Source organism: Candidatus Eisenbacteria bacterium, from assembly GCA_016867715.1.
GTDB lineage: Bacteria > Orphanbacterota > Orphanbacteria > Orphanbacterales > Orphanbacteraceae > VGIW01.
The window spans coordinates 1-49,741 of the sequence record VGIW01000018.1 but is presented as its reverse complement, the minus strand read 5'-3'; the positions used below and the strand labels follow the sequence as shown (position 1 = coordinate 49,741).

Annotated in this window: 38 protein-coding genes; 19 read left to right on the top strand and 19 right to left on the bottom strand. The window is 65.0% G+C overall.

Annotated elements, in window-relative coordinates; all coding sequences use genetic code 11:
* Window positions 1–603: 603 nt before the first annotated feature.
* Together FJY73_05440 and FJY73_05435 are read right to left on the bottom strand one after the other, a co-directional pair.
* Entirely contained in the window at window positions 604–1,128 is a 525-nt protein-coding gene (locus FJY73_05440) for a phospholipase D family protein (GenBank protein MBM3320103.1), read from the bottom strand.
* The gene (locus FJY73_05435; protein MBM3320102.1) at window positions 1,125–2,339 is read right to left on the bottom strand and encodes a PP2C family protein-serine/threonine phosphatase; all 1,215 of its coding nucleotides are present in this window, start codon (window positions 2,337–2,339) and stop codon (window positions 1,125–1,127) included. Before FJY73_05435 ends, FJY73_05440 begins: the two co-directional genes overlap by 4 nt.
* A 219-nt stretch (window positions 2,340–2,558) precedes the next feature.
* On the opposite strand from FJY73_05435, the gene FJY73_05430 reads away from it, so the two are divergent.
* The 13 genes from FJY73_05430 to FJY73_05370 all read left to right on the top strand — a co-directional run bounded on the left by FJY73_05430 (window position 2,559) and on the right by FJY73_05370 (window position 12,718).
* Window positions 2,559–2,831, top strand: a complete 273-nt coding sequence (locus FJY73_05430) for an AtpZ/AtpI family protein (protein MBM3320101.1) — start codon at window positions 2,559–2,561, stop codon at window positions 2,829–2,831.
* A gap of 7 nt (window positions 2,832–2,838) precedes the next feature.
* A complete protein-coding gene (locus FJY73_05425) occupies window positions 2,839–3,243 on the top strand; it encodes a hypothetical protein (protein ID MBM3320100.1) in 405 nt (134 codons plus the stop codon).
* Window positions 3,244–3,247: 4 nt separating this feature from the next.
* Window positions 3,248–4,090: a F0F1 ATP synthase subunit A gene (atpB, locus tag FJY73_05420; GenBank protein ID MBM3320099.1), complete on the top strand. Its 843-nt coding sequence runs from the start codon at window positions 3,248–3,250 to the stop codon at window positions 4,088–4,090.
* A gap of 67 nt (window positions 4,091–4,157) precedes the next feature.
* The gene (atpE, locus tag FJY73_05415) at window positions 4,158–4,376 is read left to right on the top strand and encodes an ATP synthase F0 subunit C (protein MBM3320098.1); all 219 of its coding nucleotides are present in this window, start codon (window positions 4,158–4,160) and stop codon (window positions 4,374–4,376) included.
* A 25-nt stretch (window positions 4,377–4,401) separates the two neighbouring features.
* Entirely contained in the window at window positions 4,402–4,914 is a 513-nt protein-coding gene (gene atpF, locus FJY73_05410; protein MBM3320097.1) for a F0F1 ATP synthase subunit B, read from the top strand.
* Window positions 4,911–5,465, top strand: coding sequence for an ATP synthase F1 subunit delta (gene atpH, locus FJY73_05405; protein ID MBM3320096.1), 555 nt, complete (start codon window positions 4,911–4,913; stop codon window positions 5,463–5,465). The genes atpF and atpH overlap by 4 nt, the downstream gene beginning before the upstream one ends.
* Before the next feature lie 15 nt (window positions 5,466–5,480).
* On the top strand, window positions 5,481–6,995 hold the full coding sequence (locus FJY73_05400; protein MBM3320095.1) for a F0F1 ATP synthase subunit alpha: 1,515 nt from the start codon (window positions 5,481–5,483) through the stop codon (window positions 6,993–6,995).
* A gap of 11 nt (window positions 6,996–7,006) precedes the next feature.
* Window positions 7,007–7,870, top strand: a complete 864-nt coding sequence (gene atpG / locus FJY73_05395) for an ATP synthase F1 subunit gamma (GenBank protein MBM3320094.1) — start codon at window positions 7,007–7,009, stop codon at window positions 7,868–7,870.
* Window positions 7,871–7,889: 19 nt separating this feature from the next.
* Window positions 7,890–9,299, top strand: coding sequence for a F0F1 ATP synthase subunit beta (gene atpD, locus FJY73_05390; GenBank protein MBM3320093.1), 1,410 nt, complete (start codon window positions 7,890–7,892; stop codon window positions 9,297–9,299).
* On the top strand, window positions 9,296–9,568 hold the full coding sequence (gene atpC / locus FJY73_05385; protein MBM3320092.1) for an ATP synthase F1 subunit epsilon: 273 nt from the start codon (window positions 9,296–9,298) through the stop codon (window positions 9,566–9,568). Before atpD ends, atpC begins: the two co-directional genes overlap by 4 nt.
* A 144-nt stretch (window positions 9,569–9,712) precedes the next feature.
* Window positions 9,713–11,683: a TlpA family protein disulfide reductase gene (locus tag FJY73_05380; protein MBM3320091.1), complete on the top strand. Its 1,971-nt coding sequence runs from the start codon at window positions 9,713–9,715 to the stop codon at window positions 11,681–11,683.
* 30 nt (window positions 11,684–11,713) lie between these two features.
* On the top strand, window positions 11,714–12,193 hold the full coding sequence (gene tsaA, locus FJY73_05375) for a tRNA (N6-threonylcarbamoyladenosine(37)-N6)-methyltransferase TrmO (GenBank protein MBM3320090.1): 480 nt from the start codon (window positions 11,714–11,716) through the stop codon (window positions 12,191–12,193).
* A 111-nt stretch (window positions 12,194–12,304) separates the two neighbouring features.
* Entirely contained in the window at window positions 12,305–12,718 is a 414-nt protein-coding gene (locus FJY73_05370) for a plastocyanin (protein ID MBM3320089.1), read from the top strand.
* A gap of 49 nt (window positions 12,719–12,767) precedes the next feature.
* On the opposite strand, the gene mscL is transcribed toward FJY73_05370, so the two are convergent.
* The 6 genes from mscL to FJY73_05340 form a co-directional block, all read right to left on the bottom strand.
* Window positions 12,768–13,211, bottom strand: a complete 444-nt coding sequence (gene mscL / locus FJY73_05365; protein ID MBM3320088.1) for a large conductance mechanosensitive channel protein MscL — start codon at window positions 13,209–13,211, stop codon at window positions 12,768–12,770.
* Window positions 13,212–13,335: 124 nt separating this feature from the next.
* The gene (locus FJY73_05360) at window positions 13,336–14,256 is read right to left on the bottom strand and encodes a DUF362 domain-containing protein (GenBank protein ID MBM3320087.1); all 921 of its coding nucleotides are present in this window, start codon (window positions 14,254–14,256) and stop codon (window positions 13,336–13,338) included.
* Between the two features lie 34 nt (window positions 14,257–14,290).
* Window positions 14,291–15,862, bottom strand: a complete 1,572-nt coding sequence (locus tag FJY73_05355) for a tetratricopeptide repeat protein (GenBank protein MBM3320086.1) — start codon at window positions 15,860–15,862, stop codon at window positions 14,291–14,293.
* An 89-nt stretch (window positions 15,863–15,951) separates the two neighbouring features.
* The gene (locus tag FJY73_05350) at window positions 15,952–19,029 is read right to left on the bottom strand and encodes an efflux RND transporter permease subunit (protein ID MBM3320085.1); all 3,078 of its coding nucleotides are present in this window, start codon (window positions 19,027–19,029) and stop codon (window positions 15,952–15,954) included.
* Window positions 19,026–22,124, bottom strand: coding sequence for an efflux RND transporter permease subunit (locus FJY73_05345; GenBank protein MBM3320084.1), 3,099 nt, complete (start codon window positions 22,122–22,124; stop codon window positions 19,026–19,028). Before FJY73_05345 ends, FJY73_05350 begins: the two co-directional genes overlap by 4 nt.
* Window positions 22,124–23,263, bottom strand: a complete 1,140-nt coding sequence (locus tag FJY73_05340; GenBank protein MBM3320083.1) for an efflux RND transporter periplasmic adaptor subunit — start codon at window positions 23,261–23,263, stop codon at window positions 22,124–22,126. Before FJY73_05340 ends, FJY73_05345 begins: the two co-directional genes overlap by 1 nt.
* Before the next feature lie 328 nt (window positions 23,264–23,591).
* On the opposite strand from FJY73_05340, the gene FJY73_05335 reads away from it, so the two are divergent.
* Together FJY73_05335 and FJY73_05330 are read left to right on the top strand one after the other, a co-directional pair.
* The gene (locus FJY73_05335; GenBank protein ID MBM3320082.1) at window positions 23,592–23,966 is read left to right on the top strand and encodes a DUF192 domain-containing protein; all 375 of its coding nucleotides are present in this window, start codon (window positions 23,592–23,594) and stop codon (window positions 23,964–23,966) included.
* A gap of 371 nt (window positions 23,967–24,337) precedes the next feature.
* Entirely contained in the window at window positions 24,338–26,398 is a 2,061-nt protein-coding gene (locus FJY73_05330; protein MBM3320081.1) for a TonB-dependent receptor, read from the top strand.
* Window positions 26,399–26,594: 196 nt separating this feature from the next.
* Here the strand turns inward: FJY73_05330 and pepF are convergent, their stop codons facing one another.
* From pepF to FJY73_05310, 4 genes are all read right to left on the bottom strand, one after another.
* Complete coding sequence (gene pepF / locus FJY73_05325) at window positions 26,595–28,481, bottom strand: oligoendopeptidase F (GenBank protein ID MBM3320080.1); 1,887 nt, start codon at window positions 28,479–28,481, stop codon at window positions 26,595–26,597.
* A gap of 145 nt (window positions 28,482–28,626) precedes the next feature.
* Window positions 28,627–29,538 (bottom strand): phosphate ABC transporter substrate-binding protein, encoded by a 912-nt coding sequence (locus FJY73_05320; GenBank protein MBM3320079.1) that lies wholly within the window; start codon window positions 29,536–29,538, stop codon window positions 28,627–28,629.
* On the bottom strand, window positions 29,538–30,653 hold the full coding sequence (locus tag FJY73_05315; GenBank protein ID MBM3320078.1) for a M28 family peptidase: 1,116 nt from the start codon (window positions 30,651–30,653) through the stop codon (window positions 29,538–29,540). Before FJY73_05315 ends, FJY73_05320 begins: the two co-directional genes overlap by 1 nt.
* Window positions 30,654–30,774: 121 nt before the next feature.
* The gene (locus tag FJY73_05310) at window positions 30,775–31,239 is read right to left on the bottom strand and encodes a hypothetical protein (GenBank protein MBM3320077.1); all 465 of its coding nucleotides are present in this window, start codon (window positions 31,237–31,239) and stop codon (window positions 30,775–30,777) included.
* 368 nt (window positions 31,240–31,607) lie between these two features.
* Here FJY73_05310 and FJY73_05305 point away from each other — a divergent pair, with 368 nt between their 5' ends.
* Complete coding sequence (locus FJY73_05305) at window positions 31,608–37,982, top strand: VCBS repeat-containing protein (GenBank protein ID MBM3320076.1); 6,375 nt, start codon at window positions 31,608–31,610, stop codon at window positions 37,980–37,982.
* A gap of 158 nt (window positions 37,983–38,140) precedes the next feature.
* Here FJY73_05305 and FJY73_05300 read toward each other — a convergent pair whose 3' ends face one another.
* Window positions 38,141–39,862 (bottom strand): VCBS repeat-containing protein, encoded by a 1,722-nt coding sequence (locus tag FJY73_05300; GenBank protein MBM3320075.1) that lies wholly within the window; start codon window positions 39,860–39,862, stop codon window positions 38,141–38,143.
* Window positions 39,863–39,865: 3 nt separating this feature from the next.
* The gene (locus tag FJY73_05295; protein ID MBM3320074.1) at window positions 39,866–40,669 is read right to left on the bottom strand and encodes a hypothetical protein; all 804 of its coding nucleotides are present in this window, start codon (window positions 40,667–40,669) and stop codon (window positions 39,866–39,868) included.
* A 176-nt stretch (window positions 40,670–40,845) separates the two neighbouring features.
* Here FJY73_05295 and FJY73_05290 point away from each other — a divergent pair, with 176 nt between their 5' ends.
* Entirely contained in the window at window positions 40,846–41,493 is a 648-nt protein-coding gene (locus FJY73_05290) for a hypothetical protein (protein MBM3320073.1), read from the top strand.
* Between the two features lie 46 nt (window positions 41,494–41,539).
* Here the strand turns inward: FJY73_05290 and FJY73_05285 are convergent, their stop codons facing one another.
* Window positions 41,540–42,793: a hypothetical protein gene (locus FJY73_05285; GenBank protein MBM3320072.1), complete on the bottom strand. Its 1,254-nt coding sequence runs from the start codon at window positions 42,791–42,793 to the stop codon at window positions 41,540–41,542.
* 357 nt (window positions 42,794–43,150) lie between these two features.
* Here FJY73_05285 and FJY73_05280 point away from each other — a divergent pair, with 357 nt between their 5' ends.
* Both FJY73_05280 and FJY73_05275 read left to right on the top strand, forming a co-directional pair.
* On the top strand, window positions 43,151–45,556 hold the full coding sequence (locus tag FJY73_05280) for a hypothetical protein (GenBank protein ID MBM3320071.1): 2,406 nt from the start codon (window positions 43,151–43,153) through the stop codon (window positions 45,554–45,556).
* Between the two features lie 48 nt (window positions 45,557–45,604).
* Window positions 45,605–46,264 carry an HAD family hydrolase gene (locus tag FJY73_05275; GenBank protein MBM3320070.1) on the top strand — a complete coding sequence of 220 codons (660 nt, stop codon included), beginning with the start codon at window positions 45,605–45,607 and terminating at the stop codon, window positions 46,262–46,264.
* 24 nt (window positions 46,265–46,288) lie between these two features.
* On the opposite strand, the gene FJY73_05270 is transcribed toward FJY73_05275, so the two are convergent.
* The 4 genes from FJY73_05270 to FJY73_05255 all read right to left on the bottom strand — a co-directional run bounded on the left by FJY73_05270 (window position 46,289) and on the right by FJY73_05255 (window position 49,179).
* Window positions 46,289–46,861, bottom strand: coding sequence for a DUF2179 domain-containing protein (locus FJY73_05270; GenBank protein ID MBM3320069.1), 573 nt, complete (start codon window positions 46,859–46,861; stop codon window positions 46,289–46,291).
* A 92-nt stretch (window positions 46,862–46,953) separates the two neighbouring features.
* Window positions 46,954–47,163, bottom strand: a complete 210-nt coding sequence (locus FJY73_05265) for a hypothetical protein (GenBank protein MBM3320068.1) — start codon at window positions 47,161–47,163, stop codon at window positions 46,954–46,956.
* Between the two features lie 119 nt (window positions 47,164–47,282).
* A complete protein-coding gene (locus FJY73_05260; protein ID MBM3320067.1) occupies window positions 47,283–48,713 on the bottom strand; it encodes a proline--tRNA ligase in 1,431 nt (476 codons plus the stop codon).
* A 91-nt stretch (window positions 48,714–48,804) separates the two neighbouring features.
* Entirely contained in the window at window positions 48,805–49,179 is a 375-nt protein-coding gene (locus tag FJY73_05255) for a transposase (GenBank protein MBM3320066.1), read from the bottom strand.
* Between the last annotated feature and the right edge of the window lie 562 nt (window positions 49,180–49,741).

The following is a 49,741-nucleotide window of genomic DNA, read 5'->3' as shown; positions in this document are numbered from 1 at the left end:
CGGCCGCGGGAACTCCCGCGACTCTCCAAGAACACGCCGCCCACCCATGCTTTCTAACGGGCGCCTCAGCGGCGGGGCGGGAAGGGGAGGGGGAATCGGATTGGATTCACCTCCGGCCCCCGCCCCGCCCGCTGCAGGCGCGAGTTAGAAAGAGGACGCAGCGATCGCGACCACCGTCCGCCTAGCGCCTTGCTCGGAGCACTCCGAGCACGAGGTTCTCTTCGGGGACCTGCGTCCCACCGCCGGCGCTAGGCGGCGGAGCGACCACAGGGTTCGTCGCAAACCGCTGACGACTTCTGTGTTCCCTCTCTCACAGCGTCGATCGCGGGAGTTCTCGGCCGCGGGAACTCCCGCGACTCTCCAAGAACACGCCGCCCACCCATGCTTTCTAACTACCATTCGACTGTTCCACCATAACAGATATCCATGCAAGGGGAAACGGGACATCCCGGGCGTTGAGCCGAGGATCGAGAACCTGCAACGCGATGCAAGAAAGAACTGTGCGAGACGGGAAACGCGGCGGGCTCGTCAAGATCGACCGCAAGCCACGCACGCGTGGCTGCACCACCATGGGCGGGGCCCGCGGTCCGCGCTTTCACCCCCCTACCTGCAATACTCCCTCCTCCCGCAGGAATCGCAGAAGGCGCCGGACCAGATCTCGTCGAAGATCGATGCGTGAAGGCGGACGATCGCGGGGTCCTTCGTCGCGAACCCGATCTCGAAGTTCCGCCTCTCCGGCTTCTTGACGCCGAGACCGGCCCCGGTGAAGTTCGCGCTCCCCGCATAGAGAAACGCGCCGTCCACGAGAACCATCTTGAGATGAGCGCGCGGGCAGAAGAGCATCTCGAAGCGCTCGCTCGACGAGAGAACGCCGCTCGCGTCGATTTCCTCGCGGAATCTCCGCGACGGGGGCGCGCCGTGCAGGATCCGGATCAACACGCCGCGCTCCGCCATCTCCTCAAAGGCGCGAACGATCGAGACGTAACGTTTTCCCTTCCGAATCCGGATCTCCTTGACGTTGGCGGTCGCGATCCGGACGGACTCCTGCGCCGCGAGCATCCCCTCTTCGACCACGATCGAGTAGTGCTCTTCGTCTCGGAGGAAGCGGATCGGCGGGCCTTCGGTCATCGCGAAGAGAGGCGGCGGACGACGACGACCGTGGCGTCATCCTCCCATCGGGAGCGAGTATGGTCGAGCGCCGCGCGGAAGACGGCATCGAGGATCTCTTTCGCGGAGAGACCGCGGTTCGCGAGAATCGTGTCCTGAAGACGCGCCTCCCCGAACTGCTCTCCCTTTCGGTTCGCCCTCTCGATGATGCCGTCGGAGAACGCCACGAGAAGCCCGCCCCGATCGATATGCGCGAAGCCGCGCTTGAAGCGGATCTCGGGGAGCGGTCCGAGAACCGAGCCGCCGACGTCGAGCCGGAACACGCCGCGGTCGAGGACGAGAAACGGCGGGTTGTGCCCCGCGTTCACGTACATGAAGTTTCCGTTTCGTTCGAGCTCGCCGTAGAAGAGAGAGACGAACTTCGTCGAGAGCGTGCTTCGATGAATCACCGCGTTCAGCTTCCGGAGCGCCGGCGTGATCTTCATGTCCTTCTCGACGCCCATGCGAAGCCCCGTGACGACGTCGCGCACGAGAAGCGCCGCGGGGAGACCGTGGCCGCTCGCGTCGCCCACCGCGATCCCCATCACCTCCTCGTCGAGCGGAATGAAGTCGTAGAAATCCCCGCCGACGACCTCGGTGGTCTCGGCGCGCGCGGCGATTTCGTATCCGGAAAACAACGGGATGCGGTCGGGGAAGAGGCTTCGTTGGATCGTGCGCGTCTCCTCGAGATCCGCCCGGAGCCACTCATGCTCGAGGCGATAACCGAGGGCGTTCCGGATCGCGTTCAGCGAGAACTCGATCGTCTCCCGCTCCCATCCCTCGGCGAGACCGAACGCGAGCACCCACTCCCTCTCGCCTCCGACGACGATCGCGGCCGAAGTCGTGCCGCCCACGACCTCTTGCTCGAAGGCCGGATCGATGCCGGGCGTCGCCGCGTCGAAGATGTAGCACCGGTGTTGGAGGAGGAGGCGGACGGGCGGGTAGTCCATCGAAAGGCGGAAGCCCTGCGGGCTGGCGATCGGGCTCTTCCGATCGGAGATGAGCACGAGCTCGCCGCCGATGATCTCGTAGGCGCGCCCGTTCCGGATCGAGAGCTCCTGGCCGAACTCCTCCACGAGGTCGCGGAGCACGGTGGAGATCAGCTCCTGATGCTTGACTCCCGAAGCGATCTGGATCTTCGAGAGAAGGGCGTCGAGCTTGCGATAGAACGTTTTCGGATCGCTGATGGCCATTCGATGCCTCCCGCTTCGCGGTGATGGTAGGGGAGCGGATACCCGGGCGCAAGGGACATTCCGCGGCCGATCGCCGCCGAAGCCGCGGTGCGGGGCCTCGGCGGATCGGCGCTCCTCCGGTTTCGTGAAAACCGGCGCGGTACGCCCGCCGCGTGCTTGTTTTTCCCTTGCCGCGCGGCGGATCGTTAACTAAACTCACAGGTCTTCGGGTGAAAGGCGATGGAAGGGGAAAAGGGGAAGGCGAGCCGTCTGAAGAAAGGTCTTGCCGCCCTCAAAGAGGCTCAGAAAACCGAAGCCGCGCTGGGACGCCACCTTCATCTGGGTCTCACGCTGGCCGCCTCGACCCTCCTGTTCTTCTACGCGGGCTACCGGCTGGATCGCTGGGCAGGAACCCTCCCGATCTTCACCCTTGTAGGGACTTTTCTCGGCGCTGTCGGAGGTTTCGTGTACCTCTACCGCGAGCTGACCGCCGGGGAGAAGAAGAAGAGGTAGTGCGGCCGTGAGACATCCTGAGCGGGTGTTCGTGATCGGATCCGTCGCGACCAGCGCGATCCTGTTCCTTTCGCTTCGCCCGATCTTCCGCGCTTCGTTCGGCGCCGAGGCGTCCGCGACGCTTGCTTACGGGATCGCGGTTTCTCTCGTCGCCGTCGCGGCGAGCTTCTTTCTCCTGATGCGCGCGCTTCCCGCGTCGCACCGCTCCTTTCAGATCGTCTTTCTCGGAGGAATCCTGGGGCGGCTCGTTCTGTTCGGCGGCGCGGTGGGGGTGGGGTTCGCGCTTTCCGGACTGAACGGAAGGGGGGCGGCGCTCGCGATCGTCTCGGCCTTCGTTCCTCTCACCGCGCTCGAGCTCTTGTGCATCGTGCGGGGCCGCGCCGCCCGCTGCGCGGCACGCCCGAAGGAATGAAGCGATGAGCGGAACCGAAGCGATCGCAAGAGGAGCGCACGAGGCGGCGGCTCACGCGGACCACTCGGCCGATCACTTCGATTTCGTCCATCTGTTCCATCACCTGCAGGACGAGGTCCTCGTCCCGCTCCCCTCTTTCCGCGTCGGGGGGGCGACGTTCGATCTTTCGATCACGAAGGCCGTCCTGATGATGTGGATCGCCGGGGTGCTTTCGCTCTTCATCTTTGGCGGGATCGCGAGACGATTGCGTCGCGCGGATGTCCCGCTCGGAACGGTGACCAACCTCTTCGAGGCGATCATTCTCTTCGTGCGGGACGACATGGTGTACGAGATCATGGGGAAGGGATCGGGACGCCGCTTCACGCCCTACTTCCTCACGCTCTTCTTCTTCATTCTCTTCTGCAATGTTCTCGGCCTCGTGCCGTTCATGGCGACCGCGACGGGGAACCTCGCGGTCACCGGCGGGCTCGCGTTCCTCACATTTCTTCTCACGCAGGGGGCCGGCGTCCGCGAGCAGGGGCTCGGGACCTATCTCCGGAGCCTCGTGCCGCCCGGCATGCCGATCTTTCTTCTTCCGATCATGATCCCGATCGAGATCGTCGGCCATTTCATCCGGCCGTTCGCCCTCACGATCCGCTTGTTCGCGAACATGACCGCGGGCCACGTGGTGATTCTCTCGCTGCTCGGGCTGATCTTCCTCTTCCAGGCGGTCGCCGTCGCGATCCCCGCCATCGCTTTCGCGCTTTTCATCAACATGCTCGAGCTGTTTGTCGCGTTTCTTCAGGCATATATTTTCGTGTTCTTGTCGATCTTGTTCGTCAACGCCGCGATACACCCGGAGCATTGACGGCCTGCGGGTCGCGAGGCCGGCCGGGTGCGCCGCGGAAGGGAGTAAACGAGGAGGGACAGACGAAATGGAAATCGGAAACATCGCCGCCGGGTTCGGAGCGGGCCTCACGGTCTTGGCCGCGGGGATGGGGATTTCGAAGCTCGCGGCCGCGGCTCTCGAGAGCATGGGGCGGCAACCGGAGGCAGCGGGGGATCTTCGCACGTCGATGATCATCGCCGCGGCTCTGATCGAGGGGGTCGCGTTCTTTTCTCTCGTGATCTGCATGCTCCTGGCGACCAAGTAGGCGCGCGAGCGATCGGGGAGCGGGAATGGACAAACTTCTCAGCATCAGCCCAGGACTCGCGATCTGGACGGTCGTGAGCTTTCTCGCGTTCTTCTTTCTTCTGCGCAAGATCGCGTGGGGGCCGGTTCTTCAGGCGCTCGAGCGCCGCGAGAAGAGAATCTTCGACGCGATCGAGGCCGCGGAGCGCGCGAAGGAGGAAACCGCGCGAGTTCTGGAGCAACAAGCCGAGGCCCTGACGCGCGCCCGGGAGGAGGCCCGCAGGATCGTCGCGGAAGCGGCGGCCGAGGCCGGCGCTCGCGGCGAGGAGATCCTCGCCGGTTCACAGCGTGAGGCAGAGAGGCTCTTGGAGCGAGCGCGCGTCGAGATCCGGAGCGAGGAAGCGCAGGCGGTCGACCGCGTGCGGCGGGAAGCGGTCGACTTGGCGCTCGAGGCGGCGGCGAAACTGATCGGCCGCGCGATGAGCGAGGCGGACCACCGGCGTCACGTGGAGGAGTTCGTGGCGGAGGCGACGCGGTCCGCGGACGGGAAGCGGTCGTGAACGCGGGAGCGGGACCTCTCCTTCGCGTTTACGCCGGCGCGCTCTTCGAGCTGGCTCGCGAGAAGGGAGAGCTCGAGGAGCGAAAGGCCGAAGCGGAGCTTCTTCTCGATGTTCTCGATCGAGAGAAGCGCATCGGGAGAGTTCTTGTTTCTCCGCGCGTGACGGCCTCGCGCAAGACCTCTTTTGTCCGCGAGGTTTTCGGCGACCATTTTTCTCGAGACCTTCGAAGCTTCGTTCTTCTCCTCGTCGAGAAGAACCGTCAGGTCTTCTTGCGCGAGATGCTCGGGACGTTCGTCGAGCTTTGCGAAGAAGAGAAGGGAGATCTGCGCGGACGCGTGACGACGGCCGCCCCTCTCGCGGAAGAGGACGCAGCCGCCCTCGTCGAGGAGCTTTCAAGGCGCGCCGGTAGGCGCGTGATTCTCGAGAAGACCGTGGATCCGCAACTTCTCGGCGGAGGAGTTCTCCGGATCGGAGACATCCTTGCGGACGGAAGCCTCAGGAGGCGCATTCGGGAGCTGAGATTGAGACTTCTCGCCCCGCCCGGAACATAGAGGAGCAGCTGGTTCATGAAGATAAGACCCGAAGAGATTACTTCGGTAATCAAGCAAAAGATCCGCGCGTTCGACCGGGATCTCGAGATCGAGGAGGTCGGAACGGTCCTCGAGGTCGGGGACGGGGTGGCGCGGGTGCACGGCCTTCGCTCAGCGATGGCGAGCGAAATGCTCGAGTTCGGCGAGGGCGTGTACGGAATCGCGCTGAACCTGGAAGAGGACTCGATCGGTGCCGTGATCCTCGGAGAGTACCTTCGTATCGTGGAGGGCCAGGAGGTGCGGCGGACCGGCCGGATTCTCGATGTGCCGGTCGGCGAGGCACTGATCGGACGCGTTGTGAACCCGCTCGGTCAACCGCTCGATGACAAAGGTCCCGTGGAGGCAAGTTCCCGTCGCCCGGTGGAGTTCCACGCGCCGGGCGTCGTGCATCGTCAGCCGGTGAAACAGCCCCTTCAAACCGGTCTCAAGGCGATCGACTCGATGATCCCGATCGGAAGAGGGCAGCGGGAGCTCATCATCGGCGACCGGGGGACGGGGAAGACGGCCATCGCGATCGACACGATCATCAATCAGAAGGGCCAAGGGGTGAAGTGCTTCTACGTCGCGATTGGCCAGAAGGCCTCGACGGTGGCCGGCGTCGTCGAGCGGCTCGCCGCGTCCGGCGCGATGGACTATACGACCGTCGTCTTCGCGGGCGCGAGCGATCCCGCGCCCCTTCAGTATATCGCGCCGTACGCGGGCTGCGCGATGGCCGAATATTTTGTGTATGAGAAGAACGAAGACACGCTCTGCGTCTACGACGATCTGTCCAAGCAGGCGAACGCGTACCGGCAGCTCTCCCTCGTTCTCCGAAGACCGCCGGGCCGCGAGGCGTATCCGGGCGACATCTTCTATCTTCATTCTCGGCTTCTCGAGCGCTCCGCGAAGCTCTCCGAAGCCAAGGGTGGAGGATCCCTCACGGCGCTCCCGATCATCGAGACCCAGGCGGGCGACGTCTCCGCCTACATTCCGACGAATGTCATCTCGATCACGGACGGACAGATATTTCTGGTGAACGACCTCTTCTTCGCGGGTGTTCGTCCGGCGATCAGCGTGGGTATTTCGGTTTCCCGAGTCGGGGGAAACGCGCAGGTCCGCGCCATGCGCCAGGTCGCCGGTTCGCTTCGGCTCGACCTCGCCCAATACCGGGAGTTGGAGGCGTTCGCGCAGCTCGGGACGGAGCTCGACAAGACGACGCAGGCGCAGCTCGACCGAGGAGTCCGCCTGGTGGAGCTCTTGAAGCAACCGCAGTACAAACCGATGCCGGTCGAGGAGCAAGTCGTGTCGATTTACGCGGGAACCAAGGGCTTTCTCGACGACGTCCCGGTCGCGAAGGTCCGCGATTTCGAGGCGAAGTTCCTCGCGTTCATGCGGGAAGCGTGCGGCGGAATTCTCCGAGACATCGCCGAGAAGAAAGAGATCACGAAAGAGAACGACGCGGCTCTCGCGGCGGCGCTCCTTGAGTTCAAGGCCGATTACGCGAAAGAGTAGGCGGGCGCTCGATGGCGAAGATGCGCGAGATCGGAAGGCGGATTCGGAGCCTTCAGAAAACGAAGCAGATCACGAAGACGATGGAGCTCGTCGCGACGTCCCGAATGAGAAAGACGCAGCGGCGCGCGCTCGCGGCGCGCCCGTACGGAAAGAAGCTGGAGGAGATCCTCAGAGCGGCGGGGCCAGGGGCGCGCGAGGAGGAGTTTCTCCTTCTTCGGGTTCCGGAGACGAGGCGCAGGGTCGGCCTTCTCGTCGTCACGTCGAACCGCGGGCTCTGCGGCGCGTTCAACGCGAACGTGCTCCGGCTCGCGCGCCGATCGATCGAAGGGCTGCGCCTGGAAGGGATCGATGTCGAGATCCACACGGTCGGAAGAAAAGGCGCGAACGCTCTCCGCTACCGGGGGTACGCGATCGCCTCCTCGCGTTCGGATATCGGGGATCGTCCGACCATGGCGCAGGCATCCGAGATCGCCGGTCTCTTCATCGACGAGTTTCTCCGAGGAACGATCGACGAGCTCCGGGTCGTTTACGCATCGTTCGCTTCGCTCTCGTCGCAACCGCCGGTCACGGAGGTTGTTCTGCCGTTCCCGGCTCTCGAAGAGGAAAGGGCGCGTCGCCCGGACTTTCTTCTCGAACCGACGGCGCGGACGATCCTGGGCAATCTGCTTCCCCGCATCGTCGAGCACAAGATCTTTCGGGCGCTTCTTGAGAACGCCGCGGGAGAGCAGGCGGCCAGACGAATCGCCATGAAGAACGCGACGGACAACGCCGAAGAGCTGATCCGTCTCCTGACGAGGAGCTACAATCGCGCCCGCCAGGCCCAGATCACGCAGGAAATCGCGGAGATCGTGGGCGGAGCCTCGGCGCTCGTTTAGGCGCGAAGGAGTCTTGTTCATGAGCATCGGGAAAGTGGTCCAGGTGATCGGCCCCGTTCTGGATGTGGAATTCGAAGAGGAGCACGTGCCGGAGATCTACACTGCCCTCGTCGTCGACGAAGACGTCGACGGCCGCAGGATCCGATTGACCGCGGAGGTGCAGCACCATCTGGGAAGGAATCAGGTGCGGGCGGTCGCAATGTCTTCGACGGACGGTGTGGTCCGCGGGATGCCGGTGAAGAACACCGGGAGCCCGATTACCGTCCCGGTCGGCAACGCGACTCTCGGCCGGCTTTTCAACCTTCTCGGCGAGCCGATCGACGAGGGGCTCCCGATCCCCGCGGGAACGGAGAGAAGACCGATCCACCGCGAGGCTCCTCCCTTCGAGGCGCTGGAACCTCACACGCTGATCTTCGAGACCGGCATCAAGGTGGTCGATCTCCTCGCCCCGTACGTCCGCGGCGGGAAGACCGGCCTCTTCGGCGGCGCCGGCGTCGGCAAGACCGTCATCATCATGGAGCTGATCCACAACATCGCCACCGCGCACGGCGGCTATTCGGTCTTCTGCGGCGTCGGCGAACGGACTCGCGAGGGGAACGATCTTTATTTGGAGATGAAGGAATCTGGCGTCCTCGAAAAGACATGCCTCGTGTACGGACAAATGAACGAACCGCCCGGAGCGCGCCTTCGGGTCGGTCTCTCGGGGCTAACGATGGCGGAATACTTCCGCGATGAATCAAGACAGGATGTTCTTCTCTTCATCGACAACATCTTCCGCTTCTCGCAGGCCGGCTCGGAAGTGTCGGCGCTTCTCGGCCGCATGCCCTCGGCGGTCGGTTATCAGCCGACCTTGGGGACGGAAATGGGAGAACTGCAAGAGAGGATCACGTCGACGAAGAAAGGCTCGATCACCTCAGTGCAGGCGATCTACGTTCCCGCCGATGACCTGACTGACCCGGCGCCGGCGGCCGCGTTCACGCACCTCGACGCCACGACGGTTCTCTCGAGGCAAATCGCGGAGCTCGGCATCTATCCGGCCGTCGATCCTCTCGATTCCACCTCGCGCATCATGGATCCGAACGTGCTCGGAGAGGAGCACTACGAAGTCGCGCAGAAGGTGAAAGCGATCTTGCAGCGCTACAAGGAGCTGCAGGACATCATCGCGATTCTCGGAATGGACGAGCTTTCGGAAGAGGACAAGGCGATCGTGCAGAGAGCCCGCCGGGTGCAGAAGTTTCTTTCGCAACCGTTCCACGTAGCGGAGGCTTTCACGGGGCACAAGGGGATCTACGTTCCTCTGAAGACGACGATCGAGAGCTTCCGACAGGTTGTCGACGGGAAATACGATCATCTGCCCGAGCAAGCATTCGCCTATTGCGGGGGGATCGACGAAGCCGTCGCCCGCGCGAAGGAGCTGGGAGTCTCGTGAGAACCGATCGGGCCTTTCGATGCGAGATCGTCTCCCCCGAGGGACGGGTGTTCGAGGGGGACGCGGTCAAGGTCGTCGCGACCGCGGTGGATGGAGAGGTCGGCGTTCTCTACAATCACGCCCCTCTCGTCGCCGCTCTCGGGCTCGGCTCTCTTCGCGTCACTTCGCCCGACGGATCGGTCCGCCGCTTCACCGCGCACGGCGGATTTCTTGAAGTATGTAAGAATCGCGTGACGATTCTAACCGACCGGGCCGATACGAACGAATAGGGGCGAGACCGCGCATCCGCCTCACGGAGCTTCGGCGGTTTCCCGGATGATCGCACGATAGGGGTGATCGCTCGTTTCAGGCGGATGCATCGATACGGAAATCCGCTCGCAGGCGCGGCGCGGGCGGGAGGAATGGAGGCCTCGATGCGGCGCTCGGCAATCCTCGTTCTCGCGATCGCGACTTGTCTTTTCGCGTTCTGTTCGAAGCAGCCGGAACCGGCGGCCTTCTCCGTCTACCCCGCGAAGCCGGAAGCGGATCACGAGCTCATGATCGACTACCGGCCCTCTCTCTCTCGTTCCCCTCTCGAGCGAGCGGAAAGAATCGATCTCCGCGTCTCGTTTCTCTCCGCGAGCGGCGATCTCCGCTCGGAAGAGATCCCGATGACGAGGCAAGGGGACGTGTGGACCGTTCGCTTCGTCCCCGCGGAGCGGATGCCGAAGGTCCCCGTCCTTTTCGTCGCGGCGTTCGTGAACGCGGACGACCGCGAGGTCTTCGACAACAACCGCGGCAACCCTTGGGTGATTCCTTTTTATGTGAAAGGACGGGCGGCTCCGGGCGCGCATCTTCAGCTTTCGCGACTTCAGTGGGGGGAAACGCGTCTCGAAGGCCCTGTCTCGATGGCAGCGGACAGAAAGGCGGCGGCCGCGAGTCTCGACGCGGCCCGCACCGCTGATCCGAAGTACCCATTGCTCCGACCGGTTGATTGGACCCGCAAGATGAGAGAGCGGAGAGACGACCCGATCCGCCTCGATTCCCTGAAGAGCGCCGTCCGAGATGAGGCGGGCGGGTTCTTCGCCGGCTGGGAGACGTGGGGCGCACCGAAGTCGGGGACGATCGAGTTCCTTGGACTGTTCGAGGCGATGAGCGAGAACGCCCTTCGCGATTCGCTCGCGGCCGGACTCGCCGCGCGCTTTCCAGGGGACACGGCGATCGCGACGCTCGCGGTTGAATCCCTCGCGAACAGACGCGATTGGGAAGGTTCCGCCGCGCGCCTTCGCGCTTTCTTGGATGCGAATCCGGGGTCGCCCGCCGCTCCGACCGCCCGAGGAATGCTCGTTTCGATCTACCTCCGTCGTCTCGATGCTCCCGAGCGCGCGGGCGAGATCGTGCAAAGCGGAGAGCCGATGGAGACGGAGCAGGCGACCGCCTACGCCGAGTGGCTCGCCGCTCAACCCGGAAAGCTCGACGAGGCCGAAGCTCTCTTTCAACGGTGCGTGGAGGAGGCGCGCGCGGAGAAATGGTCTCCGTCGGGACCGGAGTCGCAATCCGAGTGGGCCGCATCGCACGAGTGGACGATCGGGCGCGCGATGGCCGGTCTTGCCGATGTTCTCGAGAAGAAGGAGCGGTACGGCGAGGCGGCCGTCGTGCTCGCCGAGCTCGCCTCCGTGATGTCGCAGGCGGCCGAGGCGGGGGTGTTCGAGGACCTCGCGAGGCTCTACGAGCGGGCCGCGCGGCCTGCCGACGCTCTTGCGGCGATGGAGCGTTTCGCCGAGCGCGCGAAGCCATCCGAGGAAGCACGCGCAATCTGGCGCGATCTGTTCGCGAAGGCGCGGCCGAACGAGGATTTCGAGAGGCATGCGGCCGCCGTTGCGGAAGCGCGCCGCGCCCGCTTGATGTCGAAGCTCGAAAGCCGCGTGCTCGATTGGGAGGCGCCCGATATTCGCTTCGAGGATAAGGACGGAACGACCCGCTCGCTCTCGGATTTTCGAGGCAAGGTCGTTCTCGTCGATTTCTGGGCGACCTGGTGCGGGCCCTGCCGGCGCGCGCTTCCGCATGTGGAAGCGATCGCTCGCGAGATGCAAGGCGCGGATTTCGTCGTGCTCCCCGTCAACGTGTGGGAGAGGGAAACCGGAGACGAAAGGCGGCAAGCCGTTGCGGAGAAGTGGCGAGAGCTCGGGCTCACGATGCCCTATTTTCTCGATCCGGACAGCGGTGGGGACGGAGAGACTTCGGCCGCGGCCCGCTTTCAGGTGTCCGGGATCCCGACTTCCTTCTTGCTCGATCGCGAGGGGAGGATTCTCTTTCGGACCGTCGGTTTCGGAGGCGAGTCGAGCGACGAGGAGCTTCGCGCGAAGATCGAGTTCGCGCTCAAGCGATCATCGCCGGGCGCGTAGGCGCAGTTGCCGCCGCCTGAGGGGAAGCCGATGAAGGTCGAGTTCGAGCTGATCGGCGTGATTCGCACGCCGTTCACGAAGCTCGAAGGGATGCCGATCCAGCCGACGGGGGCGGCCGGCGTTCGAGGAACCGTCGAGATCTTCCCCGATTTCGCCGAAGGCCTCAAGGACCTCGACGGGTTCTCGCATATCGTCCTCATCTACCATTTCCATCGGGCGTCCACGCCAAAGCTGACCGTGCCCCCCTTTCTCGATTCGGAGAAGCGGGGGGTCTTTGCTACGCGCGCGCCGTCGAGGCCAAACCCGATCGGCTTCTCGGTCGTGCGGCTCGTCCGCGTCGAGGGGATGATCCTTCATATCGAAAACGTCGACATTCTCGACGGAACGCCGCTCCTCGACATCAAGCCGCACGTGCCGGAACTGGACGCCCCGCCGGCCGACCGTCTCGGGTGGCTGAAGCAAGCCAAGCGCCGGGCCGCGAGGAAGAAGGCGGACGACCGGTTCGCGTGAAGAGCCGTGCGCTTGCGGCTTTGGGAATCCGTGACTAGCTTTCGAACAGACTCGCGGGAACTCGCGTCCCGATCCCCCCGCCGAACGCGTTGCATGTGAAGGAGATAGGGAATGCGACGAGCGTTTTTCGTTTTTGCGCTCCTCTTCGCGGCGGCCGGTCCTGCGTTGGCGGACACGACGACTGTCACGACTTCCGGAACGACCTTCGTCCCCGCTTCGATCACGATTCAGCTCGGGGATACGGTGCGATGGGTGAACGGCTCGCTCTCCCACACGGTGACGAGCGGCTTCGGATCGGGCGATCCGAACGCGGGCGCCCTCTTCGACGCTCCGCTCAGCGGGCTCAACCCGGAGTTCTTTTACGCCTTCAGCGACACGGCCGGCACGTACCCATACTTTTGCAGACCGCACGAGATCATGGGGATGACGGGGACGATCATCGTTCAGCCGAACCTCTCCGGTGTACCGGAAGCGTGCTGCGAAGTCTTCGCATCGTGGGGACAGGTGAAAGCGCTCTTCGAATGAAGCGAGGGCGGCAGCAGAAGCCGCCCTCGTTTCGTTCCGCCGGTTCCCGCTACTCGACCGCCGACGTGCAGAACGCGCAGCGCTTCGCCTTGATCGGGATCACGGAGAGGCAGTGCGGGCATTCCTTCGTCGTCGGCGCGGCGGGAGCCGGCACCTCCTGCCGTTTCATGCGGTTGATGTTCTTGATGAGAAGGAACACGGCGAACGCGACGATGAGGAAGTTGATGACCGTGTTCATGAAGACACCGTAGTTCAGTGTGACCGCGCCGGTCTTCGCCGCTTCTTCGAGGGAGGCGAACTCCGCCCCTCCCCCCCTCAGCACAAGATAGAGGTTCGAGAAGTCCACATTGCCGAGAAGAAGACCGATCGGCGGCATGAGAACATCCTTGACGAGCGAAGCGACAATCCCGCCAAACGCTCCGCCGATGATGATGCCGACCGCCATGTCCACCACGTTCCCGCGCATCGCGAATTCCTTGAATTCCTTGAACACACGCGCCTCCTTTCGCTGCATGGGTAATTGGGGGGTAATTGGGGACAGTCACCTATTACCGATCCCCATTGCGAAAGTCGAAACAGGTAATTGGGAACCGTAATAGGTGACTGTCCCCAATTACCTATGCGTTCACCTCCTCGATCCTGAGATTCTCCACGTGCATCTCGCCAACGCCGAGATCGTACGCTTCGCGGATGTGCCGAATCCTCTCCGGAAGAATCTCGTGAAAGCGCGTCGAGTACGCATCCACCGCCACCGGATCGATCCCGGCGATCACCCGCTGTGGGCGGACGACTCGGCCGGGACCGCTCGGGCCGTTCGTGAGAAGCACGTGGTTCGCGTCCATGATCACGAGGCTGTGCGGAATCGCGGAGGCGAGCTCGGCGATGCAGCGTTCGATATCGTTTCTGTGAAAGAAGATCCTGTCCCAATTCACGCCCATCAGGTTCTTCATCGCGAACGTGACGCGAGTCTGCCCGTGATGCTTCGCGATCGGCATGTTGATGAAGACGTCGGCGTCGATGATGTCTCTTGCGATTTCGACCGTTCGGAGAACGCGGCCTCGCGGAACGGGGATCTCCGCGAACTCCTCGTGCCGGTTCTGGAGCGCCTTCACCGTCCCGCCCGCCCGCTCGACCGCGTCCGCGGTTCCGTTCCCCGTGAAGGAGCTCATCCCGTCATGGCTGAGGACGATGACCTCTCCCGCTCCGGCCGCGAAGCACTCGCGGACGACCGCCTCGACCATCTCCGGATGCGTGTTGACGGCCATTTCAGGCGGGCTCGAGCCGATCGGGTTCGGCTTCACGACGACCTTGTCTCCGGGTTGGACGAACTTCCCGAACCCGCCCAGGGCGTCGACGGCAGCGAGGCAATTCCGGGCGGGAGATGTCCCGCCCGCCACCGCGAGGTCGATCGGCGGCCGATAGCGCGCGAGACCCGCCGGGAGCGCGCGTCCCGACAGCGCGGCAGAGCCGGCGGCGACTCCGGCGCCGAGAACAGCGGATCGCTTGAGAAACTCGCGTCTTGAAATGTTCATGTCCATGGTGATTTCTCCCCCGGCGCTCGGCGCGCCGGCGCTACTGCGCGCGAAGCTCTTCGAGCGCCGCCCGCGCCTGGTCCGCCTGCGCCCCGGTCGGGCTGAGCTCCAGGAAACGTTCGTATGCGGCAATCGCCCCCGCGGTGTCCTTCAGTTCCGTTCGCGCACGGCCCAACATGAAATACGAGTTCGCAAACGACGGATCGATCGAGACCGCCATCTCATATTCGCGCGCGGCTTCTTCGAACCGCCCGGCAGCGAGCAAACCCTCGCCCATGCTGTCGTGCGCGTTCGCTTCATCCGGCGCGGCCTCGACGTACATCCGGAAGTAAGAGATCGCCTGCTCCGCCTCGCCGCGGCCGAGGTAGAGATAGCCGATCTGGTTCATCACGCGCGTGTCTTGCGGGTGGCGGTCGAGATAGGACCGGAACGACTCGAGCGCGTTTGTGTCGTCGCCCGCTTGCGCGTGCGCGTAGCCGAGCTGAAGACGGAGAAGATCGTTCTCCGGATCGAGCGCGGCGGCTCTCTCGAGCAAATCGATCGCGCGGCCGGGCGCGCGCGCGCGAAGATAGATACCGCCGAGCTGGCCGAGGAGCCCCGGGTTCTCGGGATCTTCCTCAACCCTTTCTTCCAGGTCGGCGGCAGGACCCCAATCGCGCTCCAACGTCCGCTCCGCAGCTCCTCTCATCTGTCCATTCGGGTGCTTGTCGAGGAACGCCTCGAGTCGCTCGCACCCTTCGCGGAAGGAGGCGCGAAGAGCCGTTTCGATCGCGATCTTGCGGTACTCGGCGCACTCGGCGAGCGCTTCGTCCGAAGGGGCGGCGAGAACCTCGTCGATCTTCGCGAGGGCTCCTTCCAAGTCGCGGGCGGCGATCATCCGCGTCGCCTCCGAGTAGGCGGCGTACGGTCTCCAATCGATCGCCGCGTGTCGATCGATCAACTCGCGCTTTCCGATCGCCTGATCGAAAAGCTCGGATGACGGGTACGAGCGCAGAACACGCGCGTAGCTCTCTGCCGCCTTCTCTTCTTCGTTTTTCGATTCGTACGTTTCCCCGAGCCGAAAGAGAGCGACGGCGGCGACCTCTGGGGGCGGCTCTCCGACAAGCGCCTTCTCGTATGTCTCAATCACCTTCGCGGGGTCGCCGGCCCGATAGTGGCAGTCGGCCGCGGCGACCGTGACCTCGCTCATCCATTGATCGGATTCGGAACCCGGCGTTCCGGCTGCGAGCTCGAGGGCGAGAAGATACGACTCCGCCGCCTCTTGCCACCTCTCGCGCGACCGCGCGCAGGCGGCCTTCTCCCGCGCCGCTTCCGCCGCCCAGGCGGCCCCCCGATAGTCGGCGAGAACGCGACTCAGCGTCTTCTCCGCCTCGGTCGTGTCGCGAAGAACGCGAAGATGGATGTTCGCAATCGCCATTGCCGCGACCGGCGCGAGCCGGTCGTCCGGCGCTTCGGAGAGAAACGCCCGGTACTCGCCTATCGCTGCCGCGTAATCCCCCTCGACCGTGAGCGCGGCCGCGCGGTCGAGCCGTTCCGGAGGCGCCGAGCGCGCGGCCGGCGAGAGAAGAGCGAAAATGGCGAGCGCGACACGAGCGATTCCGGACGGTCTCATGATTCGATCCCTCTTTCTTGCATATGTTCCCGAAGAACGCGGGTCGCATCGGCGTCTGTCCGAATAGACGGTTCACGGTTCTCCGGCGTTCAAACCGGCTCGCGCCGCGCTCCTCCCCGAAACCGCGCGCCGACCGCGGCGAGTCGCGCGCGGAGACCGGCGTAGAGATCCTCCGAGAGCACGGCCGTCGTCGGGAGCAAGACGGATGTCAAGAACGTGGAGACCGCGAGCCCGCCCATGATGACGAGAGCCATCGAGTAGTAGTAAACCCCGGCCAGGGCCGGTCTCTGGACGACGATCGGAACGAGGCCGACGAGGGTCGTGATCGCGGTCATCAAGATCGGACGGAGTCTCTCGCGGCCTCCGGCGATCATCGCGTCGTACCGCCCAGTCCCTTGACGCCTATAGTGATTGATGTGCTCGATCATCACGATCCCGTTGTTCACGACGATCCCGATGAGAAGAAGAAGCCCGACCGCGGCCGGTTGGTCGAAGTCCGTTTTCGTGAGATAGAGAATCCAGATCGCGCCGCCGAGCGCGAAGGGGAGCGCCACCATGAGGCTGATCGCCTGGAGAACCGATTCGAAGACACCCGCCATGACGGCGAAGATCAGGAAAAGCGCGAGGATGAGGTTCACGAGGAACTCCCGGGATTGCTCGCGCCGCCGCTCCTCCCAATCGCGGAACGTGAACGAATAGCCGTAAGGAAACTCCAGCCCTTCGAGCGCGGCGGTCACGCGCGGGATGTAGTCCTCGATCGTCCCCTTGTCGTAGCGAGCCCCGACCCAAACGCTCGTCACACGATTGTCCCTGCTGATCCGCTCGGGGCCCGGGGCGACGTGGAAGCCGGCGAGAGAAGCGAGGGGGATCTTCTCTCCGTCCGCGGTCCAGAGGGGAAGATTCCGAAGCTGCGAGACGCTCTCTTTCTCCCGTTCATCCAGGGTGAGCCGCATTTCGCGCTCCCCTTCCGGCGTGCGAAAACGCTGCAAGCGCCGACCCCGGAACGTGAGCGAGATCACATCGGCCGGTTGGCTGAGCGGAACTCCGTAGCGCGACGCGGCCTCTCGGTCGAGATGGACGTACAGCTCGAGGCCGCCCGATTCGCTGCTGCTCCAAACGTCCGAGAGACCGGGGATCGCCGCGATCTCCCGCTTCGCGTCCGCGGCGAGGCGCGCGAGCACGCTCGTGTCCTCGCCGACGATCTGGAAACCGATGCGCTTTCCTCCGCCGTGCCGCCATCCGGGCCCCTGCTCCTGCACTTCGAGGCGCACCCCCGGGATCGTGGGGAGAATCTCGCGCAGCTTCCGCCTCGCGGCGGCCATCGCCTTTTCGTTCGATTCGCCCTCCTTCATGTAAACGCGAGTCAGCGTCCAGCGCGGGCTCCAGAAGCTGTAGATCGACCGCGCGCGAAGCTCTTCTTTGAACGGCACCAACTCGCTCTCGACACGCTCCACGACTTGCTTCGTGCGGTCGAGGCTGAGCTCCTCGCTGAACTCGTAGCGCACCTGGACGAACGCCTCGGAGCGGCTCGCATCGAAATTCTTGTCGATTCGGACGAACGGATAGACCGCGGAGAGAATCATCGCGACCCCGACGGCCGGGGCGATCCAACGCCGGCGGAGGGTGAAGCGGAGAACACGAACGTAGCCGTTCTCGATCCGTTCCATCAGACGGCCTTTGTCCTTGGAGCGGGGGGCGATGAACCGCGAGGTGGCGAGAGGAATCAGGGTTTGGCTGATGAAGAGAGAAGCGAGCAGCGTGAGGCAGACGGTGATCCCGAGCTCCTTGAGGTACAGGTTCATCTCGTTTGGTTTGTTGAAAACCAAAGGAAGAAAGACGATCACCGAGGTCAAAGTCGCCGCGGAGACGGCGCTCGCGACCTCGCGCGAGCCCACGAGGGCCGATACCATTCTTTCCTTGCCGAGCCGCTGGTGGCGCGCGATGTTCTCCATCACGACGACCGCGTTGTCGACGAGCATGCCGACGCCGACAATGAGGCCGAGAAGCGAGAGCGTGTTGAGACTCTTCCCCTGGGCCCAGATCACGCCGCACGCGACGACGAGCGAGAACGGGATGCAGAAGACGGAAACGGCCGTCATGCTCGCGCGGCGGAGAAACGCGAAGAGCACGACCGCGGCGAGGATCGATCCGAAGACGCCCGAGGACGCGAGATCGCGGAGCGTGCGGCGAATCTCCGCGCCCTGGTCGAACCAAATGAGAAAGTTCACCCCCTCGAGCTCCGGGTCGTCCTTCATGCGTTCGACGCGCGCCCTCACCGCATCGCAGATCGTGACTGCGTCGGCGCCCGCTTCCTTCGTGACGGTGACCCCGACGGCGAAGTCGCCGTCCAAGTGCCGGCCGTATTCGAGCGGCGGCTCCTCGTAAACCACCTCGGCGACATCGGCGAGCCGAAGACCATCCGCTCGAAGGACGAGACCGCGGATCTCATCGAGCGAGGCGAACGAACCGACGGCGCGGAGGGTGAAGCGCCTCTCCGGCTCCTTGATCGTCCCGAGGCTCTGGTCGAAATTCCCGGCGCGAAGGATGCGGGTGATCTCGCGAATGTCCATGCGGTGCGCCTCGAGGTCGGCCGCGCGAAGGTTGATGCGGACTTCCTTCGGGTTCACCCCGTCGAGGCGGACCTGCGCGACGCCGGGAATCCGCTCGATCGGCCGCACGATCTTCCGGTCGAGAAGATCGTAGCTCTCGCTGAGATCCCGCTTCGAGGAGAGCCTTCCCTCGAGGATCGGCATGTCGGAATCCCGCGAGTCCCAATCGCCGCTCACGAAGATCTCCTCGACGTCGTCGGGAAGCTCGCGCCGCACTCGATCGACCTTCTCCCGCACCTCGACGCGCGCAAGATCCATTTCGTGGCCCCAATCGAACTCGAGGCGAACCCGCCCTCCCTCGCTGTCGCACATCGCCCACATGTTCCGGAGCCCCTTGACGGATCCGAGCGTCTCCTCGAGCGGGCGCACGATGAGGCGCTCGATCTGCTCGGGCGTCGAGTTCGGATAGGGGACGAAGACAAAGACCTCCGGCTGCTCCGTCTCGGGGAGAAAGCCGAGCGGAATGCGAAAGAGCGCGACAAGCCCGAGCGCGAGGATGCTCACGAGAATCATGCTCGTCGTGACCGGCCGCCGGATCGCGAGTTCGGGAAGCGTCACGGCTGAGCTCCTTCTTCACGCGCGGTGACGGGCGCACGGGCCGTCTCGTCGGCCGAAACCCGAGAGGGAACGGTCTTGTATAGCGCGGGGATCACGAGAAGCGTGAGCGCCGTGCTGAAGATGAGACCGAAAGAGACGGTGATCGCGAGAGGAGAGCGAAGCTCCGCCCCTTCTCCGACGGCGAGCGCCATCGGAAGGAGCCCGAGGACCGTGGTGAGGGTGGTCATCAGGATCGGGCGGAGCCGGATTCTCGCCGCGCGAATCACCGCCTCCTCCTTCGGGACGCCCGCGCGGCGAAGTTGGTTGATCTTGTCGACGAGAACGATCGCGTTGTTCACGACGATCCCCGCGAGCATCACCGCCCCGATGAGGACGATCACGCTGATCTCGGTGCCGGTGAGAAGAAGCCCCGCGACGACGCCGACGAGCGCGAGAGGAATCGTGAAGAGAACGAGAAAAGGATGAAGAAGCGACTCGAAGGTCGCCGCCATGACGAGATAGACAAGAAAGACCGCGAGAAGGATCGCGAAGCGGAGGCTTGCGAAGGAGACGCGCATCTCCTCGTTCTGCCCCGCGAGATCGACCGCGATGCCGGAGGGGGGCGGCATCTCGCGGACGGCCCCCTCGATCTCCTTCACCGCCGAGCCGAGGCTTCTGCCTTCGAGGTTCGCGCTCAGGATCGCGGCTCGCTGCTGCTGGATGCGATGGATCTCCGCGGGCCCGCGATCGAGGCGAATGTCCGCGAGCGTCACGAGGCGGATCGGCGTTCCGTCGGCTCCCGGGACCACCAGGTTCCGAACCGCCTCGGCGGTCGCCCGATCGGCCTCGCGGTTTCGAACGCGGATGTCGATCTGGCGGTCTTCTTCCTTGAAGCGGGTCGGCACCGCCCCCAACACGCGGTCGCGCAGCGTCTCCGACAAGACGCGCATGTCGAGACCGAGGGAAGCGAGCCGCGCGCGGTCGAAGCGCACCTGCAGCTCGGGGCTCCCCTCCTCGAGCGAGGAGCGAAGATCGACGAGTCCCGGAATCCGCGCGAGCTTTCCTTCGAGCTCGATGGAGTACGAGCGGAGCGCGGTCAAGTCCTCACCGAAGAGGAGAACCTCCACCGGCGTCTTAAGACTGAAATAAGTCGGCCTTCCCTCCTTTGTCTCGAGATCGGGGATCGTCTCGAAGCGGCGCCGAAGCTCCTCCGCGACCGCGCGCTCCGCCGCTTCGTCCGCCCGATCGGCGAGGACGACGTTCAGCTGCCCGAAGTGCTCCGCTTTCGTGTTGAAGGAAACCCCGCCCGCGACGAGGCGGCTTCCGACGGTCGCGTACGAGCGTTCGATCGCATCCTCCTCGGCGGCCATCTCCTCCATTCTCCGCATCACGCGATCGGTCGCTCCGATCGGCGTCCCTTCGGGGAGGTTCGCTTCGAAGTAGAACTCCCCCTCGTTGATCGGCGGAAGAAGCTCGGTGTCGGTCAGGCGAAAACCGGCGAGCGAGACGAGGAAGAGAACGAGTGCCGCGCCGAGCACGGCGCCCGGGCGGCGGAGAGCGCCGCGGAGGAGGCGATCGTAGCGCGCGCCGAGGCCTCCGAGCTCCGGAAGCGGGGCTTCGAACGAGTCGGTCGCTCGTCGGCTCGGGAGGGAGGCCGAGCCGCCGCCCGCCGCCATCATCGGGATGAGAGTGATGGAAACGAGAAGGGAAGCGAGAAGGCCGATCGTCACCGTGGCCGCCATGTCGCCGAAGAGCTGGCCGGCGATCCCCTCGACGAAGACGATCGGGAGAAAGACGGCGACCGTCGTGAGCGTCGAGGCGAAGACCGCGCCGCCCACCTCGGCGGTCCCCTCGACCGCGGCCGCGGCGCCCGCGAGCCCCTCGGAGCGTCTTCGTGAGATCGACTCGAGAACCACGATCGAGTTGTCGACGAGCATGCCGATGGCGAGCGTCAGCCCGCCGAGCGACATGAGGTTCAGCGAGATGTCGAAGCGGTACATCGCTGTGAACGTGGCCACGAGCGAGATGGGAATCGACAGCGCGATGATGAACGTGCTCCCCCAATGGCGGAGAAACGCGAAGAGAACGACGATCGCGAGCACCCCTCCGATGACCGCCGCTCCGCGCACCTCGTTCAGCGCCCGCTCGATGAAGCGGGACTGATCGAAGAGGAGCACAAGGCGCCATCCTTCGGGAAGGTCCTTCTCGATCTCGCCCATCCGCTCGCGAACCTTCCGTGCGGTGGTGACGATGTTCGCGTCCCCCTCCTTGAAGATGTCGATCTCGACCGTCTCCTGTCCGTTCGCCCGCGTGATCTCCTCGCGGTCCTTGGCACCTCGCCCGACGTCCGCCACGTCGCGGAGACGAATCGCGGCGCTCTCCCGCTGCGCCACGATGAGATCCGCGATCTCCTCGACGGAGTCGTATTCGTTCACGGTGCGGATGAGGTATCGGCTCTCCTCGTCCTCCAACGAGCCGCCCGGAAGGTTGATGTTGGAAGCGCCTACCGCCTGGCGCACGCGGTCAAGCGGAACGGAGAGCGCGGCGAGGCGCTCCTGGTCGATGTTGATCTGGATCTCTTCCTCGAGGCCTCCCTTGACACGCGCCGCGGCGACCCCCTTGATCGTCTCGAAAGACGGCTTCAGCTTTCGATCGGCAATGCGCCGCATGACGGCGAGATCGCCCCCCGCGACGGCGATCCGGAGAATCGGATCGAGCGAGGGGTCGAAGCGGAGGACGATCGGATCCTCGGCCTCGGCGGGAAGGACGAGCCGATCCAGTTTCTCCCGGACGTCCATCGCGAGAAGATCCATCGGAGAGCCCCATTCGAACTCCAGCGTCACCTCGGAGACGCCCGCGCGCGAGACGGAGCGGATCGTTCGAAGTCCGCGCAGCACCCCGACGGCCTCTTCGACCGGACGCGTGAGCAGGTTCTCCACTTCGGCCGGCGCGGTCTCGGGGAAGTCGGTCTGGATCGTGAGGGATGGATAGGTAATGTCGGGGAGAAGATCGAGCGAAAGCCTCTGGTACCCCACGACGCCGAAGGCGGCGATCGCGAGAACGAACATGAGAACCGCCACGCGGCGGCGCACGGCGAGAGCGATCAGGGCCCGCATCAGGGATTCTCTCGTCCGGACTTCGATGAATCGAACTTCAGAGGATCAAGGATGCGGACCGCTTGCCCGTCCTGAAGGGAGCGCTGTCCCTGAACGACGACCCGTTCTCCTTCTTCGAGACCGGACGCGATCTCGGCGTCGGCTTCGTTCTGGAATCCGACCTCGACGACGCGGCGCGCGGCGATGCTGTCCGGAACGACGAAGACCACCTGCTCGCCCTTGTCGGAGATTACGGCGGTCTTCGGAACGAGTAGGGCGTTCGGCCTCCGATCGGTCACGATGCGGACCTCGGCGAAGTCCCCGGGGCGCACGCTCTCCGGATACGCGGCGATCTCGGCCGTCACCTTGATCGTGCCGCTCGCAGGGTCGACGACGGGGCTCACGAGCCGGATCGTCCCTTCGAGGATCTCGCCGCTCGAATCGACGACAAGCTCGACCTTTTGGTCGGTCCTGATGTTGCGGAACTCCTTGGCGGGCACGTGCACGCGCGCGAGGAGGCGGCTCACGTCCGCGACGGCGAATAGGGGCGTCCCGACGGAAACCATCTGCCCCGGATCGACGAAGCGGCGCACGATCCGGCCGGCGAAAGGCGCGCGCACTTCGGTATACGAGAGTTGAAGCGCCTCGAGATCGCGCGTCGCCTCGGCGGCGACGAGATCGCTTCGCGCGGCCTCGTACTCCTCCGCCGAGATGAGATCGCCGTCGAACATCGTCTTCAGGCGATCGTGCCGCGCGCGCTGCTTGGCCGTCTCCGCTTCCGCCTGGCTGAGTCGATGACGGTACTCGGCATCTTCGATGCGAAGGAGAAGGTCGCCCTGCTTCACGAGGTTCCCTTCCTCGGCGAGGAGGCTCGTGACGATCCCCGACACGCGCGCGAGGATATCCGCTTGCTTGTTCGGGTCGAGGGAGGCGTTCGCGGCGTAGAAGGTCGCGATCGATCCGCGCGCGGCGGGCGCCACCGCGACGGCGGCGGTCGGGAGCGCGGCGCGTCCGCCTCCTCCTCCGCCCGAGGCCTCGCCGCGGGCCGTGTTGCCGCCCCCATCCCCGCATCCGGCGGCGAGAAGGCTGAGAACGAGGGCTGTGAGAAGAGAGACGCGCTCGTCCCCGAAAACGAAACCGGGTCGGAGTTTCAGGCGCATGATCATCCTATCCTCTTAGAAGACAAGGGGTTGCCGTTCGCGATGACGTTTCGCCGCCGGGCACGCGCTTCGCGCCGGGAGAGAAGGGCGCTCCGATGCCCCGTCGGGTTCGCGACGCGACGCATGGATTCTAGCAATCAACCCCGGAAAACTCTCCTCGGAACGTATAAGGTAAGACGAGAACCGTTGCCGGGCGGTTCATCGCGAAATCGGGCGGCCGTTCGGGCGGCTCGATGCGGAAACGCGCGTTTCGCGGAAGACGGCTCGGCCGGCGCTCTCGATCAAGTGACAATGGCGCAGCCCAGGCTGCTCGCGGCGGGGGAGGACGATGAACATGGAGAAGGTCGAGGTCTGGAACGTCTCCCGCGGCACGGTGCTCCTCCCGCGCGGGCTTCTCGCGCTCTCCTGGAAGGACCGTCTCGTCGGCCTGATGGGAAGACGCACGCTCGCGCCGGGCGAGGGGCTCGTCATCCGTCCGTGCGAGTCGATTCACACGATGTGGATGCGCTTCCCCATCGACGCGATTTTTGTTGATCCCCGAAACGTTGTGGTCAAAACCTGTCCGTCCGTGGTCCCCTTCCGTTTCCGCTTCGGCGGGTGGGCCGCCCACTGGGTGATCGAGGGCGCGCTCGGAATGATCGATGGCTCCGAAACCCGGGTCGGGGATCGGATCGAGATTCGCGAGAGGGAGGAGTCGCCATGAGGGGGGACACCACACCCATTTCCGACCCCCCCGAAGCTCTGCGATCGCGAAATGGGTATGGCGCCCCCCTTCCGTTGGCGAAACAGGCAGGGTGTCCGTCCTTTTCCTTCTCCCAACTCCTTCGGTGACAAGGGGTTCCCGTTCGCCTGGGGCGCCGGAGAGAGATTCCGGCGGTCTTTTCTCCGTCCCGCTCTCCGCTCGTAATCTCCCGCGACTTCAGCGATTAGGCCTTCTGGCCGACAATCGGAATGCTCCGGCGTTTCCCTTCCGAGCCTCCCGGACAGCAAGGAGGAGCGCCTGGAGAGCCTTTGATTCGAACAGTGGCGCACGAAGGAAATCTTCGATTTCCTCGCGCGCACGGAGCGTGGCAATTGAAATCTCGTGACGAATCGAGCGGCCGGCCGGCCATTCCCGGAACCCGCCGGCTTCTTCCGTTCCTCTTTCCTCTTCTTCTTGCGCTCTTCCCGCCGCGGGCGGGCGCTTCCGATGAAATCCCGGGCGATCTCACATCGCTCAGCCTCGAGGAGCTGATGGAGATCGAGGTCGTCTACGCCGCTTCCCGCTACGAGCAGAACGTGCACGAGGCGCCCTCTTCGGTGACGATCGTCGGCGCGGACGAGATCCGCCGTTTCGGCTACCGGACGCTCGCCGACCTTCTCGCGAACGTCGGCGGTTTCTACACGAGCTACGATCGAATCTACACGTATCTCGGGACCCGGGGCTTCTCGAGCCCGGGGGACTACAACACGCGGTTTCTTCTTCAGGTCGACGGCCATCGGCTGAACGACGAGGTCTACAGTCAGGCGTTCATCGGAACCGAGTTTCCCCTCGATCTCGACGTGATCGACCAGGTGGAGATCATTCGCGGGCCGAGCTCTTCCATCTACGGGACGAACGCCCTGTTCGGGGTGGTCAACGTCGTCACGAAGAAAGGACGCGATCTCGACGGGGTCCGGCTGAGCGGGCGTGCGGCGAGCTTCGGGACGCGCGGAACCGGCGTCGCGTTCGGGAAAGAGCGTCCGTCGGGAATGGAGATCTTCCTCTCGGGGGGATACGCGGAGAGCGAGGGGCAGGATCTCTACTACGTTGAGTTCGACGACCCGGCCACGAACGGCGGAACGGCCGAGGACTCCGACCGGGACGCATCGAAGAGCGCCTACGCACGCTTTGCCTATAAAAGGTTTTGTCTGCAAGGCTTCTACGGTTGGAGGAAGAAGACGATCCCCACGGCGCCGTGGGAGACGGTTTTCAACGATCCGCGAACCGTCGCCGTCGACGCCCGGGGATACGTCGAGCTTCTCCACACCCGGAGCCTGGGCGAAGGGATCCAAATCGAGGGGGATCTTTCGTACAACTGGTACGGATATGACGGGGATTACCCTTACGAGTACGATCCGGAAGAGGGAGAAGAGCCGGTCGTCTCCCTGAGCAGCGACTACGTGCGGGGGGAGTGGTGGAGGGGAGGGCTCTCCCTCTCCGCTCCGGCGGCCGGCCGGCATCACATCATTGTCGGCTCCATGGTTCGATACGACGCGAGGCTGCATCAGAAGTTCTTCGACGAGGAGACGGTCTATCTGGACGACAATCGGACGTCGTGGTCGTGGGCGCTCTATGCCCAGGACGAGATCCGCGTGCTCGAGGATCTTCTCGTGAACGCCGGTGTTCGCCACGATCACTACGAAACCTTCGGCGGCACCACGCACCCGCGTCTTGCTCTGATCTGGGATCCTCTCGAGGCGACGACTCTGAAGCTTCTCTATGGGAGCGCGTTTCGGGCGCCGAACGTGTTCGAGCTCTACTACACGGACGAAGACGGCGGAGAGCCGACCCAAAAGGCGAACCCTGAACTCGATCCGGAGATCGTGCGCACGTACGAGATCGTCGTGGAGCAGGAGTTCGGATCGCGGCTCGGCGGGACCGTCTCGGTCTTCCGCACGGAAGCCGAGGATCTCATCGCGATCGACACGGACCCGGCGGACGGGCTTCTCGTCTTCCGGAACGTGGACGAGTCGCACGCGACCGGGTTCGAGGTCGGCCTCCGGGGTTCGCTTCGCCCCGGTTGTCTGTCAAGGCTGAGCTACACGTATCAAGAAAGCGAGGACTCCCGTACGGGAGAGAGGCTCACGAACTCGCCCAAACATCTCGGGAAGCTTGGCGTTCTCGTTCCGCTGCTCGAGGAACGCTTGAGCGCGGGATTTGAGCTCCGCTACACGGGCGACCGAAAGACCCCGAAGGGCGGCACTGCGGAGGGCTACTTCCTCGGCAACCTCACGCTCGCCTCTCGCTTTCTTCGGGGGAAGCTCGAGCTATCCGCGAGCGCCTACAATCTGTTCGACCGGCGATACTTCGATCCCGGTTCCGAGGAGCACGTCCAAAATCTCATCGAGCAGGACGGCCGATCCTTCGGCGTGAAGGCCTCGATCGGATTCTAGCCTAGATTATGCACGCGTTTCCTACTGCGGCCGCGGATCGCGGCCTCAAGAGGCCTCCCTTCCGTCGCCGCTTCCTAGAGCGTAGCTCCGGGGCTACGCTTCCGGGAGCGGCTCGTCCAGGTCGGCCTCTCTGCACGCGCTCCGCGTCCTCGCGACGAAAACGCGTGCACAATCTAGGCTAGCTCCTCATACCCGGTCACTTCTGGGCGCGGAGAAGCTCGGTCATCTGGTCGAGTGTTTCGCCGAAGCGCTGCATCACCGTTTGAATGACCTTCGGGTCGGTCATGTCGACGCGCGCGCGCTCGAGAGCCTCCATCGGGTAAACGCTCCCGCCGAGCTTCAGCATCGCGAGGTAGTCCTCGACCGCCCCCTTCTCGCCGGCGCGGACGCGCGCCGCGATCGCCTCGCCCGCGGCGAAGCTCGACGCGTACGACCAGACGTAGAACGTTCGGTAGAAGTGCGGGATGCGGCACCAGTCCGCCTTGAACTCGTCGTCGAGCACGAGCTCCGGCCCGTAGTAGTCCTGCCAGAGCTTTCCGTGCAGCTCGCGGAGCGATTCCTTGGTGATCGCCTCGCCCGCCTCCGCCATCTTGTGCGAGTTCTCCTCGAACTCGTGGAAGAAGATCTGGCGGATGAACGTGCCGACGATGTTCCCGAGATAGAGGTCGAGGAGGTAGAGGCGCTCCTGGTCGTTTTCGGCCCGCTCGAGCATGTAGTCGAGGAGGAGCGCCTCGCTCGCGACCGACGCGACCTCGGCGACGAACGGCGAGTAGTCGGCGTAGTGGAACGGCTGGTTCGCTGTCGTCAGGTAAGTGTGGATCGAGTGGCCCATCTCGTGCACGAGCGTGAAGACGTCCTCGATGTTCCCTCCCCAGTTCAGCAGGAGGTAGGGATGCGAGTTGTAGCTCCCCCACGAGTAGGCGCCGCCCCGCTTCCCCTTGTGCCCGTACACGTCGATCCATCGCTCGTCATACGCTCTCTTCCCGACCTCGTAGTACTCGTTCCCGAAGGTCTCCTTCCAGAAGTCGAGCGCGAGCTTGTACCCCTCCTCGTACGAGATCTTCTTCTCCGATTCGGGGATGAGGCTGACGTAGAGGTCGTACACGTGATGATCGTCGATGCCGAGCACCTCTTCGCGAAGCGCGATGTACCGGTGGATAAGCGGGTAGTTGTCGTGCACGGTCTGGATGAGGGTCGCGATCACGTCGTACGGGATGTTCAGCTCGAAGAGCTTCGCCTCGATCGCCCTCTCGAACCCGCGGTTCTTGGCGAAGAAGAGGTTCCGCTGCACGTGGCCGTTGTAGGTCGCGGCGAAGGTGTTGCCGTACTTGTCGTAGGTCCGGAAGAGGGAAAGCCCCGCCTCGCGGCGGATGTCGCGGTTCTGGTTGGCGAGGAAACTATAGTAAAGGGCGGGGGTCACGACCACGGAGTCGCCCTTCTCGTCCTTGATCTTCGGCCACGCGACGTCGGCGTCGACCATGTTCGAGTAGACATCTTGCGGGGCGCCGGCCATGAGCGACGCGGACGCGAGAACCTCTTCCACCTCGGCCGAGCGGATGTGCGGCTTCTGGCGCACGATGTTGTCGAGGTAGTGGTCGAACGCGCGCACCTTCTCGTTCTTGCGGAACTGCTCGATCTTCTTGTCGGGGATCTGCGCGATCTCCGGCTCGACGAACGAGATCGCCTGGAACGCCTTCGCGGCGAGCGACTGGAGACGATTGTAGCGGTCGAGCGCTTCCGGGTCGGTCGTCTTCGTGTCGCGGCTCTGCCCCGCGTAGACCGCGAGCTCCCACGCCTGCTCGATCAGGTCGGAGACCGCCTGAAGCCCCGCCGCGAGCTTCTCCGCGGAGTCGCCGAGGTGTCCGCGGTACGCCTCGATCTCGGGGATGCGCCTCTCGACATCGGCGAACGCCCGGTCGTAGTCGGCCGGTGAGGCGAAGATCGGCGTGAGGTCCCATTGGTAGTTCATCGGGATCTCGTCGCGGGACTCGTAATAGAGAGCCTCTTCCTCCGCGGCGGCGGGCGCCGGTCCGAACAGCACGAGAGAAACGAGGAAGAGCGGAAGGATGCGCAGCAGTTTCATGGGACTCTCCTTCGATGGCGGGAGCGTTTCAGGTCTGATCGCGCGGCGCCCCGCGCGGGGCGGGCCTGGGCCGGGCGCCGCCGACAACCGGATGATTCTATCCCGAGCCCCCGCCTCGCGCAAGGGCGCCTCGGAAGCGGGCATGTCACGGCACGGCGACGTCCCACAACGGAATGTAGCCGGCGTCGGCTGCGGCGCGCTGCCCATCGTCGCTCAGGATCCAATCGACGAACGATTGGACCGCTCCCTCCAGCGGCCCGGCCGCGTAGAGATACAGGTAGCGCGAGAGGGGATAGGCGCCGTTTCGCACGTTCTCCTGCGTCGGCGCGATACCCTCGATCGACAAGTGGCGAAGATCCGGCCCGAACGCGATCCCTCCGTATCCGATCGCGCCGCGGTCGGCCCGCACCGCCCGGACGACCGACTCGGTGTTCGACTCCGTCCGCACCGATCCGCCGTAGCGCTCCGCCTCGAGCACGTGTTGCCGGAAGAAGTGATACGTCCCCGAGTTCGGCTGGCGGCTCACGATGAGGATCGGACGGTCTTCGCCCTCCACTTTCTTCCAGTTGGCGATGTTTCCGGTGAAGATCGCCTTGAGCTCCGCGCGAGAGAGGCCGGTCACCGGGTTCTCGGGGTGAACGTATACACTTAAAGCGTCCTTGGCGGTGAGAATGCTGAGCCCGAGAAAGCCGCGGCTGTCGAGGAGACGCTTCACTTCATTCGCCTGCATTGTGCGCGAGGCGGCGCAGAGATCGGTCCTCCCGTCGATGAGCGCCTCGATCCCGCGCCGCGTGCCGCCCCCCTCGGCGCGGACCGAGATGTCGCGCCGGGACTTCATGAACGCCGCGCTCCACGCTTGGACGAGCGGCTCCATCGTGTCGGATCCGACGATGCGCTCGACGGGGGGCTCGGATGGCCGGCGCACTTCCGCCGGTCCCGCGCAGCTCCCGCAACCTAAGATCCCCGCGAGCAGAAGCCCCAAGAGGGCGCGTCCACCTCCATCCCGCGACGCTTTCCTTCGGCGCGCTTCCGATCCGGTCCGCCGCGTTCTTCCCATCAGCGCTCCTCCGCAATCGAGTGCAAGCGCGCGCGCGCGAAGAGAGAGCCCGGTTTCCACTGCGGGGGAGCGAACGTGTTCGCGAGCGCGCCCGCGGTCGCGAGAATCACGCGACCGTGCTGGAGAACCGCCTCGCCGCACATCGGCTGGCTCATGTCGTCGAAGGGGGTGTGGTAGCGCTCCCTTCCCCACTCGATGAAGCGCCGGATCCCCTCCTCCTCCGAGTAGCTGCGATACCGCACTCCGTCGACGATGAGGAGCGCCGGAATGCCCGCTTGCGCGAAGGCGAGCTGATCCGACCGCGCGAATGCCTCGCGCGCGAGAACAACGGAAGATGTACGCGAAACCGAGAGGGAAAGCGCGGAGGCGGCCGCCTCAAGAGGCTCGCCGATCGTGGAGAACTCCGAACCGATCCCGAGGACGTCCTCGAATGCGTCGATAATGGCAAGCCCCTGAACGTTGATGTTCGCGATCGTGCGGTGGAGTGGAACGACCGGGTGCGCGCAGTAGTGTCGCGCGCCGAGAAGACCTTTCTCCTCGCCGGTCGTGAAGAGGAAGAGGATGGGGCGCAGAGCCGGGATCGGCGCGCGGGCGAGCACCTCCGCGATCTCGAGAAGGCCGGCGCATCCGAGCGCGTTATCGACCACGCCGTTGAAGATGGAGTCCCCGTCCGCCGCCGGTCTCATCCCGAGATGATCGTAGTGGGCGCTGAGAAGAACACACGTCTCGCGAAGAAGCGGATCGGTCCCCTCGAGAAGACCGGCGATGTTGTTCGCGAAGAACTCTCTTTCGCGATGAACACCGCGAAAGCTAATTCGTGCGCGGAGCGGGAAGCTCCGGATCGTCCCGTTCCGGTCCATCTCGAAGATCTCCTCGAGCGAATCGGGTGCGCCTCGGAAGAGAAGACGGGCCGGCTCTTCCCGAAGGAGAACGTTCAAATTGCGCGGAAGGTCGTAGAGGAGCGTCACGTGCTCGAACGCGAACATCCGCGCGCGGTCTTCCCACGCGCGCTCAGAAGGCTCGCGGCGCGACGGGATCTCCACGCTTCCCCGCGCGCCCCTCGAGAGAGCGACCCTTTGCTTGATCTCGGGAAGCGAGTGGATCGTCGGCAGCATTCCGGCGAGTACGCGGGATCCTCCTATCGCGGTTCGCCTTCCAGAAAGACGACGACCGCGTTCTCGACGTCCGTCTCCTGATAGTCGCTGTAATCGTATTCGGGCGCGACGATCCCGTAGCTCACGAAGACGAGGGGAACCGGCTTCGGGATGAGCGTTTCCTCTCCGATGGTATGGTATAGAGAAGGTAGTCCTTTTCAATCGCGAGCGCGGCCGTCGAGTCGTCCGCGGCGAGATCGAGGGGGCTTTCGGGGAGCGCGGCGATTCCCCGCATCGGGACCCGCTGGAAATAGGAGCCGCCGTCCCCCATCGGGCGAAGACCGATGCGGGCGAGCTCTCCCGCGAGGTAGGCCGCCGCAGCCTCGCCTCCGGGAGTTCCGGTCCCTCGTCCCTCCATCGCGTCGCTTCCGAGGCGCCCCGCATGCTCGAGGATCCGCTCGGGCGAGACCGATTCGAGAGCGCTCCTGATGTTCTCGGGGAGATCGGGTGTCCGCGTGCTTGCATGCGCGACCCGCGCCGCGAGGGTCACGAGGAGAGCGAGGCGAATGACCCGCCGCGCGGCCGCTCCGCTTACTTGAGCATTCAACAAAATAGGCTCCTCGGGCCGCTCTCGGCGCCTGCGAGATCGGACGAACGTCGCGGGAGAGCCGGGGCCCGCCCGAACGTATCGCGGGGGGGACGGCCTGTCCAGGGCGGAGCAGCCTCGGAACCCCGTGTCGCTCCACGAGTTGAAGGGGCGGCCGCACCGCCCTTACCCTGTTGACTTTCAATGTGTTACGAGGTACAATCCTAGGCAATCGACAGGGGTTCCGCGGGCGCCGCTTTCTCGCGCGGCCCTGATCCCGGCGCCCCTGTGCCGGTCTCCCGACCGCCGGATGCAAACGACTTCCGAGACTCCCCACGAGAGGAAACTCCGGTCGCCGTCGCGCGGCCCTTATACGAAGGAGCACCTACATGCCGAGCCTCTATCGAGCTCTTCTCGCGGCTCTTCTCTTCGCGCTCTCCGGCGCGGCCGCCGCCGCCCCGCCCACCCACTACGTCTACCAAGGACGCGAGCTTTCGCTCGAATTGGACGAGACGCGCCTTCTCGTGTTGCTCGAAGAGGGATCGCTCGAGAAGTTCGACGGAGGAGCTTTCTTCGCGGGAGGGACGACGAAACGCGCCCCCCTCGATCGCTGGCGGTTCCTCCTGTTCGACTCGCCCGCGAAGAATGCTTCGGATATGAACAACCGGATCGATGCCGTCGCCCAGGCGCCCGGCGTTGAGTTCGTCTCCCCGGTGTTCAAGGGACCGAACTTCGGTCTCGTCGCCATGACGCAGGACATTCTCTTCCGCGCCGATCCGGAGCGCGGAACGGATCCGGAGAGGATCGTTCGCTCTTTATCAGAGGACCTCGCGGCTCCTCTCGAGCCGTTCGGAGGGATGGACGGGGCTTTCCGCTTCCGGCCGCCGACGAAGAACGGTTTCGACGTGCTCGCGCTCGCGAACCTCATCGCGCGCGATCCGCGCGTTTCCTGGGCGGAACCGGACCTCTTGATTACCGGTCGGTCCGAGTTCATCCCGAACGATCCCGGATTCGGCGACCTTTGGGGGATCCGCAACACGGGGCAGTTCGGCGGCGTGCCGGACATGGACATGGACGGGGATGCGGCGTGGGACACGACGACCGGAAGCGCGTCGATCAAGGTCCTCATCCTCGACACCGGCGTGCAGCAGGATCATCCCGACTTGAACCAGCTCCCCGGCCGCGACTTCACGGGGCAGCCGACGGGAGGAGGCCCGGGAAACGAGTGCGACAACCACGGGACCGCGGTGGCGGGCTGCGTGTCGGCGATCATCAACAACGCGCTCGGGACGGTCGGCATCGCTCCCGACTGCAAGGTTCTTTCCGCGCGCATCGGGGTCGCCACCGTTCCTTGCGATGGGACCTGGTCGGGACAGGTGAGCTGGACCGTGAACGCGCTCGCTTGGGCGGAGAATCAGGGAGCGCGCGTCACGAACAACAGCAATTCATACGGCGCGCCGAGCACCGCGCTGAACGACAAGTACGCCTCGACGCGCGCCGGAGGGATGGTCCACTTCGCCTCCGCGGGGAACGACGGCGTCGAGGGGCTCGGATATCCGTCGTCGCTCCCCACCGTGCAGTCGATCGCCGCCCTCACGCCGAGCGGCGCCAAGGCCTCGTTCAGCAACTACGGCTCGGGGCTCGCCTTCTCCGCACCGGGAACGGACGTCTACACGACCGATCGCGTCGGCTCCGCCGGCTACTCGTCCGCCGACTACGTGTTCGTAGACGGAACGAGCTTCGCCTCCCCCTACTCGGCGGGCGTCGCCGCTCTTCTTCTCTCGAAGGACCCGACGCTCCCCGCCGACGCGGTGGAGAGAATCCTCGCCTACACGTGCGTGGATCTCGGGAGCCCTGGCTTCGACAACATCTTCGGCTGGGGATTCGTGAACGCGGAGCGGGCGCTCCTCTTCAGCGGCTGGCGCGACGCCACCCTGGGGCCGCTCGCGGACGCCGGAGACGGCGCGGGGGTCGCGTGGGGAGACTATGACGGCGACGGGGATCCGGATCTTTACATCGTGAACGTCGGAACGGCGAACCGCCTCCTCCGAAACAACGGTGCGCTCGGATTCGAAGATGTGACGAGCGGTCCGCTCGGGGACGCCGGAGCCGGAGCGGGAGCGTCGTGGGGAGATTCCGACGGCGACGGCGACTTGGATCTCTACATCGCGAACAACGGAGCCAACAAGTTTCTCCGGAACAACGGCGGCGGTTCCTTCTCGGATGAAACATCGGGCCCCCTCGGGGACGCGGGCGAGGGGAGAAGCTGCGCCTGGATCGACTACGACAGCGACGGGGACCTCGATCTCTACATCGCGAACAACGGGACGAACGTCCTCTTGCGGAACGACGGCGGGAACGTGTTCGTCGACGCGACGAGCGGCCCCCTCGGCAACGCCGGGAACGGGCACGGAGTCGCGTGGGCCGACTACGACAACGACGGCGACTCGGATCTCTACATCGTGAACGACGGGGGTAACGCTCTTCTTCGGAACGACGGGGGCGGCGTCTTCGTCGACGCGACGAGCGGCCCGCTCGGCGACGCGGGAAACGGACGCGGCGCGGCGTGGGGCGACTACGACAACGACGGCGATCTCGATCTCTACGTGACGAACATCGGGGATAACGTTCTTCTTCGGAACAACGGGGGCGGCGTCTTTGTCGACGCGACGAGCGGCCCTCTCGGCGACGCGGGGAACGGAACGGGGACCGGATGGGCCGACGCGGACAACGACGGCGATCTCGATCTCTATGTGGTAAACGACGGTTCCGCGAATCGTCTTCTCCGCAACGACGGGGGCGTCTTCGTCGATGCGACGCCGGATCCGCTCGGCGATTCGGGGAGCGGGCGGGGAATGGCGTGGGCCGATTACGATGGGGACGGTCTTGTCGACATCTATCTCGCCAAGAACGGAGCGAACCGTTTGTTCCAGAACCTCTCGGCGCCGGCCGCCTCTTGGGTCCGCTTGCGTGTGATCGGCGTCGTGTCGAACACGTCCTCGATTGGCGCGCGCGTTCGTCTCGTCGCGGGCGGCGCCGCGCAAATCCGCGAGATCGACGGCGGGTCGGGCTATCTTTCGCACGGTTCGCTCGACGCCGAGTTCGGTCTCGGGAGCGCGTCGATCATCGACTCGGTGCGGGTGACATGGCCTTCCGGTCTCGAGAAGACCTTCACGAACCTCGCGGTCGACACCGTGTACGCCATCCGCGAGCTTGCCCCTCCCGTCGTCGCGCTCCTCTCTCCGAACGGCGGCGAGAAATGGGGTCAGGGTTCGGTGCGAACGATCCACTGGACGAACAACGGCGGCGTGGCGGAGAGCTGGTTCATCGAGTACTCGACGAACGCGGGGACGGATTGGGACTCGGTCCACTACGAGACGGGCCCGGGGAGCGGGAGCTACTCATGGACCGTGCCGAGCACCCCGACCGATCAGGCGCTCGTGCGCGTCACGATGGAGAACGGGGACGGAAGCGGCGGCGACGCGAGCAACGGGGTCTTCTCGATTCTCGCGGTTCCGATCCCGCGCGTGGTCTCGCCGAACGGCGGCGAGCGGTGGGAGATCGGAAGCGTGGAGAGCATCGTCTGGACAAACACGGGCGATCCGGCGACCGCGCACACGGTGGAGTACAACACGGGCGGAGGCGCGTCGTGGGTTCCGCTCGCGGATTCGCTTCCCGGCGACGGGGGGGGATCTCTCCCGTGGACGATCCCGAACTGGCCCACGCTCGAAGCGCTCGTGCGCGTGATTCTCTACAACGCGGAAGGCTCCGCCGCCGACACGAGCGACGCCGTCTTCGGCATCGTGCCGCCCGTGGACCCGTCCACCGCGTTCACGGCGCTCGATGATCTCCCGCTGGGCGATCCGGGCGAGGGGCGCGGCGCCGCATGGGGCGATTTCGACGGGGACGGCGATCTCGATCTCTACCTCGCGAACAGCGATGATGCGAACCGGCTTCTCGAGAACCAGAGCGGTTCGTTCGTCGCGGTCGAAAACTTCCTGCTTCAAGATGTCGCATCGAGCTACGGCGTCGCATGGGCGGACCACGACAACGACGGAGACCTCGACCTCTACGTCGCGAACGGCGATGCCGCGAACCGGCTCTTCCGGAACGACGGGGGCGGCGTCTTCACGAACATCGCGGCGGCGCCGATCGACGACAACGGGACGGGACGCTCCGCCGCCTGGGCCGATTACGACGGAGACAACGACGTCGATCTTTATCTCGTGAACAGCACAGGCTCGAACCGTCTCTTCCGGAACAACGGAAACGGGACCTTCGCGGACGCCACGACGACGCTTCTCGCCTCGACCGGCGGGAAGTCGGGAGCGGCGTGGGCGGACGCGGACAACGACGGCGATCCGGATCTCTACCTCGTGCGGAACGGCGCGAACAAGCTCTTCGTGAACAACGGAAACGGCTCCTTCTCGGACGGGACGACCGGGCCTCTCGGAGATGCGGGCATCGGATCGGGCGCCGCGTGGGGCGACTACGACAACGACGGCGATCTCGATCTCTACATCACGAACCGCGGGGCGAACCAGCTTCTCCGGAACGATGGAGGCAACGTCTTCACCAACGCGACGAGCGGTCCTCTCGGCGATCCGGGGATCGGATACGGGGCGGTCTGGCTCGACTACGACAACGACGGCGACCTCGATCTCTACCTCGCCAACAACGGGTACAACCGGCTCTTTCGGAACGAAGGATCCGGTGTCTTCGTCGACGCGGCGAACGAGGCGCTGCTCGACCCGGGTTACGGCCAAAGCGTCACGTGGGCGGACATCGACGCGGACGGCGACCTCGATCTCTATCTCACGAATCTGGGAACGAACCGGCTCTTTCGGAACGATCTCGCGAGCGGAGCGCACTGGATACACGTCGCGCTCGAGGGACGGATCTCGAACCGCGCGGCGATCGGCGCGCGCGTGCGCGTCGTGGCGGGAGGGCTCGCGCAGATCCGGGAGATCGCAAGCGGGAACGGCTTCCTCGGCCAGAACCCTCTCGTCGCGGCGTTCGGTCTTGGCGCGGCCTCGCTGGTCGACACGATCGAGGTTCGTTGGCCGAGCGGAACGATCCAGGTCATGGCCGGCGTCTCCGCCGATCAAGCGCTCTCGATCGTTGAGCCGCAGCCGCTTTGGGTGAACGTCGCGGAAGGGCCGCTCGCGGACGCAGGGAGTTCTCAAGGAATCGCGTGGGGGGATTTCGACGGCGACGGCGACGAGGATCTTTATGTCGCGAACCTCGGAGGAGCGAATGTCCTAATCCAAAACGATGGCGGCGGTTCGTTCTCCGACGCGACGTCGGGGCCGATGGGCGATCTCTCCGACGGCAGGGGCGCGGCCTGGGCGGACTACGACAACGACGGGGACCTCGATCTCTATCTCGTGAACGAGGGAGGTCCGAACAAGCTCTTCCGAAACGACGGCGGCGGGACCTTCGCGGACGCTACGACGGGTCCGCTCGCCGACGCAGGCTATGCCTTCGCGGGCGTCTGGGGGGACTACGACGGGGACGGCTTCGTCGATCTCTTCGTCGCGAACGCGGGCTCGGCGAACCTGCTCTTGCGGAACAACGGGGGCGGTTCGTTCACGAACACGACGCCGACGGTTCTGCAGGACCCGTTCGGGTTCGGGCTCTCCGCGGCGTGGGGGGACTACGACAACGATGGGGATCCGGACCTCTACCTCGGGAACGGCTTCGGGGCGAACCGCCTCTTCCGAAACGATGGGGGCGGTGCCTTCACGGACGTCACGACGGGGCCGCTCGGAGACGACGGGATCTCGTACGGGGTCGACTGGGGCGATTACGACAACGACGGCGATCTCGATCTCTACGTCGCGAACGACGGGACCGCGAACCGTCTTCTCCGAAACGACGGGGGCGTGTTCGTCGACGCGACGGCGGGGCCTCTCGGCGATGAAGGGCCGAGCGTCGGCGCCGCGTGGGCGGACTACGACAACGACGGCAAGCTCGATCTCTTTGTCGCGCAGTCCGGATCGAACATTCTGTTGAAGAATCAAGGAAGCGGCGCGTTCACCGACGAAACGGAAGTCGGTCTTCGAGACGCCGAGTCGGGCGCGGGGGCCGCGTGGGGCGATTACGACAACGACGGCGATCTCGATCTCTACCTCGCGAACGCGGGAGGTCCGAACGCGCTCTTCCGGAACGACGCATCCGACGGAAACCGGTGGCTTCGCGTCTCTCTCGTCGGGAGCGTCTCGAACCGCGCGGCGATCGGCGCGCGCGTGCGCGCGGTCGCCGGCGGAGTCGCGCAGATCCGGGAGATCTCGGGGGGCTCAGGCTTCGGCTCGCAGAACTCGCTCGCCGCGGAGTTCGGGTTCGGTTCCGCGGCGACGATCGACTCGGTCCGGGTCTACTGGCCGAGCGGTGCGGTGAGCGACACGACGGGCATCGCGGCGAACCAATCGATCGTGTTGGTGGAACCGGGGGGTCTCTCCGGCGCCGGCGGTCCGCCTCTTCCGAAGCGGCATGCGCTCTACGCGAACATGCCGAACCCGTTCAACCCAGCAACGACGTTTCGATACGCGCTTCCCAAACCGGGGCGCGTGCGGCTCGCTGTGTACGATCTCTCGGGGAGGCTCGTGAAGATCTTGCGGGATGAAGAGGAAAAGGCGGGATTGTTCTCCGCGACCTGGGACGGAATCGACGAGGCCGGTCGCGCGGTCGGATCCGGCGTCTACTTTGTGCGGATGGAGGCGCCCGGGTTCTCTGCGAACCGCAAGATGCTCATGATTCGTTGATGCGTGTTCTGCCGGTCTCCCGGCAAGGAAGAGGCCCGCGGGCGGCTGTCGCCCCGGGCCTCTTGCCGTTCGGGACGGCCGCTTCTTTTCGGAGAAGCTTCCGGCCGTCCACGGTTGAACGGCGTTTCGAATTGTCGGAGGCTCCGCCTTTCTCGCCTCTACTTGACGAGCGTGATCTTCCGGACGGCCGTCCGATCCGCGGCTTCCAGGCGGAGAAGATAGACTCCCGGCGCCGCTTCGATCCCGCGATCGGTCGTCCCGTCCCGGATCGCCGTGTGGCTCCCCGCCCCGCCGCTCTCCGCGAAGAGGGTCGTCACCAGTCTCCCGGACACGTCGTACACGGCGAGCCTCGCTGGGCCCGTCTCCGAAAGCTCGAAGCGAATCGCCGTCGCGGGGTTGAACGGGTTCGGCGCGTTCGCGTGGATGCGAAACGCCGAAGGAACGGAGAGCGCGCCTCCCGAGACCGAAGTCTGCACCTCGTTCACGACGATCACTTGATCCGCGGCGACGTTGGTAAGGACCGAGACGATTCCCGACGGCCAGCGGACGGTGATCGTGTCGGCGAGGACGAGGCTCCCGAGCCCGAACTCCGCCGCGGGCGAGTCTTGCGAGTTGTGTCCGGAGCCGGCGTTGACCTCTCGGATCTGTGCGCCCATCGACGAGACGAGCCTCACCCGCGCGCCGATCCCGTTCCGGTTCGAGACGGAGCCCGCGAGGAGCACGTGAATCCAACGCTTCGCCGAGCCGCTCTCGTTCCGGAAGAGCCGGTTTGCTTCGCCGTAGTTTGCGAGATAGAGATCGAGATCGCCGTCGTTGTCGTAGTCGGCCCACGCGGCGGAGGCGCCGTTTCCGAGATCGTTGAAGAGCGGGGTCGAGACGTCGGTGAAGGCTCCGCCCCCGTCGTTCCGCAAGAGCACGTCCGCTTCCGCGCTCGTCTTGGAGAGGAAGAGGTCGAGGTCGCCGTCGTTGTCGAAGTCGCCGAAGACGCACCCATTGTGGCTGCCGACGTCCCCGAGCGGCCCAACGGTCGCGTCGACAAACATCCCGCCCCCGTCGTTCCGGAACAGCTTGTTCGCGGAGCCGAACCCACGGCCGTGGTAGATGTCGAGATCGCCGTCGTTGTCGTAATCCCCCCACGCGACGCTCGTTCCATTCCCCGTGTCGGCGAGCGGCCCGCTCGTCGCGTCGCTCCACGCGAGTCCCATCTGCCCGAAGGCAGCCAGAAGGTTCGGCCGCGGCCCGATGTTCCCCGCGAGGCCGAAAAACTGCGGCGTTCCCGTGTTCTTGAGAAGGCTTCGAATGTACGAGGGGGGCGGCGGCGTCGGGGAGACGGAGGCTTTCCATCGTCCGACGCAGCAGGCGACCGCGCCGGCGACGATCGGCGCGGCGCTCGAGGTTCCCGAGAAGTCCGAGGCGTAGTAGTAGTTCTTCCCCTCGGCGAGATAGAGCGTGCCGTAGCCGGTCGTGACGACGTTCTCTCCCAATCCTTGAAGGTCGAACCGTTGTCCGTAGCTCGAGAAGGAGAGTCGTTCGAGGTTCCCTTCGCTCCATGTGCCGCCGGCGTAAGCCCCTCCCGCCCCGACGATGATCGCGCCCGAGTTGCCGTACCAAGAGAGGCTGTCGGTGTTCACGCCGCTCCCCGCGACCTCTCCTCCGTTCCCGCCCGCCTCGACCACGTGGATCCCGTTCGCGACCGCGTTCACGATCGCCGCGTAAACGCCGTTGTACGTTTGGGCGTTCGGGTAGTTGTTCGTCCACCACTCGATGGGTATGAAGTCCGGAGTCGGCGTGTTCGGGTTCTGGTAGTCCAACTGGTGCTCGATGAGAATCACGTCGCCCGCCGAGAGCGCGGCGATCGCGTACGCGATCGCGGCGGGCACGTCCTACGTTGTGTCGGGCGGCGGTCCGGGCACGATGAAGTACGAACCGCACGTCCTCAGCGTCGCTCCGTAGCAGATGCCGGTCGTTCCCCAGCCGTTGTTGTTCGCGACGAGCTCGCCGATCACCGCCGTTCCGTGGTCATCGTTGTTGAATGGGTCGAGGATCGTGTTCGGGTTGATCTGCGAGCCGACCGCCTTCGTGATCTCGGCATGGTTGTAGTTCCAGCTGTACTCGATGTCGCAGACGCGCACGTTGCTGCCGGTGCCACCGGCCTTGGTCCACGCGTAGTCCGCGTCGATCCCGGCCGGCGTCGTGCTCGCGGGGCGGAGGTAGCCCTGTCCGGAATTGTAGTTCGGCGGCGTGGGGAGCGGCACGGGAAGCGGCATCGGCCGAGCGGAGAGAATGCCGGGAAGAGCCTCGAGCCGAGCCGCGACCTCCCAAACATCCGCGCCGCGCGGGATACGAAGGCGATAGATGTTGTTGAGGTTATAAACATTCTCCCGCGCCGCTTCCTCGCCGCGCGCCTGCCACGCATCGAAAGCCTCCTCGGGAATGTCGGAGAGCCGGCGCCACGAGTGCCCGTCGAGGTCGGAGAGAGCGTCGGATACCCCATCGAGAGCGTTTCCGGAGAGATCGACGAGCGCCCCGCCTCGGATGCGGACCCTCGCGTCCTCGGCGAAGAGAACCTCGATGAGGTCCGCGCGGCATGGGTACGCCCCCGCGGCGGGAGGGCCGGCAGCGAACACCGAGACCGCGAAGAGGGCGTCGAGAACGAGAGCGAAACGGAACCGGGGGGCGAGGGACATGGCTCCCTCCTTTCCAAGGTGGGTGGAGACGGCGGAGACCGTTTGGTAGGCATCATTATACCACTTGAAAACCTTGGTGCGGAAGTCCCCAAGTTTGCGATGGACGAGAATCGCCTTCGGTGGTAGGCTGATCTCGTTTCAAGAGACTCACGCCCTTTTTCCATGAGGTGCCGGCCATGCGTATCGCCATTGGATTCTTGCTCGTCTTCTTTCTCTCGATCGTGATCGGTTGCGGCGGGGATGACGCTGTCGATCCGGGCGACAACACGCCCGACCCGGAGACCCCGGAGATGTCGATCGAGAGCTTCGCGCGCGCGTACGCGTTGATGGACAGCACCGCCTACGCGTCGTATCTCGACGAGGAGTACACGTTCGAGCTTCTCCCGGAGGAAATCGATCCGAACGACCCGCAAGGCCGGTGGGACCGAAATGAGGAGCTCGACATCGCGGGGAACATGTTCCACGGAAGGTTCAACAGCAGGGGACAGCAGGTCGTTCGGATCGTTCTCGCACTCGACGTGAAGCAATCGGTCGTGGACAACAACACCTACCCGGGGAAGCCGGCGGGAGAGACTTGGTATTGGACGACTTGCTTCGTCGATCTTGTCGTCACCGCGGACGATCCGAACGACCCGGAAGGGATCATAAACTACGTCGTTCTCAGCAACCAGGTCTTCATCCAGCGGCCGGATCCTTCGGGGGCCGAGCGCTACATCATGTACAAGCAGATCGATCAGCGGCCGATCAACAAGACGCGCGCCTCGGCCGCCGAGAGGGTGGAGGGTATGACCTGGGGAGCGGTCAAGAGCCTCTTCCGGTCGTAGGGTCGGCTCGAAAGAAGAGACCGCCTCCTCCGGCGCGCTCCTCGCGCTACTTGTGAAAGTGCTTCGCCGCGACGACCGGGATCCCGTTTTTCAAGAGAGCCCGCGCGGTCCGGTTCAACGCCGCGTGCTTCTCGATGTAGTTTCTTTCGAGGAAGGGCATGAGCCCCTGCGCCTCGATCTCCTTCTTCGGGAGGAAGTACTCGAGGATGTTCGAGGGGTGCTCGAGCTTCTCCTCGACCTCCGTGTCGCCCCCCTCGTGCTTCGCGCTGATGTTCTTCACCTTGCGCGCGACCTCGACGAGCTCGTCCCTCCGGTCGTACGGCTGCCGCACGATCCCCTTCCAGGTCTCGGTGATGTGATGCTCGAAGCGGACCACCGAATCGAAGTCGAGCGCGCCCCGCACCTCGGCGCAAAGCTCGATCGTCTCGTTGTTCACCGAGTTCGAGAAGTTGAAACCGATGAGCGGGGTCGTGCCGTCCTCGCGGGAGAAGAGCTTGGCCGCGAGAAGCGTCCACATCACGGCGTACGGATTATCGTTCCCCATGAAGACCGAGATCTTGAACTCGTTGTCGATCCCGATCTTGTGCAGCATGTACCCGAGGAAGACGGTTCCCGGATTGATGTTCAGGACCTGGTGCGTGCCGTAGTTCGTATAGTAGTAAAGAAACTCGTCGACCCACTTGAGCGCGTACTCGTTCGGCTGGCCGACCCCGCCGAAGTAGCCGGTGATCGTCTCGGGGCCGCCGAGGTGGACGTTCGATCCGTCGGTCCCCTTCGTGTCGAGCGTCTCGACGTAGCTCGCGCCGACGATCCGCATCGCCGCTGCGACCGCGAGAAGATCCCCTTGATCCTCGGACGACTCCTTCATCGAGCGGACGCGGATATAGCGCCCCGGCATCAGCTCGCGTTTCTCGATCGCCCGCTTCGCCTCGGCGATCAGCCACGGAAAGAAGTTGAGCGCGCTGATCTCGAGCGTGACCGCGAACGATCGGCTCGCGTTCTTCGGCTTGGCCCCCGCGAGGGCTGCTTCGCGGAACTCCTGCATCGATACGAAGGCGCCCTTCTCCCTTTGCTCGGCGAGCCACTCGAGATCCTTGAGGTAGGGAGAATTGGCCTCCGCGAGACGCCGAAGGAGGTTCTTCAGCTTGCCCGACTCGGCCGCCTTCTCGTTGATCGCCTCGACGCCGCCGTGCTTCTCGACCACGGCGAGGAAGCGGTCGATGAGCGTGTTGTCGGGACTCGTGAGATACTGGTTGATCGCCTTGAGGCGATCGGCCGGAATGTTGAGCTTCTTGCGCAGCTTGCCGGTCACGAAACGCGCCTCCCTTCGAAGGGGTTGGGGTCGGTCAATACGCGGAACGGTTTCAAGAAGGATACGGGGGGAGGCCCTCTTCTGTCGATCGGGAAGGATGGGTCGGGGTGGACGGGGCCGCTCCGGGGTTCTGGATAGTGTGGAAAAGTGGAAAAGGGTCCCGCCGGAAGGCGGGCGAGGGCGGAACGCGCAACGCGAATAAAGATAAGTAGTTACGAGCTCCGCGCGCGAAACCGTCTTACGCGTTATCCACAAGGAGGCTCCTTTCGACCAGTTAGGCGGACGGCGCGTTCTTGCACCGAAAAGGGCCTCGAAGAGGTAGAATGACCGGCTGAGGGACCAACGATGGGCCGCGTTCTTGCCGCAATCGTCCTTATTTTTGCCGCCGCGGATGCTTTCCCCCTGGAACGTGTCGTTCACTCGCGAGCGGATCTCCTCCAGGGTACGGCGCTCGACCGCTTCTTCGACTTCGGGGGGAACGGTCAGGGGTGGCGCGGGGTCGGTCGGTTTGAGGGGGGCGTCCTTCACCTCGAGGCCCCCTTCGTCGGCGACTGGGGGCGCGCGTTCTTTCACTGGGAAGGCGCGGATCCCTTCGCGATCGAGTGGGAAGCGCGGCCGGCCGGGGGGCCTCTCGATGCCGAGCTCGCGCTTCTCGTCGCCTGCGAGCCGGGAGCGAGCGAGGTTCGGGTTCGCTTCTCGCCGGACGGGCGGGTCTCGGTTGATCGGATGCGGGGCGGGTGGTTCGAGACGATCGCGCCCGCCGTTTCGCAGTCGGTCCAGCGCGGGTCCGGATGGGGGAGCTATGCGGTTCGCGTGTCGCGCCGGGTGCTCTCGGTCGTCCTCGCCGGCGAGGAGGTGCTGACCGCGGAGCTTCCGGAATCGAGCGGGAGCGCGATCGGCTTCGCCGTCTCGCCGGGGGGCGTCTTCGAGATCGATCACGTCGCGCTTCATCGGTCGCGGAGAGGGATGCCGCCCCGCGCCGCTTCGACCGGAGAGCGTCCGGTCTTCTTCGATTCGTTCTCGATCGGCCGCGACGAGTGGACGAGGAGTCTCTTTCCGGCGCGCGAGGGGGCCCTGGCCGTCTCCGGGTCTGCGGAGGAAACGCTCGAGGACTTCCTCACGTTTCCGCTGCCCGATGCTTGCCGTGTCCGGGTTGTCTTTCGGGTCGAGGGGACGGGGCCGGCCGCGTTCCTCTTCCACACGCCGGAGGAGGGAGAGCCTCCGCGCGGCTACGCGTGCGCGTTCGATCCGGACGGGTCGTTTGCTTTGTATCGCAAGGAATCGCCGGCGGACCGGCTTCTCGAAACGAGCCCGAAGAATCCGCATTTCCGATTCGGGCGATGGAACACTCTCGATTATTGGTCGGGAGGAGGAGCGGTTCGCGTCCACCTGAACGGAGAGCCGCTCTTCGAGCGCGCGGTCGATCCTTCCCCGCCCGGGCGCTTCGGGATCTCGGTCGGGCCCGGGGGCGGGCTCGCCGTCGACGAGATCGTGATCTTCGACGCGGCCGAGCCGGCGCCTTTCGACACGGCGACGGCGGCCGCGATCTGGCGCGACATCGCATCGCTCGCCGAGCAGCGCGCGCTCGCGACGAAGTCGGACCGCCTCCGCGATCTCTTTCTTCTCGCCCCCTCTCTTCCGGGTGTTCTCGATCTCCTCTTTCGGGACGCCGCGCGCGCGGGGGACGCAGAGACCGCGCTCACCGCGGCGAACGCTCTCGTGGGGAAGGCGACCCCGGGATCGGACGAGGAGAAGCTCCGTCTCATCGCGCTTCTTCTTCTCCGGCGCTGGGAGGATGCCCACGGAGAGCTCGCGCGCTTCCGAGCCATCCGGCCGGACGATCCCTTCGGGCTCGAGAACACGCTTCTCCTGCTCGATCGAACGGGCGAGCACGAGAGGCTGATCCGGGAGCACCGCGCGGCGGTCGCCGCGGTCGAGCCGCTTCGCGCGGTCGGACACGGCGCGGCGGCATGGGCCTACCTTCGGTCGCGCATGACCGATCGGGCGTTCGAGGCGCTCCGCGTCGCCTCCCGCCTCGGTCCTGGACGGATCGACCTTTCACTCGTCGAGGGAGATCTTCTCCGCGCGCAGGGAGATCTCGCCGGAGCGTCGGCGCGGTACGAAGCCGTTCTCGCGAGCGGGCTCGCGCCCGTTCCGGAAGCGAACGTTCGCGCCCGCATGGCGCTCGTTCGGTTCGAACGAGGAGAGTATCGCGCGGCCGCCGACGCGCTGGCCGCCCTTCCCGAGACGGAGGACCCGCGGACGCGGCGCGCGCGAGGCCTTCTCGAGGCGTTCGCGCTCTATCAGAGCGGGCGGGCGGCGGACGCGGAGGGGCGTCCGGAGCTCGAGCGAGCGGAGAAGATCGTTGCAGGGATGATCCCGGACCCGCCGGCGCAGGGGGACGGGATCCTTCTCGATCTTCTCGGAAGGGTGCGCGCCGCGCTCGCGCTCCTCGACTTCCGGGAGGGAGAGAGCTATCCGGCCTACCGCGAGAAGACGCGCCGGGCGATGGACCTCTTCGCCCAGGCCGCGCGTCTCGATCCGACGTTCGTCGTTCCGAGTCCCGACGCGGAGACGATTCCCGATTTCGACCCGACGCGTTTTCGAACCTTGCTGCAACACGCGTACAAGGACGATCATCCGATGGGCGGCTTCATCGAGAGTCTCTCGCGGTGGACCGCGTGGTCGGTCGCGGACCGCCGGGCGGACCTCGCGGAGCGGGAGATCGGTCTTCTGTTGCAGAAACGTTGAAGCCGCGCTCCGCGCGAACCGCGGCCGGCCGAATCGAAGGTCATTCATATGAACAAACGAGCTCTTCTCGTGTTCGATCTCGACGGGACGCTCTTTCGGGGGGACGGGGCGACCGCCGCCGCGGTGTGGGAGACGCTCGACCGGATCGGGCTCGCCCGTCCGAGCGCGCGGGAAATCTGTTCTTACTTCGGAAGGCCGATCCACGAGTTTCACGCCTGGCTCCGCTCGCTCGCGCCCGAACGGAACATCGAAGAAGCTCTTGTCGAGATCGAACGCCGCGAGGTGGAGCTCGTCCCGTCGAAAGGAGCGCTCTTTCTGGACGTTCCGGAGGTTCTCGATCGCTTCGCGCGCGAAGGTTTTCGGATGGCGATCTGCTCGAACGGTCGGAACCCCTACGTGCGCACGGTTCTCGAGAGCATGGGGATCGCGCGTTTCTTCGGCGCCGTGCGGTACCGCGAGATCGAAGGCGAGAACAAGACGCTCATGATGAGGGATCTTCTCGCGCGCGAGGCGGTCCGGCCGGTCGTCGGGATCGGGGACCGGCGGGACGACGTCGAGGCGGCCCGCGCGAACGGCGCTCGTTCGGTCGGATGCGCCTACGGCTTCGGCTCGCGCGAGGAGATCGAGGGCGCCGAAGTGATCGTGGGGCGCGCGGCGGAGATACCGGACGCGGTGCAGCGCGTTCTCGCTGGGGAAGCGGACGTCTGACGAATTCGGCGGGGCGGCGGGCGCCTACTTATTCTTGAAGATCGCGCGCCAGTCGGTGCGGGGCGTCATGAAAGGACGGCGGAGCTTGCTCACGCTCCCCGCCTGCTCGGTGATATAGAACGCGGTCGGGTCGATGCCGAGGACGATCGGAACGAGGCGCTTGAGGTCTCTTCTTCTGCAGACGATGTAGAGCTCGGTCACCAGCCCGCTCATCCCCTGTCCGGTGAACGTCGTCACCGGGAACCCGGCGGCGCGGACCGACGTCGCCATCTCATCGCCTTTCTCCGGCGTGATCACGCGAAAGACGGTGTGTCCGAAGGCGAGCCGCCTCTCGAGCTTGATCCCGACGACGTTGCCGGTCGAGAAGCCGAAGGCGTAGAAGACGCCGAGGATCGGCTGGTCGATGACGCGGTTAACGACCGCGGCGACGACCGCGAGCCACGTGCTCACCTCGACGAGCCCGAGGAAAAAGGCCGTGCGCGTCTTCCCCTGCACGATGCTGATCGTCCGCATCGTCCCGACAGAGACGTCGAGCACGCGGGCGAAGAAGACGAGCACGCCGAGAAGGAGAGTGCCCCAATCCATTCCGAGGATCATCGGTTGCTCATCATCGGAATCGGTATCCGACACCTATTGGACACCACCAGTTTTCCCTATAGTCTGGAAATCGGTGTCTGACACCAGTTCTTTCACAAGGCGTGGCGCTTCATCACCTCGCGCCACGCTTCCTCGCCCATCATCTCGGATTCCTCGACGAGCAGGATCGGGATGCCGTCGCGAACCGGATAGCGGCGCCGAGTTTTCGCATCGGTCGAGACGAGCCAGTCTCCGTCCTCGACGACCGGCGCCTTCGTCTCCGGACACGCGAGGATTTCGAGGAAGTCCTTCGGAAGACCCATCGTGTTCTTCTCCTTCTGTCCGCTTTTCGGGACCTGATACCCTATTTGCTGTCCCATTACCCAGCAACAAGTAGGCTAGTTGGAGCGCTCCCCGATGGGTAATAGGGTATCAGGTACCGTTAGTACGCGCGGGCGATGTACACGCGTTGCTTCGAAGGGTTGCCGCTCCGAACGCAGCGCCCCTCTTCCGCGCCCCCCCCGAACGGGATGCACCGGATCGTCGCTTTCGTCTCTTCCTTGATCGCGGCTTCGGTTTCGCGCGTTCCGTCCCAGTGGGCGAAGGCGAAGCCGCCCTTTTCGACGAGTTTCTTTAGGTCTTCATAATCATCGACCGCGTGCGTGTGCTCGTCGCGGAACTTCCGCGCTCGCTCGAAGAGGGCGCGCTGGATTTCTTCGAGCTTCGCGGGGAGCCCGTCCGCCGCTTCGCCGATCGGAACGGCCGTCTTCTCGCGCGTATCGCGCCTCGCGAGAACCACCTGCGCCTTCGCTACGTCTTTCGGTCCGATCTCGATCCGGAGCGGGACGCCTCTCTGCTCCCACTCGGCGAACTTCCATCCCGGCTTGTGCTGTTCGCGCGAGTCGATGTGCGCGCGGACGCCCGCCTCCGCGAGCCGCTTCTTCAGCGTCTCCGCCGCAGGGAAGACCGCGGCGCGATCCTCGTCGGACGAATAGATCGGAACGATCACCGCCTGGATCGGCGCGATCCGCGGCGGCAGAATGAGGCCGTTGTCGTCTCCGTGCATCATCACGACCGCGCCGACCATGCGCGTCGAGACTCCCCAGCTCGTGTTCCACGCGTGACGCGTCTCGCCGTCCTTGTCCTGGAAGACGAGATCGAACGCCTTCGCGAAGTTCTGGCCGAGGTTGTGGCTCGTCCCCGCCTGGAGCGCCTTCCCATCCAGCATCATCGCCTCGATGCAGTACGTTCGGAGCGCGCCCGCGAAGCGTTCGGAGTCGCTCTTCGCGCCGGGGTAGACCGGGATCGCGAGCACGTCCTCGGCGAAGACGCGGTAGACCTCGAGCATCTTGAGCGTCTCTTCTTCGGCTTCCTCGTAGGTGGCGTGGGCGGTGTGCCCTTCCTGCCAGAGGAACTCGAGCGTGCGAAGAAAGAGGCGCGGCCGCAGCTCCCACCGGAAGACGTTCGCCCATTGGTTGATGAGGATGGGGAGATCGCGGTACGACATCACCCACTTCGCGTACATGTGGTAGATCACGGTCTCGGATGTGGGCCGGAGAACGAGCGGCTCCTCGAGCTTCTTGCCGCCGCCGTGCGTCACGACCGCGCACTCCGGCGCGAACCCCTCCACGTGTTCCGCTTCTTTCTTCATGAAGCTTTCGGGGATGAGCGTGGGGAAGTAGGCGTTGACATGCCCCGTCTCCTTGATCATCCGGTCGAGGTGGTCGCGCATGTTCTCCCAGAGGGCGAACCCATACGGGCGGATCACCATGCACCCCTTGACGGGCGCGTAATCCGCAAGCTCCGCCATCTGGACGACGTCCGTGTACCAGCGCGAATAATCCTCGCTCATCGGGGTCACCTTCTGAGCCACTCGAAAGTCCTCCGTGTGTTCGAACACCCGATTCTATCGCGGTCCGCGGGAGGGGGCAAGGGGAGGAGAAGGTGTGGACTTTCCCCATTTTTCAGAGACCTTCGAGGGCGGTCTGGAGAGTAACCGGCGGTGGCTTTCTTCGCAGGAACTGGCAGAGCGGTCCCTGCCCCGTTCGTCGCAGGATCGCCGCGATCCCATCGGCCAGCGCATAGCAGTGGAACGCCGGGACGCCGTAGATCCGCTTGGCGGCTTTCAGCACGCGCCGCGCCAGCACGGCCACCTGTAAGCGCTCCCCCAGATGCACCACCGCGAAGAAGCTCGCCGCGAGCACCAGAGCCACCAGATTCCGCAAGCGTCGATAGGTCAGCACCCGGATGTCTTCCAAGTGGTAGCTCTGCTTCAGGAATCGGATCATCTCCTCCACCTTCCAGCGTGTCAGGTAGCTCTCCACGACCGCCCAGAGCATCTCCCGATTCCGCCGCATCGGAAGAGAAGACCGGGGAGAGAGTCTCCCCGAAGAATCGTGAATCTGCTCTCGCAATTCCGCACAACTCCGCTAACGTCAATCCGTCAGAAGTGTGCTCCTTGCAGGGCCGCCGGGGCGCGGGGCGAGGGGGTGAACCGGCGAGTTCGCGAGCGAGCCGGGCCTTGCCGATCCGGCACCGTGTCGTGGGCCCGGTGCGCGAGGACTGTTTGAGCCGGCACCCCCTTGCCCCGCGCCCCGGCCGAGAAAACACCGGTCGAGTTTCTGTCGGATCAAGGCTTCTATGAGCCGGGCCCCCGTCAACCTCTTCTGACAGAGACGTGTCTCTCGACCTGAGTTTCTCTCCTTCCCGATCTCCTTCACCGGGCATGCGGTATCGCGTCTCTTCTTTCTCGAGCCTTGTGAGCGTCTTTCCGTTGGCTGGTTCGTTCTTGAGTCGACGGTTTCTCCATCGACCAGCTTCTATCCGTGCCGACTCCCTCGTCGAACACCCCATCCTCTATGCGCACCATGCGCGAGACGAACCTCTTGCCGAGAGCGACCC

Bases quoted from the DNA above. Each gene is read 5' to 3' on its own strand.
- FJY73_05440 (MBM3320103.1), bottom strand. From the start codon at position 1,128: ATGACCGAAGGCCCGCCGATCCGCTTCCTCCGAGACGAAGAGCACTAC.
- FJY73_05435 (MBM3320102.1), bottom strand. From the start codon at position 2,339: ATGGCCATCAGCGATCCGAAAACGTTCTATCGCAAGCTCGACGCCCTT.
- FJY73_05430 (MBM3320101.1), top strand. From the start codon at position 2,559: ATGGAAGGGGAAAAGGGGAAGGCGAGCCGTCTGAAGAAAGGTCTTGCC.
- atpB (MBM3320099.1), top strand. From the start codon at position 3,248: ATGAGCGGAACCGAAGCGATCGCAAGAGGAGCGCACGAGGCGGCGGCT.
- atpE (MBM3320098.1), top strand. From the start codon at position 4,158: ATGGAAATCGGAAACATCGCCGCCGGGTTCGGAGCGGGCCTCACGGTC.
- atpF (MBM3320097.1), top strand. From the start codon at position 4,402: ATGGACAAACTTCTCAGCATCAGCCCAGGACTCGCGATCTGGACGGTC.
- FJY73_05400 (MBM3320095.1), top strand. From the start codon at position 5,481: ATGAAGATAAGACCCGAAGAGATTACTTCGGTAATCAAGCAAAAGATC.
- atpG (MBM3320094.1), top strand. From the start codon at position 7,007: ATGGCGAAGATGCGCGAGATCGGAAGGCGGATTCGGAGCCTTCAGAAA.
- atpD (MBM3320093.1), top strand. From the start codon at position 7,890: ATGAGCATCGGGAAAGTGGTCCAGGTGATCGGCCCCGTTCTGGATGTG.
- FJY73_05380 (MBM3320091.1), top strand. From the start codon at position 9,713: ATGCGGCGCTCGGCAATCCTCGTTCTCGCGATCGCGACTTGTCTTTTC.
- tsaA (MBM3320090.1), top strand. From the start codon at position 11,714: ATGAAGGTCGAGTTCGAGCTGATCGGCGTGATTCGCACGCCGTTCACG.
- FJY73_05370 (MBM3320089.1), top strand. From the start codon at position 12,305: ATGCGACGAGCGTTTTTCGTTTTTGCGCTCCTCTTCGCGGCGGCCGGT.
- FJY73_05360 (MBM3320087.1), bottom strand. From the start codon at position 14,256: ATGGACATGAACATTTCAAGACGCGAGTTTCTCAAGCGATCCGCTGTT.
- FJY73_05355 (MBM3320086.1), bottom strand. From the start codon at position 15,862: ATGAGACCGTCCGGAATCGCTCGTGTCGCGCTCGCCATTTTCGCTCTT.
- FJY73_05345 (MBM3320084.1), bottom strand. From the start codon at position 22,124: ATGCGGGCCCTGATCGCTCTCGCCGTGCGCCGCCGCGTGGCGGTTCTC.
- FJY73_05340 (MBM3320083.1), bottom strand. From the start codon at position 23,263: ATGCGCCTGAAACTCCGACCCGGTTTCGTTTTCGGGGACGAGCGCGTC.
- FJY73_05335 (MBM3320082.1), top strand. From the start codon at position 23,592: ATGAACATGGAGAAGGTCGAGGTCTGGAACGTCTCCCGCGGCACGGTG.
- pepF (MBM3320080.1), bottom strand. From the start codon at position 28,481: ATGAAACTGCTGCGCATCCTTCCGCTCTTCCTCGTTTCTCTCGTGCTG.
- FJY73_05320 (MBM3320079.1), bottom strand. From the start codon at position 29,538: ATGGGAAGAACGCGGCGGACCGGATCGGAAGCGCGCCGAAGGAAAGCG.
- FJY73_05315 (MBM3320078.1), bottom strand. From the start codon at position 30,653: ATGCTGCCGACGATCCACTCGCTTCCCGAGATCAAGCAAAGGGTCGCT.
- FJY73_05305 (MBM3320076.1), top strand. From the start codon at position 31,608: ATGCCGAGCCTCTATCGAGCTCTTCTCGCGGCTCTTCTCTTCGCGCTC.
- FJY73_05295 (MBM3320074.1), bottom strand. From the start codon at position 40,669: ATGTCCCTCGCCCCCCGGTTCCGTTTCGCTCTCGTTCTCGACGCCCTC.
- FJY73_05290 (MBM3320073.1), top strand. From the start codon at position 40,846: ATGCGTATCGCCATTGGATTCTTGCTCGTCTTCTTTCTCTCGATCGTG.
- FJY73_05280 (MBM3320071.1), top strand. From the start codon at position 43,151: ATGGGCCGCGTTCTTGCCGCAATCGTCCTTATTTTTGCCGCCGCGGAT.
- FJY73_05275 (MBM3320070.1), top strand. From the start codon at position 45,605: ATGAACAAACGAGCTCTTCTCGTGTTCGATCTCGACGGGACGCTCTTT.
- FJY73_05270 (MBM3320069.1), bottom strand. From the start codon at position 46,861: ATGATCCTCGGAATGGATTGGGGCACTCTCCTTCTCGGCGTGCTCGTC.
- FJY73_05265 (MBM3320068.1), bottom strand. From the start codon at position 47,163: ATGGGTCTTCCGAAGGACTTCCTCGAAATCCTCGCGTGTCCGGAGACG.
- FJY73_05255 (MBM3320066.1), bottom strand. From the start codon at position 49,179: ATGCTCTGGGCGGTCGTGGAGAGCTACCTGACACGCTGGAAGGTGGAG.